Origin of the sequence: Leptotrichia wadei, assembly GCF_007990545.2 — a bacterium.
GTDB classification, from domain to species: domain Bacteria; phylum Fusobacteriota; class Fusobacteriia; order Fusobacteriales; family Leptotrichiaceae; genus Leptotrichia; species Leptotrichia wadei.
Map to the genome: position 1 here is coordinate 403,700 of NZ_AP019829.2, position 57,671 is coordinate 461,370.

The 57,671-nt window shown below is 29.3% G+C and carries 45 protein-coding genes and 1 pseudogene (2 of these 46 running past the window's edge); 42 read left to right on the top strand and 4 right to left on the bottom strand.

Annotation, left to right across the window (positions count from 1 at the left end):
- From wzy to ruvA, 12 genes are all read left to right on the top strand, one after another.
- A protein-coding gene (wzy, locus tag FVE73_RS01985) for an O-antigen polysaccharide polymerase Wzy (RefSeq protein ID WP_018499534.1) crosses the window boundary here: on the top strand, window positions 1-264 show its 3' portion. Its footprint begins 1,149 nt before the window's first position; the window shows 264 of its 1,413 coding nt (coding positions 1,150-1,413); its start codon lies beyond the left edge, outside the window; the stop codon is at window positions 262-264.
- Window positions 265-280: 16 nt separating this feature from the next.
- On the top strand, window positions 281-1,210 hold the full coding sequence (locus FVE73_RS01990; protein ID WP_026239116.1) for a hypothetical protein: 930 nt from the start codon (window positions 281-283) through the stop codon (window positions 1,208-1,210).
- 21 nt (window positions 1,211-1,231) lie between these two features.
- On the top strand, window positions 1,232-1,705 hold the full coding sequence (locus FVE73_RS01995) for a GNAT family N-acetyltransferase (protein WP_018499532.1): 474 nt from the start codon (window positions 1,232-1,234) through the stop codon (window positions 1,703-1,705).
- Window positions 1,706-1,714: 9 nt separating this feature from the next.
- Window positions 1,715-2,503 (top strand): glycosyltransferase, encoded by a 789-nt coding sequence (locus FVE73_RS02000; RefSeq protein ID WP_018499531.1) that lies wholly within the window; start codon window positions 1,715-1,717, stop codon window positions 2,501-2,503.
- A 101-nt stretch (window positions 2,504-2,604) separates the two neighbouring features.
- Window positions 2,605-3,378, top strand: a complete 774-nt coding sequence (locus FVE73_RS02005) for an endonuclease/exonuclease/phosphatase family protein (protein ID WP_018499530.1) — start codon at window positions 2,605-2,607, stop codon at window positions 3,376-3,378.
- A 40-nt stretch (window positions 3,379-3,418) separates the two neighbouring features.
- A complete protein-coding gene (locus tag FVE73_RS02010) occupies window positions 3,419-4,252 on the top strand; it encodes a glycosyltransferase family 2 protein (RefSeq protein ID WP_018499529.1) in 834 nt (277 codons plus the stop codon).
- Between the two features lie 16 nt (window positions 4,253-4,268).
- Window positions 4,269-5,462 carry a CDP-glycerol--glycerophosphate glycerophosphotransferase gene (locus tag FVE73_RS02015; RefSeq protein WP_018499528.1) on the top strand — a complete coding sequence of 398 codons (1,194 nt, stop codon included), beginning with the start codon at window positions 4,269-4,271 and terminating at the stop codon, window positions 5,460-5,462.
- 631 nt (window positions 5,463-6,093) lie between these two features.
- The gene (gene mutS, locus FVE73_RS02020) at window positions 6,094-8,769 is read left to right on the top strand and encodes a DNA mismatch repair protein MutS (protein WP_018499527.1); all 2,676 of its coding nucleotides are present in this window, start codon (window positions 6,094-6,096) and stop codon (window positions 8,767-8,769) included.
- A gap of 11 nt (window positions 8,770-8,780) precedes the next feature.
- Entirely contained in the window at window positions 8,781-11,222 is a 2,442-nt protein-coding gene (locus FVE73_RS02025; protein WP_018499526.1) for an LptA/OstA family protein, read from the top strand.
- A 285-nt stretch (window positions 11,223-11,507) separates the two neighbouring features.
- Entirely contained in the window at window positions 11,508-12,809 is a 1,302-nt protein-coding gene (locus FVE73_RS02030) for a D-alanyl-D-alanine carboxypeptidase family protein (protein ID WP_018499525.1), read from the top strand.
- 76 nt (window positions 12,810-12,885) lie between these two features.
- Window positions 12,886-13,671, top strand: coding sequence for a glutamate racemase (murI, locus tag FVE73_RS02035; protein ID WP_018499524.1), 786 nt, complete (start codon window positions 12,886-12,888; stop codon window positions 13,669-13,671).
- 81 nt (window positions 13,672-13,752) lie between these two features.
- Entirely contained in the window at window positions 13,753-14,394 is a 642-nt protein-coding gene (gene ruvA, locus FVE73_RS02040) for a Holliday junction branch migration protein RuvA (protein WP_018499523.1), read from the top strand.
- A 254-nt stretch (window positions 14,395-14,648) separates the two neighbouring features.
- Here the strand turns inward: ruvA and FVE73_RS02045 are convergent, their stop codons facing one another.
- Window positions 14,649-14,876 (bottom strand): hypothetical protein, encoded by a 228-nt coding sequence (locus FVE73_RS02045; protein ID WP_018499522.1) that lies wholly within the window; start codon window positions 14,874-14,876, stop codon window positions 14,649-14,651.
- A gap of 231 nt (window positions 14,877-15,107) precedes the next feature.
- On the opposite strand from FVE73_RS02045, the gene FVE73_RS11005 reads away from it, so the two are divergent.
- The 8 genes from FVE73_RS11005 (at window position 15,108) to FVE73_RS02085 (ending at window position 26,375) form a co-directional block, all read left to right on the top strand.
- Entirely contained in the window at window positions 15,108-15,557 is a 450-nt protein-coding gene (locus tag FVE73_RS11005) for a DnaJ domain-containing protein (RefSeq protein ID WP_018499521.1), read from the top strand.
- A gap of 200 nt (window positions 15,558-15,757) precedes the next feature.
- On the top strand, window positions 15,758-16,576 hold the full coding sequence (locus FVE73_RS02055; protein WP_018499520.1) for an FHA domain-containing protein: 819 nt from the start codon (window positions 15,758-15,760) through the stop codon (window positions 16,574-16,576).
- A 171-nt stretch (window positions 16,577-16,747) separates the two neighbouring features.
- The gene (locus FVE73_RS02060; protein WP_018499519.1) at window positions 16,748-17,407 is read left to right on the top strand and encodes an FHA domain-containing protein; all 660 of its coding nucleotides are present in this window, start codon (window positions 16,748-16,750) and stop codon (window positions 17,405-17,407) included.
- Window positions 17,408-17,575: 168 nt separating this feature from the next.
- Window positions 17,576-19,978, top strand: coding sequence for a PP2C family protein-serine/threonine phosphatase (locus tag FVE73_RS02065; RefSeq protein ID WP_018499518.1), 2,403 nt, complete (start codon window positions 17,576-17,578; stop codon window positions 19,976-19,978).
- A gap of 15 nt (window positions 19,979-19,993) precedes the next feature.
- Window positions 19,994-21,409, top strand: coding sequence for a hypothetical protein (locus FVE73_RS02070; protein ID WP_018499517.1), 1,416 nt, complete (start codon window positions 19,994-19,996; stop codon window positions 21,407-21,409).
- A complete protein-coding gene (locus tag FVE73_RS02075) occupies window positions 21,375-22,274 on the top strand; it encodes a serine/threonine-protein kinase (protein WP_018499516.1) in 900 nt (299 codons plus the stop codon). Before FVE73_RS02070 ends, FVE73_RS02075 begins: the two co-directional genes overlap by 35 nt.
- Window positions 22,275-22,437: 163 nt before the next feature.
- Window positions 22,438-25,101: an acetate and sugar kinases/Hsc70/actin family protein gene (locus FVE73_RS02080; RefSeq protein WP_018499515.1), complete on the top strand. Its 2,664-nt coding sequence runs from the start codon at window positions 22,438-22,440 to the stop codon at window positions 25,099-25,101.
- Window positions 25,102-25,115: 14 nt separating this feature from the next.
- Window positions 25,116-26,375, top strand: coding sequence for an efflux RND transporter periplasmic adaptor subunit (locus FVE73_RS02085; RefSeq protein WP_018499514.1), 1,260 nt, complete (start codon window positions 25,116-25,118; stop codon window positions 26,373-26,375).
- A 183-nt stretch (window positions 26,376-26,558) separates the two neighbouring features.
- On the opposite strand, the gene FVE73_RS02090 is transcribed toward FVE73_RS02085, so the two are convergent.
- Window positions 26,559-27,731: a CapA family protein gene (locus FVE73_RS02090; RefSeq protein WP_018499513.1), complete on the bottom strand. Its 1,173-nt coding sequence runs from the start codon at window positions 27,729-27,731 to the stop codon at window positions 26,559-26,561.
- Window positions 27,732-28,023: 292 nt separating this feature from the next.
- Here FVE73_RS02090 and FVE73_RS02095 point away from each other — a divergent pair, with 292 nt between their 5' ends.
- Together FVE73_RS02095 and FVE73_RS02100 are read left to right on the top strand one after the other, a co-directional pair.
- Window positions 28,024-28,482 (top strand): DIP1984 family protein, encoded by a 459-nt coding sequence (locus tag FVE73_RS02095; RefSeq protein WP_018499512.1) that lies wholly within the window; start codon window positions 28,024-28,026, stop codon window positions 28,480-28,482.
- A gap of 272 nt (window positions 28,483-28,754) precedes the next feature.
- Window positions 28,755-29,936 carry a dicarboxylate/amino acid:cation symporter gene (locus FVE73_RS02100; RefSeq protein ID WP_018499511.1) on the top strand — a complete coding sequence of 394 codons (1,182 nt, stop codon included), beginning with the start codon at window positions 28,755-28,757 and terminating at the stop codon, window positions 29,934-29,936.
- Between the two features lie 436 nt (window positions 29,937-30,372).
- On the opposite strand, the gene asnA is transcribed toward FVE73_RS02100, so the two are convergent.
- Window positions 30,373-31,389 carry an aspartate--ammonia ligase gene (gene asnA, locus FVE73_RS02105; protein ID WP_018499510.1) on the bottom strand — a complete coding sequence of 339 codons (1,017 nt, stop codon included), beginning with the start codon at window positions 31,387-31,389 and terminating at the stop codon, window positions 30,373-30,375.
- 406 nt (window positions 31,390-31,795) lie between these two features.
- On the opposite strand from asnA, the gene FVE73_RS02110 reads away from it, so the two are divergent.
- The 17 genes and pseudogenes from FVE73_RS02110 to FVE73_RS02185 all read left to right on the top strand — a co-directional run bounded on the left by FVE73_RS02110 (window position 31,796) and on the right by FVE73_RS02185 (window position 54,167).
- Window positions 31,796-32,764 carry a thiamine pyrophosphate-dependent dehydrogenase E1 component subunit alpha gene (locus FVE73_RS02110; RefSeq protein ID WP_018499509.1) on the top strand — a complete coding sequence of 323 codons (969 nt, stop codon included), beginning with the start codon at window positions 31,796-31,798 and terminating at the stop codon, window positions 32,762-32,764.
- Window positions 32,765-32,921: 157 nt separating this feature from the next.
- Window positions 32,922-33,914: an alpha-ketoacid dehydrogenase subunit beta gene (locus FVE73_RS02115; protein WP_026239115.1), complete on the top strand. Its 993-nt coding sequence runs from the start codon at window positions 32,922-32,924 to the stop codon at window positions 33,912-33,914.
- Between the two features lie 18 nt (window positions 33,915-33,932).
- Window positions 33,933-34,967, top strand: a complete 1,035-nt coding sequence (locus FVE73_RS02120) for a dihydrolipoamide acetyltransferase (RefSeq protein WP_018499507.1) — start codon at window positions 33,933-33,935, stop codon at window positions 34,965-34,967.
- Window positions 34,968-35,019: 52 nt separating this feature from the next.
- A complete protein-coding gene (lpdA, locus tag FVE73_RS02125) occupies window positions 35,020-36,792 on the top strand; it encodes a dihydrolipoyl dehydrogenase (RefSeq protein WP_018499506.1) in 1,773 nt (590 codons plus the stop codon).
- Between the two features lie 21 nt (window positions 36,793-36,813).
- The gene (locus tag FVE73_RS02130) at window positions 36,814-37,806 is read left to right on the top strand and encodes a lipoate--protein ligase (protein ID WP_018499505.1); all 993 of its coding nucleotides are present in this window, start codon (window positions 36,814-36,816) and stop codon (window positions 37,804-37,806) included.
- A 94-nt stretch (window positions 37,807-37,900) separates the two neighbouring features.
- A pseudogene (locus FVE73_RS11110) lies at window positions 37,901-37,957 on the top strand (antitoxin); the annotation flags it as partial.
- Complete coding sequence (locus FVE73_RS11010; RefSeq protein WP_018499504.1) at window positions 37,958-38,080, top strand: hypothetical protein; 123 nt, start codon at window positions 37,958-37,960, stop codon at window positions 38,078-38,080. It abuts the pseudogene before it with no gap.
- Window positions 38,081-38,226: 146 nt separating this feature from the next.
- Window positions 38,227-38,496, top strand: coding sequence for a 30S ribosomal protein S16 (gene rpsP, locus FVE73_RS02140; protein ID WP_018499503.1), 270 nt, complete (start codon window positions 38,227-38,229; stop codon window positions 38,494-38,496).
- A 513-nt stretch (window positions 38,497-39,009) separates the two neighbouring features.
- Window positions 39,010-45,780 (top strand): autotransporter-associated N-terminal domain-containing protein, encoded by a 6,771-nt coding sequence (locus tag FVE73_RS02145; protein WP_018499502.1) that lies wholly within the window; start codon window positions 39,010-39,012, stop codon window positions 45,778-45,780.
- A gap of 375 nt (window positions 45,781-46,155) precedes the next feature.
- Window positions 46,156-47,535, top strand: coding sequence for a bifunctional folylpolyglutamate synthase/dihydrofolate synthase (locus tag FVE73_RS02150; RefSeq protein WP_018499501.1), 1,380 nt, complete (start codon window positions 46,156-46,158; stop codon window positions 47,533-47,535).
- A 223-nt stretch (window positions 47,536-47,758) separates the two neighbouring features.
- Entirely contained in the window at window positions 47,759-49,189 is a 1,431-nt protein-coding gene (locus tag FVE73_RS02155; RefSeq protein WP_018499500.1) for a DKNYY domain-containing protein, read from the top strand.
- Window positions 49,190-49,540: 351 nt separating this feature from the next.
- Window positions 49,541-50,143 (top strand): DUF2278 family protein, encoded by a 603-nt coding sequence (locus FVE73_RS02160; RefSeq protein WP_018499498.1) that lies wholly within the window; start codon window positions 49,541-49,543, stop codon window positions 50,141-50,143.
- 20 nt (window positions 50,144-50,163) lie between these two features.
- The gene (locus tag FVE73_RS02165; RefSeq protein WP_018499497.1) at window positions 50,164-50,826 is read left to right on the top strand and encodes a DUF4240 domain-containing protein; all 663 of its coding nucleotides are present in this window, start codon (window positions 50,164-50,166) and stop codon (window positions 50,824-50,826) included.
- Between the two features lie 218 nt (window positions 50,827-51,044).
- Window positions 51,045-51,641, top strand: coding sequence for a histidine kinase (locus FVE73_RS02170; RefSeq protein WP_018499496.1), 597 nt, complete (start codon window positions 51,045-51,047; stop codon window positions 51,639-51,641).
- Between the two features lie 40 nt (window positions 51,642-51,681).
- Window positions 51,682-52,437, top strand: a complete 756-nt coding sequence (locus FVE73_RS02175; protein ID WP_018499495.1) for an energy-coupling factor transporter transmembrane component T — start codon at window positions 51,682-51,684, stop codon at window positions 52,435-52,437.
- Window positions 52,419-53,258, top strand: a complete 840-nt coding sequence (locus FVE73_RS02180) for an energy-coupling factor ABC transporter ATP-binding protein (RefSeq protein WP_018499494.1) — start codon at window positions 52,419-52,421, stop codon at window positions 53,256-53,258. Before FVE73_RS02175 ends, FVE73_RS02180 begins: the two co-directional genes overlap by 19 nt.
- 99 nt (window positions 53,259-53,357) lie before the next feature.
- Complete coding sequence (locus FVE73_RS02185) at window positions 53,358-54,167, top strand: energy-coupling factor ABC transporter ATP-binding protein (protein ID WP_018499493.1); 810 nt, start codon at window positions 53,358-53,360, stop codon at window positions 54,165-54,167.
- A gap of 327 nt (window positions 54,168-54,494) precedes the next feature.
- Here FVE73_RS02185 and FVE73_RS02190 read toward each other — a convergent pair whose 3' ends face one another.
- A complete protein-coding gene (locus FVE73_RS02190; protein ID WP_018499492.1) occupies window positions 54,495-55,205 on the bottom strand; it encodes a hypothetical protein in 711 nt (236 codons plus the stop codon).
- Window positions 55,206-55,464: 259 nt separating this feature from the next.
- Here FVE73_RS02190 and FVE73_RS02195 point away from each other — a divergent pair, with 259 nt between their 5' ends.
- The 3 genes from FVE73_RS02195 to FVE73_RS02205 form a co-directional block, all read left to right on the top strand.
- Window positions 55,465-56,442: a type I phosphomannose isomerase catalytic subunit gene (locus FVE73_RS02195; protein ID WP_018499491.1), complete on the top strand. Its 978-nt coding sequence runs from the start codon at window positions 55,465-55,467 to the stop codon at window positions 56,440-56,442.
- A 256-nt stretch (window positions 56,443-56,698) separates the two neighbouring features.
- The gene (locus tag FVE73_RS02200) at window positions 56,699-57,220 is read left to right on the top strand and encodes an FxLYD domain-containing protein (RefSeq protein ID WP_036060076.1); all 522 of its coding nucleotides are present in this window, start codon (window positions 56,699-56,701) and stop codon (window positions 57,218-57,220) included.
- Window positions 57,221-57,234: 14 nt separating this feature from the next.
- Window positions 57,235-57,671: the 5' portion of a 5'-methylthioadenosine/adenosylhomocysteine nucleosidase gene (locus tag FVE73_RS02205; RefSeq protein WP_018499489.1), read on the top strand. The gene runs 241 nt beyond the window's last position; the window shows 437 of its 678 coding nt (coding positions 1-437); it begins with the start codon at window positions 57,235-57,237; the stop codon falls past the right edge of the window.

Sequence of the window (57,671 nt, forward strand, 5' to 3'; positions counted from 1 at the left end):
TATGATTTAGGATATATCTGGTTAATTATAATTTCAATTTTACTTGGAATTGCAATTATAAAGTATGAAAAATATGTTGTAAAAAATAGATTTTTATTATTGACAAGTTATTACTTTATTCCAAATTTATTTTACATCCCAAGAGGTTCATTCTTTGGAGAAGGATTAATAAAAAATATGGCAATGCTAATTGCAGTTTACGTTCTAGTCTTTAGCTTTGACTATATGTACAGGAAGATTGAGGAAAAGAAGGAACTGATTTGATTTTTTAGGGAGTTGAGTGAAGTTGGGCGAAAAAGAACAAGTATTTAAAGTTCATTGGGTAGAGAAGTTGAAAATGGTGTTTAATCTGATTTATATTCCAGTATTGTTTTTTTATGGGTGGAGATTTTCTTTGGATTTTTCAATAAATGAAATATTTTTTAAATGCTTTTTGACTGTTCTGCTTTCAATCATAATATTTTTAATTTTATCTATTTTTGTTTTTAACAAAAAAATTGAAGTTCTTGAAAATATTTTGACGTATTATGAAAGAGGAAAAGAAGTTTTGTGTGTGAGAATAGAAAAAGACAATATTAGGATACTTTATGAAAAACATTGGAGTAGTGAATTAAAACATTTATCAGTAGATTATTATGATGTTCCAATTTATTTGTTTGGAAAGAAAAATTGCTTAAAACTTGAAAAAATTATTTGTAAATTTCAACTTGAAAAAAAGGAAATTGAAAATATAGTATTTGAAATTTCAAAAAAAGAATTATTTATAGAAAAATACAAAGATATTTTTAAAAATGCTATTATTATAATAATTTTTATCTTCATAGTAGTTAAATATTCTGATAATATTTTTTTGAATTACTTTTTGATAATTATTATTTTGGGAGTTATTATTTTAGAGATTATTTCTTTAATTAGAATGAAAATTTGTACACCGAAAATTATAAAAATATTTAATAATTTTATAAGTATTGATGATGAAAAATACAGTAAGTATGATATAAAAAAGTTGATGTTTACAAGTCCGAATACAAAAAGTGGAACAATAGATTTTGGATACAGAATATTAAAAATTTTTGGAAATGATGAAAAAAAGTTTTTTACACTAATTACTTCTAAAAATTCAGAGTTTAAAAATGAGGATTACGAAACTTTTTATGGAGAAATAGTGAAATTTTGTATTGTTAATGGAATTGAGTATGAGTTGGTGTAGAAAAATAGGAGTTTAACGTTGATGGAAGTAGAAAATATAAAAATAATAAACGGAATAAATGACAATAATAAAAATGATATAGTCAAATGGACTAATGAAAAGGGAAAGGATTTTCTTGAGCAATGGGCTGGAAAAAGCCTTGATTTTCCGCTTACAGAAAGCCAAATTGATGATTTGAAGGATATTTACTCGATTTTTTGTGAAAATGAATTTGTGGGGATTATTCAGAAAATACGAAAAGAAATGAATAATATCCATATTGGGCGATTTTTGATTAATCCTGAACTTACTGGAAAAGGGCTTGGAAAAAGGGCTTTGATAGAGTTTATAAATTTAATTTTTCAAGATGAGGGTGTGAATTCGATTACGTTAAATGTGTTTGATTATAATGTGGGAGCTAAGAAATTATATGAAAAAGTTGGGTTTATAGTTGTAAATGTTGTTGAAAATCCGATGAAAAAGTATATGATGATTATGAAAAAAGGTGAAAAATAGGAGAAAATAATGATAGAAAAAAAAATATATTATGTCTGGGTTGGAAATGCCAAAAAACCTGATATTTTTTATAAATGTCTGGAATCTTGGAAAAAGAATTTGCCTGATTTTGAAATAATAGAGATAAATGAAAAGAATTTTGATATGGAAACACATCTTGCGAAAAATAGATTTTTCCGTGAATGTTATGAAAGAAGGCTTTGGGCGTATGTTTCGGATTATATGAGAGTGCATTTTATGTATGAAAATTCTGGAATTTATGTTGATACGGATATGGAAATAATTAAAAATTTGACACCAATTTTAGAAGAAAAAGATTCTTTTTTTAAAAATCCAAAAAATGAGAAATTAAAAAAAATGGATTTTTTTATAGGTTATGAAGATGAAAAGCACATAAGCGTAGGAATTTTTGGAACATCAAAACACAATGAAGTGCTGAAGGATATTAAAGAGTTTTATGAAAAAGAGATTTGGGAAAAGCCAGTTTGGACGATTCCAAAAATATTTACGTATGTTTTTGAGAAAAAGTATAATTTGAGCGGGAAAAGGGAAAATTTGTTGAAAGATGGAGAAATAGTGATTTTTCCAAAAGAATATTTTTATCCTTACGGGTTTCATGAAAAATATACAGATGACTGTATAAAGCCTGAAACTTATGGAATACATTGGTGGAATGACAGCTGGAGCAGCTTGAAGGCTAGGTTATTTTTGGAAGCGAAGCATTTATCAGGGATAAAAAAATTGGTGAAAAAGACTAGAATAATTGCTAGATATTATTTGAAGGAAAAACATAAATAAAAGACAAAGGAAAAAATAAAGTTGGTAGATACTTAAAAAAGTGATATAATGGAATGAAATATTTATATAATAAACAAAGGATTAGGAGAAACAAGAGAAAAATGAGCAAATTAAAAAAAGTATTATTGTCGCTTATGATTTGTGGGGCGACTGTTAGCTGGGCAAAGGAATTTAAGATGATGACGTATAATATTTATGGGGCAAGGCTTACAAACGGACAGAAATTGGGAGAAAGCATAAAGCCGTATGCACCTGATTTTGTATCACTTCAGGAAGTTGATAAATTTACAAAGAGAAGCAATTTTAGGGATGTAACGTCTGATATTGCAAAAGTCTTGGGATATGATTATTATTTTTTCAAAAAATCGAGAGATTATGATGGCGGGGAATATGGAATTTCATTTATCTCAAAATATCCGCTTGAGAAAATATACACTTATGAATTGCCCTCAGAAGGTGAGGAAAGAAGACAGCTTGTAGTTGCAGAACTTTCTAAAAAGACTTTTGGTAAAAAGGTTTTAGTTATGAATACACATTTAGACTTTAAGCCAAGTATAAAACCTGAGGAAATGGAATCACTTGATTTACTTACAAAATTTTTTGATAAAGATGATATAAAATTTATAAGCGGAGATTTTAATTTTTTGCCATCAACAAAATATTATGGACAAATGACAAAGGACTGGAGAGATACATATATGGAAGCTAATTTTAGTGGAGCAAGATCACTTTCAGATCCAAGAATTGACTATATTTTTGGAAGTCAGTCAAAAAAATGGAAGGTGAAGTCAAGTTATTTTATCAATGATGCAACTCAAGACTGGACAAAATTGTCGGATCATCTTCCATATATAACAACTGTGGATATAAAATAAAAAAATTGGGATAGAAAAAAAATAAAAGGAGGTATGAAGTATGAAGGTTTCCCTTGTAATGCCAACAATTAATGTTACAACTGAACTTGAATTATTTTTGAAAAGTTTGAGAACACAGACTTATAAAGATTTTGAGTTAATTGTAGTGGATCAGAATGAAGGAAATGAAGCTTTTGAAATTGTGAAAGATTACGAAGAGGAATTTAAGATAAAATATGCAAAAAGCGATGAAAAGGGGCTGAGTTTAAACAGAAATAGAGGGCTTGTACTTATGGAAGGGGAAATTGTGGGATTTCCCGATGATGACTGTGAGTATCAGCCTGATACGTTGGAAAAAGTTGTTGCTTTTTTTGAAAGAAAAAAAAATTATCGGATTTATTCGTGTCGTACACTTGAACGTGGGAAAACTTATGGAACAGGTGTTATGGAAAAAAAAGACATGGAAATAACTAAAGATAATGTAGATAAAACAGTGAAATCTATAACTTTTTTTGTAAATTATAAAAAAGATGATATTATTTTATTTGATGAAAATTTGGGAGTTGGTGCGACTTTTGGAAGTGGAGAAGAAACTGACTATGTGCTTACATTACTTCATAAAGGCTACAAGGGAAGATATTTTGCAAACGACATAATTTTTCATCCAGCTAAAAAAGGAAACTACAGCGATTTGGATCGTGCATATAAATATGCTTTGGGATTTGGAGCATTAGTAAAAAAGGAAGTTAAGGGTAGAAAAAACAGATTTTATATTCTGAAATACTGGAAGCGGCAATTTAGAAGTTTTGTTGGAATGATTGTTACAAGAAACAGGGCATATCATAGAGTTGTGATGAAGGGTAGAAAAATTGGATATACAAAATATAAAATTTAAAAAATAGGAGAAAAATATGGATAAGATAAAATGTTTGATAAATATGATAATAGCTTATCTAATTTATCCATTTAACAAAGGGAACTTTAAAAATAGAAATATTTGGCTTGTGGGAGGAAATGCAGGAGAGCTTTTTGTGGATAATGGACGTGCAATGTATGAATATTTACGGTCAAAACAGCAGGAGGAAGTATACTGGGTGATAAACAGAAATGCCAAAATTGCTAAAAAAATTCCGGGAGAAAAGCTGATAAAAGGAAGTGTAAAAAGCTATCTGTATTTTATGAATGCAAAAGTTGCATTATTTTCCCACTCAATTTCTGCGGACATTGTTCCATACCTGTTTGTAGTGCCATTAATAAACAAATTTCACAAAAAAGTATTCAAAGTATTCCTAAATCACGGAACAGTAGGCTTTAAAGTCCGACAGGCAATGAATCCAAAAACGGCAAAAGTTGCAGAAGCCCTTGTAAAATCCTATGATTTAAACATCTGCGATTCAGAATTTGAAAGAAAAGTGAAAACAGAAACTTGGTGGGAAGTGCCAAAGGAAACAGCAGTTATAACAGGCTACCCAAGATATGATAAATTATACAATCTAAAAATTACGGAAAAACAAATATTCTTTATGCCGACGTGGCGAAACTGGCTAAAGTCAGAAAACTCAGAAAATCAAAAATTTGAAGATACAAAATATTTTCAGAATATCTCAAATTTAATTACAGATAAAAAATTAAATGATTATCTGGAAAAAAATAATATTAAATTGAATGTCTACATTCATCAATTAATGCAGGATCATTTAAAAAATTTTGGAAATATAAAACTTGGAAAAAATATAAGAATACTTCCGAAAGAAGTAAATATAACTGAGGAACTGCAAAAATCAAAATTATTAATAACAGACTATTCAAGCGTAGCCTACGACTTTTATTATCTAAACAAGCCAATTATCTTCTTTCAGTTTGATAAACGTGAATATGAAGAAAAAGTTGGATCTTATGTGGATTTAGATAAGGATTTGTTTGGAAAGCAGGCTAAAACTGTGGAAAAATGTGTAGAGGAAATTATTGAGATTTCTGAAAATAATTTTCATTATGATAAGGATATGAAGCAGAAATCTGATAAGTTGAGAGAAAAGTTTTTGAAGTATGTAGATAAGGGGAATTGTGAAAGGGTTTACGATGAAATTTTAAAAAGAATAAATTAAAACTTGATTTTTTACTAAGGATTTATAACATGTGTTGTTATTAATAAATATTTTCTTTGCATTATTAAGTTTTTTTTATTTATTTTTGCAGGATTGCTCATTGCCGCAAATCCTGCACCTATGGCTAGACTACGACTTTTATTTGCCCAACTCCAAAACTCCTCCTTTTAGTTGTCAAACAGTCGTAGTTGAACAAATAAAAGCTCCGTCAATTTTTAAAATTTATTTTGTTAAAGAAAAATATTTATTATAAATTTCCGAGATTTTAATTTTTCGGTAAAATACAACTTGTTTGAGCTTTTCTATTTTATTTGAATTGATAACAAGTTCATGAGATTAAAATAACTTTTATTAAAAGTGAGTTTTGTCTTTTGCTGTGAAATTAAAATTTGAGAGCGGGAGTGCAGAGGTATGGTGATTGATCCCCTTTACGTATACAAAAAGAAAAAATATAAAATATAGAAAAAATGTTTATTAACAAAAATTTATTTTCTATAATTTATTTTCTATAATTTAATAAGAAATAAGTAGGGGATAATTTTTATTAATTTTTTAAAAAATTGAAAAAGAAAATAAACTATGATAAAATTTAAGAACGAAAAAATAAAGATAGAACAGAGGTAAAATAACGATGGCAGATACACCGCTTATGAAGCAATATAAGGAGATAAAATCAAATTTTGAGGATTCTATATTGTTTTTTAGATTGGGTGATTTTTATGAAATGTTTTTTGAGGATGCGGTGAAAGCGTCACGGGAGCTGGGACTTACGCTTACTTCGAGAAATAAGGAAAAAAATGTAGATGTACCGCTTGCAGGAGTTCCGTTTCATTCGGCAGATTCATATATAACAAAACTTGTTTCAAAAGGGTATAAAGTTGCGATTTGTGAGCAGACAGAAGATCCGAAGATGGCAAAGGGAATTGTAAAACGGGAAGTTGTGAAGATTATAACGCCAGGGACAGTTGTGGATGTAGAGGCACTTGATGCCAAGAGCAATAATTACTTGATGAGTATTTTGAAAATTGAGAATAAACTTGGAATTGCGTATATTGATATAACTACTGGAGAGTTTAAGGTAACAGAAGTTGAAAAGGATGATGATTTTGTAAAATTATTTAATGAGATTAATAAGATTGAGCCTAAGGAAGTGCTTGTTACAGAGGATTTTTATGGAGAAATAAAGGAAAAGTTAGATGATTTTTTACAAAAGAATGATTCAGTTGTAACTTTTGTGAATAAGGTTCGGGATAGTGCAAAATATCTTATGGATTATTTTGAGATTGTGTCGCTTGAAAGTTATGGGATTAAAGATAAAAAGGCGATAATTGGAGCTGCAGCCATGGCACTTGATTATGCTGCTACTATGCAGGTTGAACATGAGCTGACTGTGGAAAAAATTGAGTTTGTGAATATTTCCAATTATGCTGAAATAAATGCGATTACGAGCAGAAATCTGGAACTTTTGAAAAATCAGAGGGAAAAAACTGTTTATGGCTCGCTTCTGTGGGTGCTGGACGAGTGTAAAACTTCGATGGGAACACGGCTTTTAAAAAGATTTATAAATAATCCGCTTTTAAATATTGAAAAAATACAGAAAAGACAGGAAGATGTACAGTATTTTATTGATAATATCTTGATTCGTGAGGATTTGAGGGAAAAACTTGAGAATATTTACGATTTAGAGCGGCTTTTGGGGAAAATAATCTTTGGAAGTGAAAATGGAAAAGATTTGACAGCATTGAAAAAAACGATAAAATCGGCTGTTGAAATAATGAAAATTTTGGAAAATACGGATTTTTTTAAGGATATTGATGCAAATATTTTGTTTGAGTGTTATAAAATAATTGACGACAGTATAAATGAAGATGCGCCATTTTCAGTACGTGAAGGCGGAATTATAAAATCTGGATACAATGCGGAACTGGATGAAATTAGAAATATTATGAATTCTGGGAAGGACTTTTTGCTGGATATTGAACAGCGTGAAAGGGAAGCAACTGGAATTCGAAATATGAAAATAAAATTTAACAAGGTTTTTGGTTATTTTATTGAAATTACAAAAGCAAATCTGGATATGGTGCCAGAACATTACATAAGAAAACAGACTCTTTCAAACTCAGAAAGGTATATTACGCCTGAGCTGAAAAAATACGAAGATACAATAATAAATTCCAAAGCAAAAATCGAAGATTTGGAATATCATTTGTTCAAGGAAATTAGCGGGAAACTCAAGGAACATCGAAAAATTTTGTCAGAACTTGCAGAAAGGCTGGCATACATTGATGTAATGGTATCTTTTGCTGTAAGTGCCATTGAAAATGATTATGCAAAACCTGAAATGAACGAGGAATATTCCTTTGAAATTGAGGGCGGAAGGCATCCAGTTGTGGAAAAGCTGATTGGAAGGACGGATTATGTTTCAAATGATACAGTCTTTACTGAAAAGGAAAGTTTTGTTGTGCTAACAGGACCTAATATGTCGGGAAAATCAACGTATATGAAGCAAATCGCATTAATTTCCATAATGGCTCAGATTGGTTCTTTTGTCCCTGCGAAAAAAGCAAATTTATCAATTATAGACAAATATTTGACACGGATTGGGGCTTCTGATGATATTTTGACTGGGCAAAGTACATTTATGGTGGAAATGAGTGAAGTTTCCAACATTCTGAACAATGCGACTGAAAAAAGTCTGATAATACTTGATGAAGTTGGACGTGGAACTTCCACAACCGATGGAGTCTCCATTGCAACTGCCATTTCAATGTATATTCATGATAAAATCGGTGCTAAGACAGTATTTGCAACACATTATCACGAACTTACTGATTTAGAAAATAAATTTGCACATATTGTAAATTATCGGATAGAAGTGGATGAAAAGCAGGGAAAAGTGATGTTTTTGCGAAATATTGTAAAAGGTGGAGCTGATAAGTCTTATGGAATTGAAGTAGCGAAATTGGCGGGGCTTCCGAAGGAAATACTTGTTGAAAGCAAGAAAGTTTTAAAACGGCTGGAACAGAAAAAGGAGCTTATTGAGAAAACGGTGGATGTTCATCAGCTCTCGCTTTTTGGAGGAAATTTAGAATTTGAAGATAATTTTGACGAAGCTGAAAAAGATTTTAAAAATGTTGAAAATAATCAGCTTTATGAGGAAAAATTAGCACAAATTGAAGAAGAAAAGGAAAAATTACGAAAAATTATGAATAAGATAGAAGATTACGATATAAATAATATTACACCAATGGATGCAATGAAATTTTTGTTTGAATTGAAGGAAAATATGAAAAAAGATAATAAATAGGAGAAAAAATAATGTGGAAGAGAATAGGTTATGGAGGACTTGTATTAATACTGATATATTTTATATATGCTGTATTTTTTAAAAAAATTCCGGCACCGCTTGATCAGATGCAAAAGGATATGAAGGCTAAAAAAGTTGTGTACAGATTAAAAGATGAGGCAATCGTTTATGCAGATGAGCAAATCGGATCTGAAGGAGATGAAGTCATTAAATTTAAAAATGTGATTATAGATCTTGTAAAAAAACAGATGGTAATTTCTGGAAAAGAAGGGATTGTAAATACTAAGACGCTTGATGTTTCATTGATGAAAAAAGTTGTTGGAACAACGAAGGATAGAAAGTGGGAAATTTATACAGAACGGGTAGATTATAAAAAACAGGGAGATCAGCTAATTTCGCCAGTAAAAACAAAACTGGTAAATACTTTTGATGACACTTTTTCTGAAGCGGATAAAGTTGAAACAACGACGAAGTTTGAAACGATTGTAGCTACAGGACATGCAAAATATAATAATAAAAAAGATAAAAAAACTATGACTGCAGATAAGATTACATATAATGATCCGACAAAGGTAAGTTTTGCAGAAGGTCATGTTGTCTATAAGGAAGAAAAAACTAAAAGAATGCTTACAGCAGATAAAATGCGATATGATGACATTAATAAAATAGGAAATGCAGAAGGTCATGTGCATTACACTTCTCCTGAAAGCAAGCTGGATGCTCAAAAGGCAGATTATTATATGAATGGTGATGATGAAAGAGTAGAAGGTTTTGGGAATGTTGTTTATATAGGGAAAGAAAGTGTAATTACAGCAGACAGTGCTGTGTATTTCATCAAGAAAAAACAAATTAATGGAAATGGACATGTTGTTTATAAGAGTAAAGAAAGTGTAATTACAGGAGACAGTGCTGTTTATCTTGTTGATAAGAAACAAGTTGATGGAAGAGGGCATGTAAGATATACAGGAAAAACTATGATAATTACAGGAGATCATGTCTTTTATGATAAAATTGCCAATATAATAACTGGTGATGGAAATGGTACGTATAATTATTTGCCGAGAAGAACGACAGGAACTTATAGAAGTGGAGTTTATGATTTGAAAACACACACTATGACAACAAGTGATTATTATACTGCTAATTACGATGATTATAAAATGGATGGAACAGGGCTTGTGTATGTTTTTCCTACAGGAAATGCTACTATGAATGGACCTTTTAATGTAAAAAAACAAAACTTTAATGTTCATGGTGCAAATGGAAAAATGAATACAATTTCAAAAGATATTTTTGCAAATAAAATGGAAATGACAAGTATTCAAGGGGATAAAATTTCATCTGATATTGGACAGGGAAGTTTTGAGAAAAAGGAATTTAGATTTGACGGGCATGTTAAAGGTAAGATTCGTGGAAATGTAAAAGATCTGGTAAATGATCCAAGACCACTTGTAGAATCAGAAGCAGTCCATTTTATTGGAAATACAGCAAAAGTTTATTTTGTTTCTCATAAAAATGGAAGCAATATGAGTATTACACGTAGTGAGATTAAAGAGAATGTTCACATGACCTATAAGGATATTACATTAGATTCTCAATATAATGAAATGGATTCAAGAAGAAACCTTATACTTGCAAGGGATAAGGTTATGGTTGACTTTAAAAATAACACTAAGATGACTGCAAATTATTTGTATATGGATATGAATAAGCAGGAAGGATATGCTAGAAATAACATAAAAATCGTAAGTACATTGCCACAGTTTAGAGCGATTAATACAAGTGCTGACAAGGCTATAATTTATCTAAAGGATAAAAAAATAAAATTAAATGGAAATGTAGTAACTTACCAAGGTAAAAATCAAATTTCATCTAAAAGTGCAATATATGACATGGATAAAAAAATTCTTGAAAATGAAGGAAATATTCAAATGCGGTATGAAGTTCAGAATAATGGTGATAATAACGGAAGTAACGAAATTCAAGGAAAATCAGATCCTAGAAATTCTGCAGCGGTTCAAGAAGTAATAGGCAAGTTGTCAGTTTCTGAAGGAGGACATCTTCCGAAATCAATGACTGCCTCAAACGGAGTTCCAGTTACAATAAGATGGCATTCTTCAAATTCAAGCTTATATTCAGTATCTGGAAGAGTTAATAAGCAGTTTTACGGTGGCGGAAGTAAAGGTGCAACATTGACTGCAACTGCAAAGGCTGGAGTAGATACTGCAGAAAGAACCTTTAGTGTAAGCGTTCCGACAGAATCGGCTCACGAAATGCTAGTAAGGGCAGCAAGTAATATTTATGTTCCAGAAGATGGAGAAAATCTGCCTTCATCAGTTAGAGTAAATGTAAATAAAGGGACAATAGATATACCAATATCTTGGAGTAAAAATGGAGATAGAAATGTAGCAACATTAAGATATGGCGGTGCTTCTTATCGTCAACAATTTTAAATAGTTTTTATTTTTTATAAGAAAATCAAATTTATATTTTAGTATATCATTGGTATATTTGATAATTTTAAAAGGGGCTGATGCCTCTTTTTCTTTTATTGTTAAAAATAATATATTATATAATATTTAATCTAGTTAGATTTAAAGAAATATTAATAATACTTTTTGAGAGGTATGTGTCTGTAATGATAAAATAAGTTGAAAATAAGTTTGATGTTGTAATGGAATTATGATATAATATTCTTTAGAAAAATTATTAGATATAGAAAGAGGAAAGAAAAGGAAATGAGAAAAAAAGTAAAAATTGGCATTAAAAGTAAAAAAATGGTGTTGTCTATGGCATTTTTGGCTATATCGGCATTTTCATTTGCTGATGGTGAAAACTACCATGATTATAAGGCACTGTTAATTGGAGATGTAAATGGAAATATTATAAAGGAAGATAATAGTTTAGCTGTTCGACCTTTGGCATCAGTTACGAAAATTATGACATCAATATTGACATTAGATAAAATAAAGACAGGGCAAATTTCCTATGATGATAAAGTAACAATTTCGTCAAAGGCTGCTTCAGTTCCTTACGGGGTGAAATTAACAGCTGGGAAACAGTATACGGTAAGGGATTTATTAAAGGCAACAATTATCAAATCATCAAATAATGCTGCTTATGCACTTGCTGAATATGTGGGAGGAGATGTACCGAGTTTTGTACATTCGATGAACGAAAAAGCAAAAAGTTATGGGTTAGATTCACTTAGATATTGTTCTCCAAATGGGTTGCCGCCTAGTTATACAGGTTCTTGCATGGATCAAGGAAATGCACGTGATTTGTATAAATTGGCTCAAATAACACTAAAAGATTATAGTGAATATTTAAATTTTTCAAAAAATAAAGTAGAATACATTGACAATGGAAATACAAAAGTGACTTCTACAAATACTCTTTTGGGAAATGTGCAAGGAGTAGATGGATTAAAGACAGGTTATCACGATGCCGCAGGTTCAAATATCGTATTGACTGCAAGTAGAGGTGATGATAGAATGATAGCTGTTATTTTAGGTTCAAATCATGCGAAGGATAGAAATGCAATTGGAGCAAGAGAAATAAATGATTACTATATAAATGGCTATGCAAAGAAAAATGGTGGAAATAGTTATGCTTATGCAGGTGATAATAGCAATAAGAATAGACGTAATTACAACAATAATCAAAATAGTAATAGAAATAGTAACAATAACGGCAATGAATTTAATAACAATAATGCTGAAAATAATAATGCTCAAAAGGGAAATAAAATAGAGCAATTCTTTAATTCAATTTTTGGTAAAAATAATAATAATAATTCAGCAAAGAAAATGAAAATTATAAGTAAAAATGATATAGTGGCAGTAGCAGAAATAGGTGAAAAAAAATATAACTTGTATCCTACAAAAGATGTGGAAATAACAGCGACTCAACGACCAAATTTGACTTATACGGTAAATTTAAATTCAGGAGTGAACAAAAATAGCAGGGGAAAAATTGTTGGAACTTATATTGCAACCGACGGAACGTTGACTTATAGTGGAGAATTGATTATGAAATAATAAAAAAGAGCTGTTTTTATAACGGCTCAATTTTATTTTATAAAAATAAAAAATAAATAACAGAAAGGAAAATAACATGTCTATCGGAGTATTTGATTCGGGAATCGGAGGGCTTACTGTATTAAAGGAAATTAGAAAAGTTTTGCCAGATGAAAAAATATATTATCTTGGAGATACGGCAAGAGTTCCGTATGGAGAAAAGACAAAAGAGCTGATTATAAGATATTCAAAGGAAATCGTTGAATTTTTGCTGGAAAAAAATGTGAGTGCTATTGTAGTAGCTTGTAATACAGCCACTGCACTTGCATTAAAGGAATTGAAGGAAACTTTTAAGATTCCGATTATTGGAGTAATTGAAGCTGGGGCGAGAACGGCAATAGAAGCAACAAAAAGTGGTAAAATCGGTGTAATCGGAACGAAGGCGACTATACAATCTGGAAAATATGAAGAGGAAATAAAACTTTTTAATAAAAAAGTGGAAGTGCTTCAAAAAGCTTGCCCACTTTTTGTTCCAGCGGTGGAAGAAGGAATTTTAAGTGGAAAGCTGGTAAATCAGATAATAAAAACATATCTTGATGATTTTAAGGGGAAAGTAGATACTTTGATATTGGGATGTACTCATTATCCTTTGTTAAAAGATGCCATAAGTAAAATTTATCCAGATATAAAAATAGTAGATCCAGCCAAGGAAACAGCTTTAGATTTAAAGGAAATTTTGGAGCAAAATGAATTTTTAAAAAATGATGCGAAAAAAGATGAAGAAGTAAAATATTATGTGACAGATGGGCAGGAAAAATTTAAGGAAATTGGAATTATGTTTTTGGAGGAAGATATTCCAAAAGTTGAATTGGTAAAATTATAAATTAATGTTAGAGTAAAATTTTATATTATTTCAAATAAAAAAACTTTATCATAAATAAAATATAATAAAGAAAGGGCATAGATGTTTGAATATATTTTAGGAAAGTTAGCAGTAAAGAAAATAGATTATGTTGCTTTGGAAATAAACGGATTGGCATATAAAATTCATATATCATTGAAAACATTTGAAAAAATAGGTAATATTGGGAATGATGAAAAATTATATATTTTTACAAATGTGAAGGAAGATGATATTTCCCTTTATGGATTTAAAACGCAAAATGAAAGGGAACTTTTTAAGGCTTTGATAAGTATAAGTGGAGTAGGTCCAAAACTTGCGATTGCAATATTATCGACTTTTAATATGAGGGAAATTATTGAAATTGTTACGGAAGATGAGTCTAAAATTTTTACAAGAGTTCCAGGGCTTGGAATAAAAAAGGCTCAAAAAATAATACTGGATCTGAAGGATAAAGTAAAAAAAATAGATATATCGGAAATGCTTGAAGAAACTAGCAATCTATCGAACGGAAAACTGATAACTTCAGAATCTTTTGATCCTAAAATTTCACTAATGAAGGAAGATCTAAAATTAGCCTTAGAATCTTTAGGATATACAAATACTGATATTTCCAAATGGATAAAAGATAGTGAATTGGCTCAATTAAAGGATATTAGCGAGGCTATAAAAATAGTTTTGCAAAAGATTCAAAATAAAAAATAGTTTTGTAAAAATGTTAGTCCTTTTATTTTTACAAATAAATATGATATATAAAAAATGTACCTTTAAACTTTTTACTTTAAAATTAAGTTTTTAGGTACATATTTTTTTGCTAAAAAAATCTTTCTAATCTTATCATTTATAGTGAACCCTATTTAAGATTAAACTGCTAAAAATTATATAAATTTAGGGTTTGAGTAAAATAGTCATAATTTTTGAGTTCAGTTTATAAAATCAGGAAATAGATTTAGTATTAATTATTTACCATGTTTTTTTACCATAGTCTTTTTATTATTTCTTTTTTCTTGAAAATTTACAGTTCGTTTCTTTTCTAGTATTTTATTAGTTTTTTTTCTTTCTGGTTGAACGATCATTGGTTTCGGCTTTGGATTTTTGGGCTTGGGCGGCATAGCGAGAGATACTATTGATATTCCTGTAATTCCCAAAATTGCAACCATTTTTTTAAAAGTATTTTTCATATTCATATTAATCATCCCCATTCAGATCTATCTTTATTTTTTTATTTTGTTCATATCTTTTCTTGAACAAATATATAATATCATTTAATTTTGACAAAAATATGTAAAATTTATGACTTTTTTGTGAAATTTTGAATTATTTATTTTAAAATTTAATTAAAAATATATTGACAAAAATATAAAAATATAGTATTATTTAATAAACATTAAATATTAATTAATAAAAAAGGAAGAAAAATGAATTATTATGAATTATTAGGTGTGTCTGAAAATGCTGATATTTCAGAAATAAAGAAAAAATATAGGAAATTGGCGATGAAATATCATCCAGACAGGAATTCGGGGGATGAAAATGCTACTAAAAAATTTCGGGAGGTAACAGAGGCTTATGAGGTTCTTGGGGATGAAAAGAAAAGGGAAGAGTATGACTGTAAAAGAAAAAATGTTCAGAGTCAAAGAAGAAATAAGAATAAAAAGGAAAATGTCAAGGATGAATTTTCTCAAAACGATTTTACTTTCGGAAGGGATTTTTTTAAAAGTGCTAAGGAAATGAAAGGAATGTTTGAAAATAGTTTTAGGATGGATAAAATGGGAGAGAAAAGGGCAAGGTCGGAAAAAGAGAATATTAAGAGTAGGTTTGATCAGTTTTTTGATGTAAAGAAAAAAAATAATGATAATTTTAGGTAACTTTATAAATTTTTATAAGAAATTTAGGGTTTCTGATAATAAATAGAATATTATTTTAAAAAAATAATCGAACCTGTTTAAAATCAAATTGTTGAAAATTATATAAATTTATGTTTTAAGTAAAATAGTCATAGTTTTTGAGTTCAGTTTTAAGGCAGTTTTACTATAAAAAAGATAAATTGAGGGAAGGAAAAAAGGAAATGTTATGGGGAATTAGAAGATTGTTGTCAAATTTTAGAAGTATTTTTAGACAGCCGTTTGGACGAGGCAGTATTTATCGGCTGGAAAGACTTAAAAGTGTTGTACGAATGAAGGAAAATGGAGAAAATAGAAGTGAAAAAAATGGTTTAGGAGTGGATAAGGGAATTAGAAAATATGAAAAACGGAAATTAAATGCGAGAAGCCAAAAAGCTTATAAATTTTTTAATGTGAAAAATATTTTAATAATTCTGATTTTGATATTTACATTTATTTTTGTACATTTTTCGGGATATTCTACAAAAAGTCTTTATTTTTCGATTTTTATTTATATTGGAGTTACACTTTATTTGCTTATTTTGGAAAGATTTTTTGAAAAGGTGGAAGTTCAAGAGGAAATTAAAAATATAAAAAATGATAGAGAAAGGGAACATAATGTTTTTTTAGAAAGAGTAAAGGAAATAGAGGATTTAGAGAAAAATCAGATTGAGCATATATTTTTGAAGGATTCAGAAGATTATGACATGAAAATATGGAAAGTTGGAAGGGCAACTTCACTTTTAATTGGAAAACAATCGCCTAGAAATCGGGTGGATATTGATGTAAGTGAGGGGATTTATTCTAATTTAGTTAGTAGGGCTCATGGTATTTTAAATCGTGTTAATGGAATTTGGTACTATGAGGATTTAGGCTCACAAAATGGGAGTGGAATTGAAAAAAGTCTGGATAAGCGGAAAATGAAACTAAAAAAAAATATACCTGTAAAAGTAGAATCAGGTGATATTATTTATTTGGCAACTACAAAAATATTATTAAAATAAAAAAGGGAAATTACAAGAGTAAAATTTGTAAAAATTAATAAATAATATTTGTGAGAGCAAAGAATTAAAATTTTTGTTAGATAAAAAAAGTAAAATTTATGTTTTTTAGTGAAGCTTAGTATTACAGAATTTTATAAATAGATAAAATAAAAAATGGAGGAATATTTTAAAATGAAATTAGATAGATGTAAAAATGGGCATATATACGATGTTTCAAGATACAGTTCGTGTCCCTACTGTAAATCGGAAGGATTGGAAACGGAAGTTCAAGATGATAAAATTAATTTAGTTGAGCAAATGGAAGATGAAGATAGAACTACTGCCTACTGGTCAAAGGATAGCACTGTAGATCCTGTTGTTGGGTGGCTTACGTGTATTGAAGGACATGACAAGGGGAAGGATTACAGAATTGTGAGTGAGCGGAACTTCATTGGGCGTGGAGAAAATATGGATATTCAAATTTTAGGAGATACTATGATTTCTAGAAAAAACCATTGTTCAATAAGTTATAATCCAAAACAGCGAAAGTTTATGCTAACTCCTGGAGATTCCAATGGATTGATTTATTTAAATGGAGAGGCTGTTTATAATACAGTGGAATTGAGAGCTTATTCGGTTGTGGAAATGGGAGAAAGTAAATTTGTGTTTGTAAATCTTTGTGGGGATTATTTTGATTGGGAGAAAGAAAAGGCTAGAGATGAGAATGTGAAAAGAAAATATGAAAAAAATTTAGATAATAAAAAAATAGATGAAAATATAAATTTTGTGAATAGAAATAGTAGAAATGGAGATTTAGAAGTAAAAATTGAAGATTATGAGGAAAATTTATAATTTAATGAAATTAAAGAATTATAAATAAAGATAAGATAGTGAGGATAAAGGTTGGATAGTTGTTATAGCAAGGGGTTAAGAATTCTTGTTAAGATAAGAAAAAATTAAAAATTTTTTTATAGTTGTAGAAATAATAAATTTAATGAAATTAAAGGGAGAAATGGGAAGATGAGGAAGGATGAGGCAAAATTTATTACGGAATTTTTAAGCGAGGCTGGAACGAAGACTGAAAATAGTGATTATTTTGGATATGTTTTGCTGGATAATTATGCAATTTGGGCTGTGGCAGATGGATTTGATGAGGAAGAAGGAGCAAAAGTTGCGGCAAGGATTGCTGTAGAATCTGTAATTGAATATTTTATGCTATGTCCACGATTTAATTATGATGTTATTAAGGAAATGATGGATTATGCCAATTTGAAAGTTAAAGAAAAACAGGAGGAAGCCCAAAAATATTCTCTTATGCACACTTCTCTTTTAATCGTTATAAGCAATTATAATTCAATTTTATATGGAAATGTTGGGAATACAAGATTTTACCATATTAGAGGTGGATATATTGTTTCCCAAAGTAAAGATGATACGATAGCACAGCTTTTGGTGGATGAAGAAGCGTTAAATGTATCGGATATAAGATTCCATAGACAAAGGAATGATTTACTGCAGGCAATTGGAGATTTTGGGAAAATTAATCCCAATATTATAAGAAGCCCTGTGGAGCTTATGGAAAAAGATATTTTTTGCTTGACAACTGTGGGATTTTGGGAAAATATTGATGAACACGATATGGAAAATGATTTGTCCAGATTTGAGGATAAAAAGCAATGGCTAAATTCATTGGAAAAAAGGATACTTGCTTCGCTTAGGGACAATATTGAAAATTATACGATTGCACAGGTGGAAGTTCAGGCGGTGGCGAGTCCAGAGCCGATGGAAAAGGATAGAAGTAAAATTATAAAAAAAATATTATTGATAATAATGATTGTTGTTGTGATTATTTTATTTATTGTAATTTGGAATGTAAAAAGAAGAAATGGAATTTTACAGGCGGCAACGCAATATGAAAAGCTAGCAGATGAGGAAATTTTGAAAAAGAACTTTAATAATTCAATTGATGATTTGAAATTGGAAATTGGAGAATATGAGAAATTAAAACCGAAAAGCAGGGGGATTATTGGGTTTTTTACAAATGCCGAGAAAAAAAGGAATGATGCAGATAAAAAAATTGATGAGATAAATAAAAAAATTGGAGAAATCGAAAAAATTAAAGAGGCATTTACAGATATTGATGAAGGAAATGAACTATTTAATAATGGAAATTATGATGAGGCGAATGTGAAATATCAGCAGGCTAAATATAATCTGAACGATAATACTTATAAACGTGATGAATTGAATACAGAAGAGATTTTGACAACGTTGGATTCACGTATAAATTCGGCTGTGAAGTTGAAGGAGGCGAAGGCTTTGGAAATGGCTGGAGATAATGCGGTTAATGAAGGAAGTTTTAATTTGGCGAAAGTTAGTTATAAAAATGCGATGGATATATATCTAGCAAATGGTAAAGCGGATTATGTTTCACAAATCGAGAAAAAGATAGAGGAAATATCGGATAAGGAAAAAACTGCATATAATGGGGCAATGCTTGCAGAAAATAAGGGAGATTCATTGGCACAGAGCAATATTAATTCTTCTAGGGAGGCATATTATCAGGCACGACAAATGTACCAGGTGCTTGGGGATACTGTAAAAGTGGGAGAGGTTGACAATAAAATACAGGAGCTTAATTCTCAGCAAAATGCTGATTTACAAACTGCTAATAATCTTGTGCAAGAAGGACTTTCTCAAATAACAGCTAACAATCCAGCTCAAGCAATAAGCATTTTAACACAGGCTAAAAATATTTATCAAAAAATGAAGGATACAAATAATGTGAATATTGTTGGAAAGTATATAAATCAGGCACAGGAATTTATCAAATTTGAAAGCCAAAATGTTGAAAAATTGAAGGCACAGAAATTGGAATATTCAGAAAAATTAAAATCACAAGAAACAGAATATTCAGAAAAGCTAAAACAGCAGGAAATTCAGCTGCAACAGCAACTGCAAGCAAAAGAAATGGAAATAAAGGTACAACAGGAGCAAATGGAGCAGGAAAGGCAAAAACGGGAAGAAATATCAAGAAAAATAGAAAATGCCTTAAATCTGGAAATGCAAGCGGATCAACTGGCGATAGATGAAAAATTTGAGGAAAGTATAGCAAAGTATGAAGAAACTAAGAAGATTTTGGAAGAGGTAAATACAGATGGAAATTTTGGCAATCAAGTGGCTAAAATTGAAGGTTTAAATAAGAAAATTGAGAAAATTGAAGGGTATTTGCTGAAGAAAAATGGAGAAGAAGATCTTAAAAATAAAAGATGGAAGGATGCTGTTGAAAAACTTACACAGGCAAAGGAAAAATTGGAAAAAAGCGGCACAAAACAAAATGAAATAGCCGAAATTGAGAAAAAGCTGAAAAAGGCTGAGAAAAAAGCAAATAAAAAATGGTGGCAATTTTGGAAAATTTTTTAAGATAGGAGGGAAAAAATGATAAAAAATATAAAATTAAATACTTTCTTTTTTAAGGAATATGCACAAATTGCCGAAAAAAATACATATTCGGCATATATTCCAAATGGGAACAGAGGGATTTGGTGTATTGCTGATTTTGAGGAAAAAATATATGTTCAAGAAGATATAGAGATAAATCAAAAAATAGAGAATAATGACATTAGAAGTAAAAAAATTAAAAAGAATATTAAAAGAAAAAATTTGGCAAAAATTGGAGTTTATAAAATTATTGAAAAGTATTTGGAAAATAGTAGTTTTTCAATTGAAAATATGAAAAAAATGATTCAATCTTCCAAAGATAAAGTAATTTTTGAAAAAAGTAAATTACTTAAAATTGAAAAAGATAATGAAAAAAATTTTGATTTAAAAAATTTTTATTCGCAAATTGTTGTTATTATTGAAAAAAATAATATGATTGTTGGAAATATGGGGAAAACTGAATTTGTTTTGTATAGGGAAAATAGAATTGTGGAAAAGATAAGTGGAGAGCAATTCAAAAAAATAAGACTGAAAAAACATGATTATTTGCTGGCTGGGAGTCCTGAATTTTGGAAAGTTGTTAATGAGAGTGAAATTGAGGAAGTGTATGTTGACAAGAAAAGTAAAGAAAATATTGAGCAAAGTTTAAGCGAACAGATAAAACTTGCTGAGAAAAAATTGGGTAAAGTGATACCATTTTTGTCGATTTTTGTTGAAGATATTGAAGTGGAAAAGAATTATGAATTATTAGAAAGTGAAGTTAGTAAGAAAAATCAAAAGCGGGAAATGACTGTAAAATATATATTTTTATCGGCAATGTTTGCATTTATGCTTGTTTCTGTGGGAAAAAATATTCAAAAAGGTAATTTTGAAAACAGGAAAAACGAAAATGTCAAAAATGTAATGGCTAAGAAGATTAGTGAAAAATCAAATTTATTGGAAAATAATTTATATGTAAAAGCAGAAATAGAAAATAATAAAATTGAACAGGGAAATTTGGCAAATGTTAAAGTTGAAGTTAAGAAAACTGCTGAAAATGAAAATGCAGTTGAAAATCAAAATGTGGAAACAGGGAATAAAGAAATAGAAAAGAATCATGCAAAAAATTTGGAAATTACTCAAAATATTACAAAAAGCAAGGAGAAAGGTGATAAAAAATTAAATAATTCAAGAATAAAAAAGAAAGTTTCTAAAAATAAAAAATATAATAGAAAAAATCTGAATGCAGATAATAGAAATTTTAAGAAAAATTATAAGGTAAAAAGTAATGGAATTTCACAACTTGAAAAGGAAATTGAGCAAAATTGGGAAGTTCTTGGGCGTGATAGAAATGGGAATAATTTTGTGAAAAATAGAGAATTTAAAAGGGAAAATAAGAATGGATTTTTTGTTAAAGGGAACAATATTGAATAGAAAGTATAAAATTTTAAATTATGTAGCTAAAAGTGATTTTTCCAATATTTATATGTGTGAAGATAGACAAGGGGAAAAAGTAATTATTAAGGAATGTTATCCTTCAGAAATTGTTATGAGAAATAGTAAAGAGGTTTTTACTGAAAAGTACAAGAAAGATTTTGAAAATTTGAAAGAATGTTTTTGGAAAGAAAAATGTATTTTGGAGAAATTTTTGAAAAAATCTAAAAGAAGAAAACGGAAATTTGTGGATGATGTTATTAAATTTGTGGATTTTTTTAGTGAAAATGGAACAAATTATATTGTTACTGAATATTTTTGTGGAGTTACCTTGAAAAAATATATTTTGGAAAATCGGATAAAAAATGGAAAATTGAGGATAAATCATATTTTGGAAATATTTTTTAAAATTGCCGAAGTAGTTTGTAAAATTCATAAAAAGGGAATTATTCATTGTGATTTGAAGCCTTCAAATATTTTGATTGATATTAGGGGAAATATCAGAATTATTGATTTTGGAGCGAGCTTAAAAAAGAAGGAAAAGGTTGAGTTTGTTAAGGTTTCAGATGGGTATTCGCCGATTGAGATTTGTTCAGAAAAAGTTGAGATTGATGAAAGAACCGATGTTTATTCACTTGGGGCACTTTTATATTTTATGCTTTGTGGAGTGAAAGTGGATGGGGCGATTAAGAGGTTCTATAAGGCTGAACTGGAGTTTGGCAGGGAAGTTATTTTGGGATTTGAGAAGATTGAGATATTTAAGGAAGTGGAAGAAGTTATAAAAAAGGGGCTGGAGTTTGACAGGCAGAAAAGGTTTGGAAGTGTTAGGGAAATGATTGAAAAATTGAGAAAAATTTTTGCTTAAAATAAAAGCTTTTTAATAGATTTGATTTTATAACAAGCTAGAGAAATTTCAATAAAATCTATGTTTATAGCTTTTTATTTGGATTTTAAATTAATAAATCAAAACTAAAACTTGAATTTAAAGAAAATATTCATTATTAATGACAAAAGGGGACAAGGTAAAAATGAGATTATTTTATGAAGAGGAATTGCGAAGAAAATCTTACTATGAGATGTATCAGATTGCAATTGAGGAACATTTGGTAAATGTACATGTGGAAACGCCCACGAGAGAGGAGCTTATCTCACTTTTGATGAAATATAGGGGAGTCAAGGAAAATTACTGTATTGACAAGTATAATAAAAACGGGCTTGTGAATGTTCAGGAACTTTTTGATAATAAACTTGGCGAGAGAATTCATCACGAGAATAAGATACGAGTGCCACACAAGATTATTTTATACAAGGAGCTTGATTTGATGAGGGAAGACAATTATAAAATTGAAATTCCTGAAAATGTGAGCAGTGCAAATGTTTTTCTTATAAATGCAAATAATTACCTGTGTGGGATTTTCCAGCTGGAAAAGGATTTGAATAGCAGGAATAAGTATTTTCTAATTAGTAAAAAGGAATTTTTTAGAGTTGAAACTTTAAGAAATAATAAGTTCTCTTTTTTATTTTTCAAGGAAAATGACTTAAAATTTATTCATAAGTTTTATAATTTAAAAGAAGATGAAACGACACCACTTTACCCATACCAGATGGATTATTACAAAGTTGAAATTGAAAATTTTGTTGTGAAAAATCTGGAAACTACGAATACGCCACTTTGTATTGATTTTGGGACAGTAAATACGGCTCTTGGGGCATATCTGGATAAAAATTATGTGAAGGATTTGCCTACTAATGATATTTTGAATGGAAATGTCGTGATAGATGCTATAAATTATGTAAAATTTGACGATGGAGAGAGACGTTACCGTGAGATTTTTCCAACATTAGTTTATGTTGATGATTGCAGCGATGCTAATAATATTAAGTATTCATTTGGGTATGATGTGATAAGAAAGTTGGAGAGAAATGACTATATTGTCAATGGCTCGATTTTTTACAGCTTGAAAAGGTGGGTTCATGAGCATAATAAACTTGAGAAAATTAATGATGAGTTTGGAAATATTCTGTATGTGAAAAGAAAGGATATAATAAAGGCGTACTTAAAATATGTTGTAAATCGTGCTGAATACATGTTTAAATGCAAATTTAAAAAAATTCATGCTTCAAGTCCTGTAAAATTAAAGGAGCAGTTTTTGACGATGTTTCAGGAAATTTTCATGGTGGAAAATAAATTTAATAAAAATCAGAATTCTGAAATTTCTGAAAAAAATATAATTTCAAGTGAAAAAAATTATGAATATGAGATTATTCGTGAAAATGCGATGGATGAAGCGATTGCAGTGTTGTATAATACAATTGAGATACAGATAAGGAAAGAGAGATATAAGGAGAATGAAGAATATAGTGCATTAATTATTGATTGTGGTGGCGGAACGACGGATTTGGCGGCTTGCAAGTATGTGATTAGCAAGGACAAAATTTCATATTATCTAGATATAAGGACAAGCTTTGAAAACGGGGATGAGAATTTTGGTGGAAATGACTTGACTTACAGGATTATGCAGTTTTTGAAAATTGTGCTTGGGGCAAAATATTCTGAAAATAGGGTCGTTTCTATTAATGATTTGATAAAATATGATAACGATATAATTTACAAGGTAATTGATGACAGCGGTGTTGAGAAGATTTTTGAAAATATGAATTTGGAATATGAAAAGTATGAAAATGTAATTCCCACAAAATATTCGCAGTTTGAGAATAAAATGAGTGAAGAGTATCAGAAAATACGGAATAACTTTTATATGTTATGGGAAGCAGCTGAAAATCTTAAAAAGGAATTTTTTACATCCGATGGAAGACTGCGGACACGTTTTGATGTACCTAGAAATTATGAAAAACGGAATGATATTCATATAACGCAGTTAAAAAGCTGGAAAATTCATACTTATGAAAATGGAATATTTACCACAATAACAGATTATCCAAGACATATTTTTACGATAAAAGAAATTGAAAAAATCGTAAAAGCTGATATTTACGGAATGCTCAGAAAATTTTTGAATACGTATTACAAGGAAGGGCTGCTTTTTGAGTATTCATTAATAAAATTAAGTGGGCAGTCAACGAAAATCAGTACATTTCAGGAAGTACTAAAGGAATTTGTGCCGGGAAAGATGATTGAATACAAGGAACTGAGCCATCGTGATGATTACGAGCTGAAACTGAACTGTCTGGATGGAGCTATAAAATATCTGGATTATAAGCGTTTTGGGCATATAGATGTGGAAATTGTGAATGAAGTTCCGCTTGTGCCGTATTCTGTGTGGGTGGAAAAATACGATGGGGAAAAAGTGGAAATGATACAGACTTCACGAAAGGCTGATATTCTAATTGGACAGATTGATAAAAAGATTTCTGCTGAAGAACTAAAAATTTATGTTTATACTGCAGAAGGCGAATTGAAAAAAGAGATGATCTATAAAAATGAGGATAATTATGAAGAAATGGATGCACAGGAAATTTTGCCTGAATTTACAAATATAATTTCTCAAAATGATACCGATACAATTCAAAACAACACAGTAAGATTTTTTATTTATACTGATTTAAACAACTGGGGATTTTTTGTCGTTCCAATTCAAAGGAAATCGGATCAGCTTTATCTTGGACGAAAGGAATATTCTCCTTATGAAGATAATTTAAGTGAAAATTCCTATTTTGACGGAAACCACTAAAAAGGAAGAGAATATTGAGAAAAAAAGATGAAATAATTTGGATAATGCCCGCAATTTTTATTTTTATCATTCTTTTTATGATAAAATTCTGTACTCCCAAAATTAATCAGAAATATGTTATTGAAAAAATAACACTTGAAAATCTTGAATTTTTTGTGGATATGAAAGGAACTGTTGTTGCAAATAATGTTACTAAAATTGGACTAGATGTGAATTTATCCGTTGATGATGTTTACTACAAGGCTGGAGATTTTGTAAAAAAGGGCGATGTAATAGTGAAATTTAGCGATTATCAGAAAAATGGATTGAATGAAAAACGTACGTTATTAGTGATTAAAAATCGGGAATTACGAAATTTGGAAAAACAAAGGGAATTGGGATCTGATGTTAGTCAGAAAATTCAGGAATTACGTGGAGAAATATCAGGATTGGAAATTGAAATTAAAGATGAAATGAGAAATACAAGATTGGTTCAGAGAAGTGTAAGAAGTCCATTTGATGCTTACATTGTGAAAATTAATGCAGTGAAAGGTGGAATTACAAACAAAAATGAGCCTATTTTGATTCTTTCCAAAAGGGAAGATTTAAAAATAGTTAGTGAAAACGTGAAAAGTGAGAAAGTTAAAAATCTAAATATTGGAAATGTTGCCAAAATTAGTATTTTTAGGAGAGAAAATAAAAAAATTGGAGAAGAAAAAATACTTGAAGAATTAATTGAAATGAAAAATGATAAAAATAAGGAAATTTTGCAAGATAAGGATAAAATAAAAGAGAATTCAGATTTATTTTCTGAAAAAAAGGTTATTGAAGCAGAATTATTTAAGATTAATAAAATTGGGGATATGAATGTGTTTGAGTTTTTACCAACTTTATTTAAGGATCTGTTTTTAAACGAGCAAGTGGATATTCGTGTGATTTATAAGAAAAAAGAGAATATTCTGGCTGTTCCAAAAAAGGCTGTTATTTTTAAAAATCAGAAAAGCTATATTTATTTAATTGATAAAAATAATTTGGTTAAAGAAAAGAAAGTGTTTATTGGGATGGATAATGGAGAGAAGATTGAAATTTTTGGAATAGATATTGGAGAAGGAATGGAAATTATTGGGAATCCTGATGATAAAATTGGGAATAATGTGATTGTGGAACGAAGGAATATTAAGGATGAGGAAATTGAAAATAGGAAAAAATTGGAAAGGTTAGAGTGGGAAAATGAAAAGCTGGGGAATAGAATGGATGAGAATGAGAGAGAGATTATCAGACTAAAGAGAAAATAATGTATTATGCTGTTTCTCGTTTAAATAGCGAATGTTTAATAATTTTTGAATGGTATACTATTTTTAAATGAGATTTAATATAAATTGTCATTGAATTTATGTGGTTTTAAATAAAATCAGGATAAAAACATCCTGATTTCTAGCTATATTTTTTAAATTTGTGAAAAATAAAAGAAAAAGTTTTTAATTTAGATTATTAGTCTTAGTAATTTTTCCTTCTTCGCTGATAGAAAGCCCATTTCCATTTGGAAAGTCAGATTTATTCAAGTAAATTATCTTTTTTATTGCTAATTTTTCTGAATCTATAAAAGGACCTAAACTTTTGTAAGTTTGTCTTACTGGAATAATTTCTCCAGAAATAAAGTCTCCTTTATTATTTATTTTAATTTTAAAAATAGGTGCAATTCCCATTGAACCAGAAATATTTATTTTTCCAAAAGTTGCAAAGTTTCCTGCACTATAAGAGATAAATTTATTTTTATAAAGCTCAACTGCTCTTGTGACATGAGGGCCTTGCCCAAAGATTATATCGGCTCCATTGTCTATGGCAAAATGGGCAAACTCATAAACATTTCCTCTATCCTCGCCATGAAAAATTTCATGTTTTTTAGTAATGTGTTCAGCATTAGCACCTTCAGCTCCACCGTGAAACATAACAATTACAATATCAACTTTTGATTTTAATTCAGAAATAAGTTTTTTTGCATAATTATAGTCATTTAGTTTTACAGTAGCTGAATTTGGAGAAAATGAAATAAATCCAAATTTTTTTCCATTTTTTTCAAAAATTGCGCTTTCAGCAATATCTTTAATTCCAGAATATTTTATTCCTAAATTATCAAGATTTTTAATAGTTTTCTTAACTCCGATTTCTCCAAAATCATTACTGTGATTATTGGCAATGCTCAAATAGTCGAATCCAGCCTGTTTTAAATATGTTCCATATCTTGAAGGCATACGAAAGACATAGCAAACATTTGGATTATTACAGTTTTTGGGAGTTCCGCTTGTATCAAATAGTGTTCCTTCCAGATTTCCTGCGGTTATGTCAGCATTTTTTAGTATATTTTGTGTATTTTGAAGAATATTGACATCATTTTTAGGAAGCAGATATTCAAAAGGGTAATTTGAGCCAAGCATTATATCTCCTACACCAATAATTGTAAATTCTGATTTTTCATCTTTTTTATTCTTTTCATCATTTCTATTCTTAGAAATATCTATTTTTTTGTTTCTCAATATTTTTTCTAAATTCATAAATTTATTTCTAAAATCTTTAAAATTAGGACTTGTAATAATTAATGCAAGTGAAAAAGCTAAAATAGCAAATAAAATTAATAGTATATTTTTTTTCATTTATTAAATCCTTTCATAAAAAGTAGTTTTTTTATAAATATTAGAATTTTATATTACTAAACAAAATAACCGTAATTTTTAAGTTTGATCTTAAAGTAATTTTGTTAAATTCTAAACTAATATATTTTAAATAAGTTTATTATTTTTTTGATACAATTATTTTACATATATTTATCGTAAAAAGCAATATGATTTATAAAAATAATCTTGTAAAGGAAAAATATTCTTTACATTTTCTGTTTTTTCTATTATACTTTAGATATGTAAAAATAAAAAATAGGAGGATAAATAAATGAAAATTGCTGAAGCTCTTATTTTGCGTGCTGATATCCAAAAAAGAATTGCACAATTAAAGGTAAGACTTAATAATAATGCTAAAGTTCAGGAAAATGAAGAACCTACTGAAGATCCTGAATTTTTATTAGCTGAATTGGAAAATTTGATTTCTCAATTAAATGATTTAATAGTAAAAATAAATAGAACAAATACACTTTCAAAAGTTGATGGAATTTCATTAGTGGAGTTAATCGCAAAAAAAGATACTCTTTCACAAAAAGCAGGAATTTTGCGTGAATTTATTGAAATTGCAAGTCAAAAGGTGAATTTGTATTCTACGACAGAAATAAAGGTTTTTAGTACGGTTAATGTGTCTGAATTGCAAAAAAAGCTGGATAAATTGTCTAAAGAAATTCGTGAAACTGATACAAAATTGCAACAGGCAAACTGGACTATTGACTTAGTTGAAGAATAAAAAATAGTGTATTTAATATTGTAATTTATGAAAATAAAAAGATTTTTGGTGTAGATATTTTTAAGGTGAACATAAACCTTTGGATATTAGGGGAAAAATATCCTACAAGAATGAGTAATGCGGGGAAGTTACAAAAGTTATGATTAATCCCAGTATTGTTACATCTGTACGAATTATTGTAATTGTTACTACCATATGTTAATTAATAATATTGAGGCTGGGTTGTGGGATTGGTTTTGCTATGTAAAAATTTATAAGGAGAGAAAAATTTTATGAAAAAAATAGGGCTTGTGCCACGTTTGATTATTTCGATTGTGCTTGGTATTTTACTTGGATTAGTTTTACCAAGTCCGATTATAAGAATTTTTGTCACGTTTTCGTCGTTATTTAGTAAATATTTGTCGTTTATTATTCCATTTATGATTATTGGATTTGTTGTAACTGGAATTTCAGATTTACGTCATGGAGCGGGAAAATTACTTGGAATTACGACTTTACTGGCTTATCTTTCTACAATTGTTGCAGGTACACTTTCGTATCTTATGGCAATTAGTATTTTTCCAAAAATTCTTAACTTTGCTTCGTTTACAACGGTGGAACATCCTGAAAAGAATCTTTTGACAGCTTATTTTGACATTCCAGTTGCACCAATGTTTGATGTAACTTCAGCAATTATTTTTGCATTCATAATGGGACTTTCGATTAGCTGGCTTAGAAATAATGGAGAAGGGCAAACTACATATAACCTTTTTCGAGAATTTTCAAAGATAATTACAAAATTGTTAAGCACATCAATTATTCCATTGCTTCCTGTCTATATTTTTGGAACATTTATGAATATGACTTACAGCGGACAAATTTTTGCAACGCTTTCAATATTTTTAAAGGTATTTATTTGTGTAATAATTTTGCATATTTTATATACTGCAGGTTTATTCATATTTGCTGGCGGGCTTTCAGGAAAAAATCCATTTGTCTGTATGAAAAATCAGATTCCTGGATATTTTACAGCTCTTGGGACACAATCTTCAGCTGCTACAATCCCAATAAATATCGAATGTGCCAAAAGAAATGGAACATCGCCTGAAATCCGTGAATTTGTAGTTCCTTTATGTGCCACAATTCATTTGGCTGGAAGTATTATTACAATTACAAGCTGTGTTGTTACTGTACTTATGATGCACAGTATGTCCTACGGAATTTCAACAATTTTTCCGTTTATAATGGTACTTGGAGTAGCGATGGTAGCTGCGCCTGGAGCACCTGGAGGAGCAATAATGTCTGCACTTCCATTTTTAGGAATGGTTGGAATTGCCTCAAGCAGCCCAATGGCTTCACTCTTAATCGCACTTTACATAACACAGGATAGCTTTGGAACAGCGGCTAATGTTTCTGGAGATAACGCGATTGCCATTATAGTTGATTGGATTTATCATAAATTTATAAAAAAATAAAATTAGTATGATTGAAAAAGTAGAAAATTTATGCTATAATTAACCTATAAAGGTAATGGATATACTCCATTTTAAGGTAAAAAATAGCGAAAAAAATATCTTCTTCTTAGTTGAAGGGGGTATTTTTTTTATGTTATAATATTTCTGGGTTCGCTACCCAACCTTGAAATGGAGGGAGGTGAATAGTAATGATGAATAGTGATGTTGTTACTTTCATTGTTATGGTTATGATTTTGTATATAATCTTTAACAAATAGATAACAAATTGCCATTTTTTACCTTCAAAATCTGCAGAAAATCATAACCTGCAGGTTTTTCCATAAAAATTATGAATATAATAAATTTTAATGAGGAATAGCAGGAAATAATAAAAAAAGTGAATTACTAATTAATTTTAGTTCTTCACTTTTTTTATATTATTTTTTTGTTTTTTATATTAGTACCATAAAAGGTTAATTCCATTTTCCTTACATGTCTTTACAATTTCAGGTGTCCATACTGAAGCTTGAACTTCACCAATGTGGGCTTTTTGCAATAAAAACATACAGATTCTTGATTGTCCGATTCCTCCACCGATTGTTAATGGTAATTCATCATTTAGAAGCATTTTATGGAAATCAAGATTTTTTCTTTCTTCTAGGTTTAATTCTTTTAGTTGACGTTCTAATGCGTCTTTATCAACACGAATTCCCATTGAAGATAATTCTAATGATCTGTCTAAAACTGGATTCCACATAATTAGATCTCCATTTAGTTCCCAGTCATCATAATCTGGGGCACGTCCATCGTGTCTTTTTCCAGAATTTAACACTTTTCCAATTTGCATAATGAAGATTGCCTTGTGTTCTTTTGCAAATTTGTCTTCTCTTTCGTTTGGAGTTAATTCAGGATATAAATTTTCTAATTCTTGTGAAGTAATAAAAGTAACTTCTTTTGGCAAGAATTTTTCAAATTTTTCAAATTTTTCAGTCAATTCTTTTTCTGTATTTAAAAAGACTTGATATATTTTTTTTACAGTTGCTTTTAAAAAGTCAATATTTCTATCTTCTTTTGAAATAACTTTTTCCCAGTCCCATTGGTCAACGTAAATTGAATGCATATTATCTAAATCTTCATCTCTTCTGATGGCATTCATATCTGTATAAATACCTTTCCCATTTTCAACACCATATTGCTTCAATGCAATTCTTTTCCATTTTGCAAGTGAATGCACAATTTCCAATGTTACATCTGGCATTTCTTTCATTTCAAAAGCCACAGGACGTTCAACGCCATTTAAATTATCATTAATCCCAACAGACTTTCTAACAAACATAGGTGCCGAAATTCTTGTTAAGTCTAATGCTTTTGCAAGTTCTCTCTCAAAACAGTCTTTTGCAGCTTTTATTGCAATTTCTGTTTCCATGATTCCATATTTTGGATCATAATTTTTTGGAATTATAGTTTTTGACATATACTCTCCTTCTTTCTCAATTTTTTATTCTACCTATAGATGTTATCAAAATTATTATTTATTGTCAAATTTTTTTAAATTAAGTCTATTTAAGTTATTTTTTAAAGAAATAATCCTTTTTTTATCAGTTTTAAAATAGATCTTTTATAGAAAAGTTAAAAATTATTGGTTATAATAAGTTTATTAAAAATTTTTTATCAATAAATAAAATATTACTTTTAAAGAAAGTTTAATATTAATATTGAAATTAATTAGTTATAAATATATATTGTAATGATTATAAAATTATGATAAAATTAAATAAAGAATTTTGAATAGCAAAATATTAATAGCTTTATACTGAATATGTATATATTTAGAATTATAGAAAAACTTAAAAGTTAAAATATCAAGAATGGAGGAAAAAATGGAAAATATATCTAAAGATAAATTATTAAGTATGTATGAATCAATGTTAGATATTAGAAACTTTGATTTGAAGGTGAATCAGCTTGTGAAAAGAGGGATGGTTCCAGGAATGACGCATTTGTCAGTTGGAGAAGAAGCGGCGAATGTTGGAGCGATTGCAGCGTTGAATCCTGATGATTTTATCACATCTAATCATAGAGGACATGGACAGGTTATTGCTAAAGGAATTGATCTGAATGGAATGATGGCTGAAATTATGGGGAAAGCTACAGGAACTTGTAAAGGTAAAGGTGGTTCAATGCATATTGCCGATTTAGAAAGTGGAAATTTAGGAGCTAACGGAATTGTTGGTGGAGGACACGGAATGGCAGTAGGAGCAGCTTATACTCAAAAAGTTAAGAATACTGGAAAAATCGTAATGTGTTGTTTTGGAGATGGAGCTACAAATGAAGGAAGTTTTCATGAAGCAATGAATTTGGCATCAGTTTGGAATGTACCAATTATTTTTTATTCAATTAATAATGGATATGGAATAAGTACAGATATTAAAAAAGTTACAAATGTAGAACATATTTATCAAAGAGCAGCAGCTTATGGAATTCCTGGATATTTTATTGAAGATGGAAACGATGTTTTGGCAGTTTATGAAAAATTTAGAAAAGCAGTGGATGATGTAAGAGCAGGAAAAGGTCCTGTTTTAATTGAAAGTGTGACATATAGATGGTTTGGGCACTCGAGTTCAGATCCTGGAAAATATAGAACAAAAGAAGAAGTGGATTCTTGGAAGGCAAAAGATCCAAACATTAAATTTAGAAATAGATTGATTGAAGAAGGGATTGCTACTGAGGAAGAATTAACTAAATTGGAAGAAAATTCGAAACAAAAAATTGAAGAAGCAGTTGATTTTGCGAAAAACAGTCCAGAACCAGCTCTTGAATCAGCATTTGAGGATATTTTTGCAGATTAATTAAAGTGTTTATTACTAAAAGAGTTTTTGGGAATTTAGTAAAAAGATATTGATTTAAAAAATATAAATTTTGAAAAAATTCTAAGAGGGTTAAATTAGGAAAATAGTGTTAGAAATTTTAAAAAGAAGAGATAAAAACTGGGAGGAAAAAATAAATATGGAGACAAAATTAATGTCTGTAAAAGAGGCAATAATTACAGCAATGTCAGAAGAAATGAGAAGAGATGAAAATGTATTTCTTATGGGAGAAGATGTTGGAATATTCGGAGGAGATTTTGGTACTTCGGTAGGAATGTTGGAAGAATTTGGAGAAGAGAGAATTAAGGATATGCCTATTTCAGAATCAGCAATTTCAGGAGCAGCTATTGGAGCGGCAATGACAGGTTTAAGACCGATTGTAGATGTAACGTTTATGGATTTTATCGTGTATATGATGGATAATATTGTGAATCAGGCGGCTAAAACTAGATATATGTTTGGTGGAAAAGGAAGAGTGCCAGTGACATTTAGATGTGCGGCAGGAAGTGGAGTAGGTTCAGCAGCACAACATTCGCAATCATTGGAGGCTTGGTTTACGCATATTCCTGGAGTGAAAGTAGTTGCACCTGGAACACCTGCAGATGTGAAAGGGTTGTTGAAAGCAGCTATTAGGGATAATAATCCAGTAATTTTCTTGGAATATAAGGCGCAATATAATATGAAAGGTGAAGTTCCAACAGATCCTGAATTTGTTATTCCCTTAGGAAAGGGAGAAATAAAAAGAGAAGGTACGGATATTACAATAGTAAGTTACGGAAGAATGCTTGAAAGAGTATTGAAGGCAGCAGAAATAGTGGCTGAAGAAGGAATTAGCGTGGAAGTGGTGGATCCTAGAACATTGATACCATTAGATAAAGAGATAATTTTGGATTCAGTTAAGAAAACAGGAAGAGTTATTTTAGTGAATGATGCTCATAAAACAAGTGGATTTATTGGGGAAATTTCAGCAATTATTTCAGAAAGTGATGCATTTGATTATTTGGATCATCCAATTGTGAGATTGGCTGGAGAAGATGTGCCTATGCCATATAATCATACTTTAGAAACAGCGATGGTTCCGAGTGTTGAAAAAATTGTTGAGGCAATTAGAAAAGTAAAAAATAAACAATAGTAGAAGGTGAAAAATAAGATGGAAAATAGCAAATTGAGAGCTACACCTGCTGCGAGAGATTTAGCTAAAATGATGGGAATAGATTTGTTAAATGTTAGAGGCAGTGGAGCTAAAGGTAGAATTCATAAAGAAGATGTGGAAGAATTTAATTTTGAGAAAAAAGTGAGAATTACTCCGTTGGCTAGTAAAATAGCACAAGAATACAATATTGATTTGAGTACTGTAGAAGGTAGTGGACATAACGGGAAGATAATGAAAGAAGATATTTTGAATATCATTGCTAAACCGAAAGAAACTGAAGAATTGGCAAGACATGAAAAAGCGATATTGGCTGAAAAAGAACAAGTGGAAGAAGCTGATATTGAAGTTGTTCCAATGTCGCCAATGAGAAAAGTAATAGCGAAAAGAATGTCAGACAGTTACTTTACGGCACCTACATTTACATTAAATTATGAAGTTGATATGACAGAATTGATTTCATTGAGAAAAAAAGTTATGGATACAATTATGGAAAATACAGGTAAAAAGATAACTGTAACAGATTTAATTTCATTTGCTGTAGTTAAAACATTAATGAAACATAAATATGTAAATTCTGAATTGTCTGCAGATGGAACACAAATTACATTACATAATTATGTAAATTTATCAATTGCTGTTGGAATGGACGATGGGCTTTTGGTGCCTGTAATTAAAGGTGCGGATAAAATGTCATTGAGCGAATTGGTAGTTGCGTCTAAAGATATTATTAAAAAGGCGTTGGCAATGAAATTGAGTCCTTCTGAACAAAGTGGAAGTACGTTTACAATTAGTAACTTGGGAATGTTTGGAACGCAAAGTTTTAATCCTATTATAAATCAACCAAATTCGGCAATTTTAGGAGTTGCTGCGACAGTTGAAAAACCAGTAGTTGTAGATGGAGAGATTGTAATTAGACCAATAATGACAATGTGTTTAACAATTGACCATAGAGTTGTGGATGGACTTGCTGGAGCTAAATTTATGCAAGATTTGAAGAAATTATTGGAAAATCCATTAGCAATGTTAATTTAGAAAATTTGAAATACGATAAATACCATTAAATAAAATAAAGGAAGTGAAATAAATGGCAGTAGAAGTAATTATGCCTAAAGCTGGAATAGACATGACAGAAGGGCAAATCGTGAAATGGAACAAAAAAGAAGGGGAAAAAGTAGAAGAGGGAGAAATCTTACTTGAAATAATGACTGATAAAACAAGTATGGAATTGGAGGCAGAGGCTTCAGGATACTTAATTAAAGTGTTAAAACAAGATGGAGAAACTGTGCCAGTTACGGAAGTTATTGGGTATATTGGAGCTGAAGGAGAAGAAGCACCAACAGGAGCAGCACCTCAAGCGGCACCAGAACCAAAAGCAGCAGAACCAGTGGCAGCAGCTCAACCAGCAGCTTCAATTTCAAATGAACCAAAAGCACCAAAAGGTGATGATGAATTTGATGTAGTTGTAATCGGTGGAGGACCTGCAGGATATGTAGCGGCGATTAAGGCGGCACAATTAGGTGGAAAAGTAGCGATTGTGGAAAAAGTTCATTTTGGAGGAACTTGCTTGAATAAAGGATGTATCCCTACGAAAACATTCTTGAAAAATGCTGAAATTATCGAAGGAATTGAAATGGCTGGAAAAAGAGGGATTATCTTGGAAAACGATAAATTCACAATTGATATGCCAAAAGTTGTTAAATTGAAAAATGATATCGTAAAAACATTGACAAACGGAGTTCAAGGATTATTGAAGAGTAATGATGTTAAGATTTATAACGGTATCGGGAAAATAAATGTTGATAAAGATGTTGTTGTTACAAATGATAAAGGTGAAACAGTATTGAGAACTGATAAAATCATTTTAGCAGGTGGTTCAAAAGTAGGAAGAATCAATATTCCAGGAATTGACAGTCCAAAAGTATTGACAAGTGATGATATTTTAGATATTCAGCAAATTCCTAAATCATTAGCTGTAATTGGTGGAGGAGTAGTTGGAATTGAGTTGGGACAAGTATTTAATTCATTTGGTTCGGAAGTAACTGTTGTGGAAATGATGGATAGAATTATTCCTGGTGTGGATAGAGAATCTTCTGAAACATTGAGAAAAGAATTAGAGAAAAAAGGAATGAAAATCTTGACTTCGACTGCAATTAAAGAGATCGTTGATAATGGAGATACATTGACAATTAAAGTTGATGGTAAAGATGATATTGTGGCTGAAAAAGCGTTATTGTCAATTGGAAGAGTGCCTGATTTAGAAGGAATTGGGGAAATTGACTTGGAATTGGAAAATGGCAAAGTTAAAGTAGATAAATATATGGAAACTAGCGTGAAAGGCATTTATGCACCTGGAGATATTAATGGAACTAGAATGCTGGCACATGCAGCGTTCAGAATGGGAGAAATTGCGGCAGAGAATGCAATTCAAGGAAACCACAGGGCAACAAGACTGGAAACAAATTCTTCAGCTTCAATTTATACTATACCATCAGCAATTTATACTGTACCAGAAGTAGCGATGGTTGGATTGACAGAAGAACAAGCTAAGGAAAAATATGATGTAAGTGTAGGTAAATTTGCATTTTCAGGAAATGGAAGAGCGTTAGCATCAGGAGAATCAGCTGGATTTGTAAAAGTTATTGCAGATAAAAAATATGGAGAAATTTTAGGAGTTCATATCGTAGGGCCTTCAGCTGCTGAAATCATTAACGAAGCTTCAACATTAATGAAAATGGAAATTACAGTTGATGAAGTAATCAAAACGATACACGGACACCCTACTTATTCAGAAGCATTGTTTGAAGCATGTGCAGATGTTTTAGGGGAAGCTGTTCATTTACCTAAAAAAAGAAAATAGAATGAAAGAGGGCTATTTGTTATGATTTATTATATCAGTAAAACTCATGATACCGCATTTAATATTGCTTTGGAAGAATATTGCTTCAAAAATTTAAGAGATGAAGACGAAATATTTTTGTTGTGGATAAATGAGCCTTCGATAATTGTTGGGAAGTATCAGAATACGATTGAGGAAATTAATACGGAATATACGAGAGAAAAAGGGATTCATGTAATTCGTAGAATTTCTGGTGGAGGAGCAGTTTATCACGATTTAAATAATTTGAACTATACAATTATTTCTAATAGAGATAAAGGACAGGAAGGTTTCAATTTTAAAGAATTTTCAAAGCCTATAATTGAAACATTGGCAGAATTAGGAGTGGAAGCCGAATTTACAGGAAGAAATGATCTGGAAATAGATGGTCAAAAATTTTGCGGAAATGCACAGGCTTACATAAAAGACAGAGTAATGCATCACGGCTGCCTTTTATTCAATGTTGATTTTAGTGCTTTGGGAAATGCTCTGAAAGTTTCTAAAGATAAAATAGAATCAAAAGGTGTAAAATCTGTTAGAAGTAGAGTTACGAATATATTGCCTCATTTGAAAACTCCGATTACAGTTGAAGAATTTGGCGATAAAATTATGGAATATATGAAAAAGCAGTATCCAGATATGAAGGAATATGTTTTTAGCAAGGAAGAGCTGGACTATATTGCTAAAAGGGCTGAAGTCAAGAGAAGCTGGGAATGGAATTATGGAGAGTCGCCAGAATTTAATATAACTCGAGGTAAAAGATTTAAAAATGGGAAAATTCAAATCTTTGCCACAGTTGAAAATTCTAGAATTAAAAATATTAAATTTTATGGGGATTTCTTTGGGAAAAATGAAGATTTGAGTGAAATTGAAAATCTTTTGAAAAATGTGAAATATACGGTAGAGGATGTTAAGAAAAAATTGGAATCAATTGACATTGGAGAATATTTTTCTAAATTTACTGTGGATGAGATTGTGGAAGTTATTGTGGAATAGAGATTGGTTGTAAAAAATATTTTTTTAGAAGTATAAACAAAATTAAGTTATTGAATAATCTATTGACAAAAAAATAATAAATGTTATTCTTAAAATAGAAAAGGAAAATCTAGAATTTTTTAAAAAATATTCAAAAGAGAATAAAATTGAGATGTCATCTTTTGTTCGTAACTTAATTTTGGATAAAATATATGATGAAATAACTAAAGAAGATGAAAAAAGAATATTAAAAAGACAGGAAAAATCAAAATTGGAAAAAAACAAATTCAGCTGAAGATATTTTTAAAAGATTAAGATTATTGTAAAATCAAAAAATTGTAAGGAAAAAAAACTTGACAACTCATCAAAATTTTTGTATAATCATAGTACACTTGAAATAATAGATTTTAGAGTTAATAAATAATATGGAGGTAACATTTAATGTTAAAATTAAGATTGACTAGATTAGGAAGAAAGAAAGTCCCTTTTTATAGAATAGTAGCTATGGAGGCTTTATCTAGAAGAGATGGAAAAGCTGTTGCTTATCTTGGAACTTTTAATCCACTTGTTGAAGATGATAAACAAGTAGTATTAAAGGAAGATGAAATCTTGAAATACTTATCAAATGGAGCACAACCAACTGAAACTGTTAAAAGTATTTTAACAAAAGCTGGAGTTTGGGCTAAATTTCAAGAAACTAAGAAAAAATAGTTTGAAAAATTTTTAAATTATGATTTCTTATTTAGAATAATATATTTTACAGGGGGTGAAACCCCTTGTTATTAGTTGTTAAGCAAGTAAACAAAAGAAAGTTTGTTTCAATTTTTAAATAGAATTTAATATTAATTTTTTATAATACTTGCCTTATTTTTAGGGCAATTTTTTTTTGGAAAAAACAATGTTCAAAGACATTATAAATTTGATACTAACCCCATTTAAATAATGAATATATTATAAATCTTTTTATCAGTTTAAACCTGATATTTATTTTCAAATAATTAAAATAAACCTCTACTTTTTTTAATGGGAAACGATATAAATTTTGTCGTAATCATTAATAAAATCTATTGTTTTTTTGAAATTTAATTTGAAATATTTAAAAAATATTTATTTTTTTATCATATTACTAAATATATAATGGTATTTTATATTTAAATAATAAATTTTAAATGAAATATTATTTAAATGAAAATTAGTAGAAAAAAATATAAAAGGAGTAGAATTATGATAAATAATTTGAGAGTTTTAAAGAAAGAATTGAAGTCTTTTGCAAAAAGAGTGAAGAACTTCAAATATACAGAATCAGCCCTTATAACTTTTTTACTAACTGGATTAATCGAACTGACAGGAGTTTCGTTTAATCTTTTTTCGGCTGAAAATGAAATCCAAGCACAGACAAAGGCGATTAATACGTCAATAACAAGCATAAAAAGTGATTTTAGGTTTGCAAGGCATGAAAATAACAAATTGCTTAAAAAGACAAACTTAGAATTAGTTAAGTTAATGGAGCAAGGAGATCATGTTGTAAAAAGCCCATGGAGCAGCTGGCAATACGGAATAAACGGTTTCTACAACAGCTGGCAAGGTTCATACAAAGGCCGTGGAGACAAAACCGCCGACTACAAATACGAACGTGACAAAACAATGAGCAAAACCAAATACGAAGCATATCCTCACACTCTTTACGGAAATACAACAGAACTAGGATTAAAGCAAGAGCCAAATGCCTCAATCCCAGTATCAGCAACACTTAATCCGTTGATACCAAAAGTAAAGCATGCTAATGTATCAATGGCAGTGGATATAAGTGAGTTGCCTTCATTTAATCCAAGAACGGTTACACCTCCAACAGCTCCGACTATTTCACCTATGAAAGGAATTAATACACCGAGTTTTTCAATGAAATCAAGTTCACTTTCAAACTGGGGAGAATCACACTTTGATAATGCTAATACTGCTAGTAATGGTGTAATAGAATCAGTTGCTATATTGGGTGGAGATTTTAATGTTGAAAGATTAGATCCAGGTTCAGCAAGTAGATGGAAATATAATTATACTGGCTATAGAGTAAAAAATGCATTTAATACAGGTAATATGACATCAGATTACATTATAAGTGGGATTACCAATATTCTTACTCCTAATTCAGAAATTACTGTACCAAGTAGAACTGTTGCCGCTTCTAATTCTAAATCTGGATTTTTAAGAATGACTAATGATAGTCCAGTTAGTCAAGGTTCAACACTATTAAATCAAGCTACATTTACATATACGAATAGCTCTGGAGGAAATTATGTCAGAGAACTAGCTCATTTAGATATGCATGGAAGTAATTCTTTTTCAACAGAAAGAGGGAAATTATTAGCAATTACAGGATTAAAAGCCTCGGTAGTCCCTAATTTTGATGATGTGAGTACAATTGCTCAGAATACAACTGGTTCAACAAAATCACAAACATTTATTAATGCTGGAAAAATAATAATAAAAGGAGATCAGGCCTCTTTTACAAATAGTTATGATCATGATTGGGATGATCAAAATAGAGTTGCTAGTGTAATAAATACAGAAGATGGAGAAGTATCAGTTAGTCCTTTAGATCCAAATAATAAAGGTTCTGCAGTTTTTATAGTTTCACCTGAAATAGATAAAGCTGGAAATCCTCAAATTTTTTATAATGCTGGGAAAATAAATTTATACAGTAAAAAATCGGCAATTTTCTTTTTGAATCCAAATGGAGATGTCAGATGGAATCATGATGGAAGTTTTCATGAACGTAATTATGAAAATAATAGATTGGGATTACCAGATAATGATCAAGATGATCCAAGAGAAATAACTATAGTAAACAGAGCAAGAGGAAATAATAAAATAATTTCATATGGTGATGGAAATGTTGGAATATATCTAAAAACAAGTAAATATATTAAAGTTACAAATCTTGATTTTAGAACACAAAATTTAACAGATTATGTGACTAAAAATGGGACTTGGGCACCTATGATTATGTATGGAGATAATAATATAGGATTATATGCTCCTAAAGATACAGAATCTCAATTATTTGTTGGTGACCCAGGACCAATAATAGGTAATTTTGCTGTTAGCATAGGAGATTCTAATGGAAATTATTTTTTGAATAATAATGATGATGCTTACATTGATAGTTCGTATGGAATTTTTTCATCTGTTAATATTGATTTGTCAAATGATGTAAAAGATATAAAAAGTGGACATCAAATAACTATAAATAAAAATTCTAAAAATGGTATCGGAGTTTTAACAAGTAATAATGCTGAAATTAAACTTGGAGCAGGGAAAATTGAATTAAATGGTGGATTTGATAATACTGGAATAGTTATTGGTGGAAGTAAAGCATCTTCAGGTGATGTTAAAGATACAGATGGTTCTGTAATAGGAGATGTTATATCGATTAACGGAATTTCAAATGCTGATAGAGGAAACAGAGCTATTTATGCTTGGGATGGAAATAATAGAGGAAACAGTGTTGAAGTAAATGCTATAAAATCTGAAAACACAATTAATTCAATAGCAATCGTAGCAGAAAAAAATGCAAAAATTACTGTTAATGGTACAGCTTCTTCAAATCCTTCAATAATTGGAACAACTGATGGAACAGGTTTTGAATATGGAGTTAAGATTAATGATTCAAAATATGTATATGACCCAAATCGTGTAGTTTCAGCAACTGATGCAACTTCTACCGATAATGTTGGAGCTGCTTATGCTAATAATGAAGCTGTGATAACAATTAATAGAACTTCTGTTCCATCAGTAGCAAATGGTCCAAATATTTCTATAGAAGGTGGAATTGATACCTATGCTAAGAAAATTATAGGATTTGGGTTATTTGCTGATAATAAAGCTAAAATAAATGCTCAAAATAACTGGATAAAAGTTACTAATGGAGCAACTAATGTGGCATCATTAAGTAATGCAGAGATTGACTTGAAAGGTGCGACTGTTGAATATAAAGGTGAAGGATATGCACTTTATACCAATACTACAAGTAAAAACTCTGGTGCTATTAATATGAGTGATGCTAAATTAGTATTGGATGGAAAAGCTGTTGGATATGTGCATTATCAAGATCAACCTAATATGATAACAGTTAATCCTAATACAAGTATTGATATACTTGATGATGATGTAATAGTTGCAGATTTAAGAAAAACATCAGGTCAGGTTACTGTAAATGTTGAAAATAAAGCCACTCCTGATAGATTAAGAGACCAATTGATTGGTGGAGTTGGAAGTGTTGGAAGTACAAATGGAAAAACTAGATATAAATATGCAGTTGTGGATAATGCTCAAATTAACATAAAATCAGCTGTTGATAAGGCTGATAATTCAGGTACTGATACAGATAGTGAAGTATTTGCTAAAAGATTCCTGTATCAAAACTCTAAGATTGATGTAACTACAGCAGGTTCTGTTAAGGCTGAACTGGATGATACGCAAATGAAGGCGATAGATGTTAATCTTAAAACTCCTGTTGGTCTTGCAGTAACGGCAAGTGCACAGACAAAGGATAATGATACAACAGGAATTAGCAATAGTGGTACGGTATCGACTGATAAAACGGTTGGATCTGATAGAGGTGGAATTGGTCTGTATGTAGATTATGGATATATTAATAATAATGCTGCAGGAACTGTAAATGTTGAAAAAGGGACAGTAAATAATCCAAATGACAAGGCTATTGGGATATTTGGAACAAATAGCACGAAGATAGTTAATGATGGAAAGGTAAATGCTGGAGGTAAAAAATCAATTGGTATTTTAGGACTTTCTTATAGAATTGACTCGAAAACAGGACTTGCGATAAATCCGGCGGATGAAACATATTATAGTAATGTGATTACAAATAACGGAACTAAATTTGGAACTGTAAATGTTGAAAATGGTGCAACTGGTAAAATTACCATGGATAATGATGGGGCAGTTGGGATATTTGTAAAAAATAATAGTATTGATAAAAATAGCTTTGGAAATTATGTTGTAACAAATCCTTCTGATATAAGAACTAAAAATGATACACGTGGTGTAAATAAAGGTGAAATTACAATTAATGGAAGTAACAGTTCAGTAGGAATAGGAGCCAATAACGGTATAATTACAAATGCTAGCAGCGGTAAGATTAATGTTAATGGTACTAAGTCGGCAGGAATGTATGGAACGAATGATTCTGATTTGATAAATAACGGAGAAATTAATGTTGCGGCGACTTCTGCTGGAAATGAATCTATTGGAATGTATATTGATGATCAGGTTTCAACTATTGCAAATACTGGAAAGATTAATGTTGGAAAATCTTCTTATGGAATTTACGGAAAAGATGTCAATATGACTGCTGGTGAGATTAATGTGGCTGATGACGGGGTTGGAGTTTATTCGACAGGTCCAAGTGTAAACCTTTCAGGTGGAAAGATTGATGTGGCAAATAATAACTCTGTTGGGGTCTATATTGCAGATGACAGCAAGAATCCGCAAGCGACAACAGTTACATCATCTGTTGACATGAAGGTTGGAGATACAGATTCATTTGGATATTTAATAACAGCTTCAAAGGCTAAAACAGACTTAACAATAAATTCAACAGCAAATTCTATTCACGTTGGAGAAAAATCAGTATATGTTTATTCTGGAGCGCCACAAAGCCTAGGCGGAAAGGTTATAAATAAATCTGATATTGTAATGGATAAGAATAATGGATATGGAATTTATTCTTCACAGGATGCAGAAAATTATGGAAGCATTGATTTGAGAGCAGGTATTGGAAATATTGGGATTTATTCTACACAGGGAAACGGTAAGAATTTTGGAGTAATTGCAGTAGGTTCAAGTAATGTAACCAGTAAGCAATATGGAATTGGAATGGCAACTGGATATTACAATGAAATTACAAAGGTTTCAACAAATGAAGGAACAATAGAAAATTATGGAACAATCAATGTTTCAGATGATAATAGTGTTGGAATATATGCAGTTGGATCTGGTTCAAAGGCAATTAATAAAGGAACTATTAACTTGAGCGGAAATAATACGACTGGAATGTATATTGACAGATATGCAACTGGGGAAAATTACGGAACTATTCAAACAACACCGACTACAAATGGAACGGGAATAAAGGGAGTTGTTGTAGCAAATGGAGGAGTAATTAAAAACTATGGAACAATAAATATTGTTGGAAGTAAAAATATTGGAGTGTACGCATTCAGAGGAGATGTAACAGATTCAAGTTATGTGCCTTATGAAGCACATGGAACAGGAAATGTTTCAACAAGACCATATTTAGAAGGAACAGCAACTGACCAAAAAGTAACGGGAAAAGCAATAGTAAAAGTTCCACCTGCATCACTGCCTAGCTCAGTTTCAATTTCAATAGATGGTGTAGATGTTGCACCAGTAAAAGTTGATACAAATATAGCTTCACCGGAAGCTCCAGAAGTATTGATAACTGACTTGTCTGGAGTAACAAAATTAAATCTGGAAACAGAAAAGATGGATCATAATCACACACATTCAAATGGGGAAATATCAACTATTGGAATGTATGTGGATACATCAGGAATAAATTATACAAATCCTATTCAAGGATTAAATAATTTATCTGGATTGACAGATGTTGACTTAATAATGGGTACAGAAGTTACTAAATATTTAAATGCAAAAGCGATTCAAATTGGAGATAATATTTTGAAACCATATAATAATGCATTGGCAAGCGTTGTATCAACAGGAGTTACATTAAATGTAAATTCGGCAAGCTTGACTTGGATAGCACAACCAGTAGAATCTGGAAATATAGCGGCACCGATAAAAACAGTATATATGGTAAAAATACCGTATACGGATTTTGCAAGTAAAAATGATGTTGATACAGAACACTTCCTTGATGGGCTTGAACAAAGATACGGAGTTGAAGGTATTCATTCGAGGGAAAAACAAATTTTCAATAAGTTAAATGACTTGGGAAAAGGAGAACCACACATATTTGCACAGGCTGTAAATGAAATGAAAGGTTATGAATACTCAAATACTCAGCAAAGAATAAACGCAACTGGAAATGCATTAGACAAGGAATTCAAATATTTATGGAAGGACTGGAGAAATCCATCTAAGCAAAACAACAAGATAAAAGTATTTGGAATGAAGGATGAGTACAAGACTAACACAGCTGGAGTAATAGATTATGATAGCAACGCTTGGGGAGTTGCTTATGTTCACGAAGATGAAAAAGTTCAAATAGGTAAATCAATCGGATGGTATGCAGGAGCAGTTACAAATAGATTTAAATTTAAAGATCTAGGAAAATCAAGAGAAGATGAGACAATGGTTAAACTTGGAATTTTTAAAACAATGTCACCAAGAAAAGACTATAATGGAGCACTGCAATGGACAATCGCAGGAGATATTTTTGGTGGAATTAACAACATGTACCGTAAATACTGGGTTGTAGATGATACATTTGAAGCAAAATCTACATATAATTCTTATGGAGCGGCTTTAAAAAATGAGTTGGGATATGACATAAGAATGAGTGAAAGAACACATTTACGTCCTTACGGAGCATTAAAGATGGAATACGGAAGATTTAACGAGATAAAGGAAAACTCTGGACAAATGCGGCTAGAAGTTAAAGGAAACGACTACTTCTCAGTAAAACCTGAAGCAGGACTAGAATTTAAATATATTCAGCCATTGGCAGTAAGAACTCAGTTATCAATAGGATTGACAGCAGCTTATGAAAATGAGATTAGTAAATTGAATAAGTTGAATCAAGCAAGAGTAAGATATACAACAGCTGACTGGTATAATTTGAGAAATGAAAAGGAAAATAGAAGAGAAAATGGTAAATTCGATCTTAACATTGGTGTAGATAACACAAGATTTGGTATGACAGTAAATGCCGGATATGACACTAAAGGAAATAATGTTAGAGGAGGAATCGGATTTAGGGCTATTTACTGATTCTAAATTCTTAATCACTATATATTAAGATATTTTAAAATAAGAAGGGCTTGATCCGATATCTTATCAAAAGAAATCAAATTAATTTATAATTATGAATTTAAAATAAACAAAAAAAGAGATAGATTTCTAAAAATATTTTTAGAGGTTTATCTCTTTTTGTATAATAAATGAACTTGAATTTCTGATTTATTTAAAAGTTTATGAATACAGTAGTAAAAGTTAAAAATTCTAGTATTACCCTGGCTGTAATTGTAACAATGAGAGTATAATCTTTTTTAGTTAGATTTACTTTACAAAGAATTAGATATACAGTATAATAAAAAATATTTGATTTGTTAAATATATCTATATTAAATAAAAAGGAAATATGAAATGAAAAAAGATAAAATAAAAATAAATGAAATTTTAGAAAAAATTTTTAATATGAGAACAATTAATAAGAGAATAACAAAGAAATCTTTAAATCAGAATAACGAAAAGCTGAAAAAAATTTATGAATTATTGGGAAAACCTTGTGAAAATAAGAAAATTATTCATATTGCAGGGACAAATGGAAAAGGATCGACAGCGACATTTTTGGAAAATATTTTTTTTGCAGCTGGATATTCGGTTGCTAAATTTACTTCACCGCATATTTTACGATTTAATGAAAGAATTTTGGTAAATAAAGAGATGATTTTAGATGAAGATGTTGTAAAATATTGTGAAGCTGTTATGAATGTTCTGAAAGAAAATGGATTGCAGATAAATTTTTTTGAAATAGCAACTTTTGTAGCCTTACTTTATTTTAAAGAAAAAAATCCTGATTTTATATTTTTAGAAACAGGGCTAGGCGGAAGATACGATGCCACAAACATTGTAAAGTCAACAATAGCAGCTATAACAAATGTAAGTTTTGATCATGTCGCCCTTTTGGGAAATTCGCTTTATGAAATTGCAGATAGAAAAGCTGGGATTATAAAAAATAGGCAGCTTTGTATTTATGCTCAAAATTTGACTGAACTGGAAGAGGCTGTGAAAAGAGAAACAGATAATTCGGTAAATGTTTTGGAAAAATATAAAGGTTTTCAAGCTGAATTGGATAATCAAAATTATAAGACAATTGTGAAAATTGTTGAAAATAAAAATTCCAAAGAATCTGGAAATATTAAAAAGTCTGAAAACATTGAAAAAATTAATAATAATAAAAATAACTTGAAAAAAACATTTATTCTGCCACTTTTTGGAAAATTTCAAGCAAATAATTTTTTAATTGCCTATGAGATTGCAAAAATTTATGGAATTAATGATAAAATTATTCAAAAGGGGCTTGATGAAATTTCATTGGCTGGACGGTTTGAGATTTTTTCAAAAAATCCTGCAACAATTTTAGATGTTGCTCATAATGATGATTCTGTAAAAGTTTTGACGGAAAATTTGAACGAACTTTTTAAAGATGATGAAGTGATTTTTGTTCTTTCAGTACTCGGAACAAAGGATATTGCAAATATTTTTAAAAGAATCTTGGAAAAAAATTATAAAATTTTCATAACTTCCCTAAAAGAAGTTATTTATGGGCTATCTGCCGAAGAAATAAAGAAAAATCTGGAAGATTCAAATATTTCTACAAAAAATATTATTTTTGAAGATGATATTTTACAGGCTTATAATCAGGCAAAGAAAATGATTTTAAAAAATGATAATTCGTATAAGGTGATTGTAGTTTGCGGATCTTTTTATGAGATTGCGAAGTTTAAGAAATTGTTTTTGTAATATTTTTTTCGTAAAATAGTAAAAAAATAAATTATTAGGCAGATTTTTTAACAAATTTGTGGAATAGAAAATTTTAAATAATATTGTTTAATAGGGGGTTAATGCCCTTTATGAAAAAATTGAAATAATATATCTAAAATAATCTTATATTAATTGAATTAAAAGGGAATAAAGATATAATAAACAAATAGTTGATGTCTATAAAAAAAGGAGAAATATGGTTATGAAAAATAAAATTTTTAAAGTACTTATAATCGCAATTTTATCAGCAAATGTAGTTTATGCAGAAAGTTCAAGAAAGATAAGAATTAGTGATGTTCCAATGAGTAAAATAGAAGAAGATTATAAGAAATTAGGTGATCGTGAAGATCTATTTATTAAAGATAAAAATGGGGTTTATAAATATTCTTATGGTGATACGGTACAAAAGCTTAATGGGATAGATCCTAAAACTGTTGAAGTTTTTAATAAATTTTATTTGAAGGATAAAAATGGAGTTTATTATTTGGATAAAAATAAAATAAAAATTTTAAATTTAGAAGGAATGGATTTAAAAACTCTTGAAGTAGTTGACAATTCTTATTTAAAAGATAAAAATAGTGTTTATTTAGTTCAAGAAAATAAGTTAAAAAGATTGGAAAAAATAGATCCAAATACTTTTAAAAATGTTGGCGGCAATTATGTAAAAGATAAAAATGGAGTTTATAAATATTATTTTACTTATATCACTATTAACGATAAAGAGTTAAAAAAAGAGCCAAATTTTGATGCTAAAACATTTGAGATAGTTGATCCAGATGGACGCTATGTAAAGGATAAAAATAATGTTTATTGTGATGGAGAAATAATAAATGGTGCAGATCCGGCGACATTTGAAATGTTAAAAAAAGGGAATATAAATTATACGAAGGATAAAAATAATATCTATTATTGGAAAACTAAAATAGAAGGTGTAGACAGAGATACATTTAAAATAATGGAAAATCCTAACTTTTCAAAAGATAAAAATAATATTTATTTTTTAGGTGAAAAAACAGAGTCTGAATCTTATCCACCTGAATATGAAAAAAAAGGAAATGATGTTTATTATAAAAATAAAAAATTAAAAGATATAGATGCCAATACATTTGAAACAATGATTTCGTTTTTTGGTTTTAAGGATAAAAATGGATATTATGTTTTAGACAGGGATGGAAGTGTAGTAAAAATAAATGATAAGGAAGTGAAAATTAAAAATCTTGCTAAAAGTTCTTTTAATAGCAATTTTTTTTACGATGGTAAAAACTTATACTTCATAAAAAATCATAAATTTGAAAAAATAAAAAAAGCACCTAAAACTGATGGAATAAGTGAAATAAGTGATAGATATGTAGAAATTGGAAAAGTTTACTATTTAGATTATGATAAAGGTGAATTGATAAAATTAGAAAAAAATGATGGACGTGGAGTTTTTTTTGCTCTTGGTGAAGATTATGGAAAAGATTTTAATTTGAATGCGGAAGGTGTAGAAACTACTAGAAGATATATCTATTTTAAAGGTAGAATCTTGAAAAATGCTGATTACGACAGCTTTGGAATAAAATATAATGATCAAAAAAATGTATTTGAAATAAGAGATAAAAATAGAGTTTATGAAACATTGAAAAATGAATAATTCGTATAAGGTGATTGTAGTTTATAGATCTTTTTATGAAATTGCGAAATTTAAGAAATTTTTTTGTGATATTTTTGCATAAAATAAGCTATTAGGTAGATTTTTTAGTAAATTTATGGAATAGTTTATTTTAAATAATATTGTTTGATAAGGGGTTAATGCCCCTTATTTTTAAATAAATTAAAAAAATTTAATAAAAATATTATCTCTCTTTTATTTTTGAAAAAATATGTTATACTTATAATAGGGAAAATGTATTTTGATAATAAAAGTTTAATACTAAATCTTGCTTGGTAATCATAAATTTTAGTAGCTAGAAAGAACAGATTATAAGTTAAAAAAGAGGGAAATATGGAAAAATATGTTATGTTCAGAGGAAAAGTTGTAGATAAGTGGTATGATTTTGACAAAAGAGCTCATTATCATATTGTGGCTGTGGATAAAAATGGGAAAAAGTATGATTTGGCAGTTAATATCGGGAGTATTTATGAGAAAAAAAATGAAATTATTTCTTCAAATTTGAAGGTTTATTACAGGAAAAATTATTTTTGTGAAGGAAGTGTAATTTCTAAAATGTTATTACAAAAATCTGGAATTACAGAATGTGATAGAGATTTATGTTTAGATTATGTTAGAATGAAATTATTTCCGCATAATAAAATGATACAGATGAAAGGATTTGATGAAGAGCACATATATTTAACAGGAATTATTGAAAAATATGTGGAAAAGGCTAAGAATAATGAGAATTATGAAGTATTTGCATTTGGGAGACTTTATGCTAATGGAAAAGGATTGCATGATATTCATTTAAATCAGGGGAGTATAAATAAATTTAGAAAAAATGATGCTAGGTATTCTGATGGAGGATTATTTTTTAGAAATAGACAAAGTAATAGGATTATAGCCATATTTATTGCATTTGTTACTCAAAGTTTAGATGAAAGCTTGTAAAAAGAGGAGTATGATAAAAAATGTCTATACAAATAAAAAAAACTAACGAAACGAAACTTAAAATGAAAAGGGAAAACTTCTGGAAATATATTTTAATTTCGCATGAAAAGGCTAAAAATAATAATGAATTTATAGATTATTTGATAGATATTCTATCTAAAAAAACAGATGAAGAGATTTTTGATTTTGAAATAATTACTTTTGAATTAATGCGGGAAAGCTATAATGAAAAATTATGGTGTGCTTCGTATCTTGTGAATGGTGACACTGCGAGCTGGAGCTTTGATTTTTTCAGACTTTGGCTTATTTCACAAGGGGAACAGATATTTTATTCAATTATGAGAAATCAGGATAATTTATCAGAATATATAAATGTATCATTTGAAACAAAGTTAATGACAAATTATTTTGAAAATGAAAATTTTGCTTTCATTTCAGCTTATGCCTTTACTAGAAAAAATGATTCGTATAATATTTTAAAAAAGGAAAATTGTAAAATCAATGATAAAACCATTTTCAGAGATGATTTTATTGACAGTTATAATAGAAAATTAAATGAATATAAAAGAAGAATAGGCTACATAAATAAAGAATATCCAAAAATAACCTTTCATTGGTGTACACAATTTCCTGACAGTATGAAAGAAGTTTGTCCAACTTTATTTAAAAAAATGTATTTTTAATTAATATTTAGCAAGGAATTTTTTATCCTTTATTTTCAAAAAATATAAGTTTAAGAAGAAAATTTTTATTTAAATTTTTTAAAATTCAATTTTAATTATTTTGGAAATAAATTTTTAAAAATATTGTTAAAAAAATAACAAAAATTTTTCTTAAAGGTTGAAATATTGACAAATATGTTTTAAAATATATGTAAATAAATTTTTAAGGAGGCAGAAAAATGAAAAGTTTAAAAAATGATTTTTCTTTAATGTCAAGTTTGTTAATACCAGTAGCAGTAGCTATTAATTTTACAGGATTTGGGCTTGTTAAATTACTGCAAGTGCCAATATTTCTTGATTCAATTGGAACCGTGTTTATCAGCCTTATAGCAGGGCCTTGGGTTGGAGTCGTAACAGCTGTTATTACAAGTTTAATTACGGGAAGTTTTTCTCCTGAATATTTTGCATTTATCCCAGTAGCGGTAATTATGGCGCTTGCTATGGGATTTTTAGCAAGATTTAGAATGAAAAATATTGTAATAAAAACATTAGTTTGTGCATTTTGTCTTGTATTTATTGCAATAGTTGTATCTGCACCAATAATAGTAATGGTTTATGGTGGAAATACTGGAAATTCTACATTTGGAGTAACTGCGTTTTTCTTGGCAACAGGTCAAAATATTTGGACAGCTGTTTTTAGTACGAATTTTATTACAGAAACAACTGACAAAATTATAACAGCAATAGTTGCAATGGCAATAATTAAGGCAATGTCGCCTAGATATTTGATAAAATTCAAGTATGGAGAAAATTATATAAATAATCAAAAAGGATAGAATATAAAAATAATAAAAAAATAAGGAAAACAAATAAGCTATGAAAAGAGATTTTTTTAAAAAACTTTACCCGTTGACAAAGCTATATTTGGCTTTAGCATTGATAATATCAGCATTCATTATTCCAAGTCACATCTATGATTATTCAATGATAATAATTTGTGGAATTATAGTTTCTTTTGAAAATAAATTAAAAATTTACAGTAAAAGAATATTTTTAAGTTTATTTTGGCTTTTTACAGCGATATTTATTATTCAAAGCCTTTTTATACCAGCAGGTGAAGTTTGGTTAAAGTTTGGATTTATTTCGGTTTACAAGGAAGGAGTAATGAAGGCTATAGGTTTAACATCTAAACTAACGGCGATTGTAAGTGCTTTAACGATGCTGACTTTAATAACTCCAGTAAAGGACTTTACTCTTGCGCTTGAAAAAAAGGGATTAAATCCAAAAGCTGCATTTATTTTAATGCTTACTTTGCAAACAATACCCGAAATGAAAAAGCAGGCAGATGTTATCATGGATTCACAAAAGGCAAGGGGAATTGAAACTGAAGGAAATGTATTTGTCAGGGCAAAAGCGTTAATTCCCATATTTATTCCACTTGTACTTTCTTCCATTGCAAATACAGAAGAGCGGGCAATTACATTAGAAGCACGTGGATTTTCTGTTGGAGAAAAAAGAACAATATTATACGATATTGAAGAAACAAAAAATGATAAAGTAATGAAAATTATACTAGCTATTTTTATAGTTTTGAATATTGTTTGGAGGGTTTTATGGACTATCTTAAACTAGAAAATGTAAATTATAAATATCCCCTTGAAGAAAAAAATACTTTGCAAAATATAAATATCGAAATAAAAAAAGGCGAATTTTGGGCTGTAATTGGAAAAAACGGAAGTGGAAAAACAACACTTTGCAATATTTTAAGAAGATTTGTGCCTGATTTTTATAAAGGCGAACTAACAGGAAAAATAACTTTGGAAGGGAAGGAATTAAAAGATTATAGCCAAAAGGAAATTGTCCAAAAGATCGGATTCGTTTTTCAAAATCCATTTACTCAAATTAGCGGTGTTAAAAATACAGTCTTTGAAGAAATAGCTTACGGATTGGAAAATCTAGGAATAGAACGTGAAATAATAATTTCAGAAGTGGAAAAAATATTAAAGCTTCTTGAAATCGAAAGACTTCGTGATAAAAATCCATACAATTTATCTGGCGGTCAAAAGCAAAGAGTTGCCCTTGCCTCAATCATCGCAATGAACCCCGATATTTTAGTTATTGATGAGCCAACTTCACAGCTTGACCCAAAAGGAACGGAAGATATTTTCAAAATTATAAATTTAATGGCAAATGAAGGAAAGACAATAATTCTGGTTGAGCATAAACTTGAACTTATTGCAGAATATGCTGAAAATATTCTTGTTCTTGATGAAGGAGAAATAATTTTGAGCGGAAAAGCTAGTGAAGTTTTAAATAATAAAATTTTGCTGGAAAAAGAAATTGGGATGACACAGTATTCGATGCTTGCTTATGAACTTGAAAAGGCGAGAAAAACTAAATTTGAAGAAATTCCAATAACTAAAGAAAAAATAATAGAGTTGTTAAAAAAGTAAAAAAATTGATAAGTATTTTGAAAATTTACGAAAAAATATTCTAAAGCAAGGGGTTTCGACCCCTTGTTAAATTTGACAAACTTGAAGAAGGAGCAAATTATGAGTTTTATCACTGTAAAAAATTTAAGTTTTAAATATCCAAATGGAACTGAAAATGTACTTAATAATGTTTCACTTGAAGTTAAAAAAAGCGAAAAAGTTGCAATTATTGGGCAAAATGGAGCTGGGAAAACGACATTGGTAAAAATGTTGAACGGACTTTTAAAGCCAGTAAGCGGAGATGTGATTGCAGATGACTGGAACACAAAAGATTACACAGTTGCCAAAATGAGCCGAAAAGTCGGATATGTCTTTCAAAATCCAATGGATCAGATATTTCATAACAATGTTTACGATGAAATAGCCTTTGGAGCAAAAAAATTAAAATATTCTCCTGATGAAATAAAAAAGATGGTAGAAAATGCCATAAAATTAACAGAACTTGAAAAATACCAAAGGGAAAATCCATATAACTTGCCATATTCGTTGAGAAAATTTGTTACAATAGCCGCAGTAATTGCAATGGGCTCAGATGTCATTGTAATGGATGAACCGACAGCAGGACAGGATTTTAAAGGAATGAAAGTTTTGCATAACTTAATTGATAAACTTCAGAAACAGGGGAAAACAATTATTACGATAACTCACGATATGGAATTTGTAGTAAAAAATTTTGACAGGGTAATTGTAATGACGAATGGAGAGGTTATTGCTGATGGAGATAAACGTGATATTTTCTGGCAATTTGACACTTTGGAGAAAAGTATGGTAAAACAGCCGTATATTAGTGATTTAGCTAGGGAAATGGAATTGGATGGGAAGGTTTTATCTGTGGAGGAATTTGTGGAAAACTATAAAGATATGTGTTAGTTATTTTGAGATGAAATAAAAAATGATATGAACTATAGTAAAACTGATTTAAAACAAAACTCAAAAGTTAGGGATATTTTACTTAAATCCTAAATTTATATGATTTTTAATAGTTCAATTTTGAATATGTTTGAGTATAAAATAATCAAAATTTTAATTTTAAAAAATAGATAAAGTAAAGAAATAATCTCAAATTTCTTATATTAACCTATGAGAAATTTGAGTTGTTCCTAAAATTTTTATTTTTCCATCAATATCTGAAATTTCAAAAAGCAGTCTATCATCAATTTTTTCATTAAATTTATTTTTTTCTTTTATTTAAAATATTTAATTTTGAGGAATAAGTCCTAAAGATTTTTCCATTTCAATTGTTCTATTTGTATCATTTCTATGAATAACACCTAACTTATAATAAAGATTTTCTTTTATTTTTATAACTCCCCATTCATAATCTTCTTTTTCAATTATAAAATGCTGTCCTTTTTCATTAGATAAAATTACTTTTATTTTTGAATTTTTCAAGTTATATGTTCTTTTATAATCCCACAAAATTTCAAAATAATTTGTAGAGTCTAAAATCCATTTTTTCACATCTTCTGTATTTTTAAGTTTTTTCCCATTTACATAAAATTCTTTGCTATTTGAAATAATTTTCCTAATTTCTTTTAAATCCCTAACATAACTTGGCAACTGAAATATATTTATGCTAGTCAGAGTTATTACAATTAAACAAGTGGATACACAGCCTATCTTTAAATAAAAAATTTTCTTTTTTAACTTTTCTTTTCGTAAAATCTTCTCAAAGTCTCCAGCTTCTTTATTTTCTTTCTTATAATCATTTACAAAATCCTTTTTTGTTTTCAAATAAAACTTTAGAATTCCAAAAATAATTATTAACCAAATAGATATAATATTTTTACTAATTTTTAAAAATCCTATTGTAATTGGAAGAATTACATACAATAAACTATCCATTAAAATAAACAACCGTCTTTTTCTATTTTCTTTTTTTAGTTTCTGTTCATCATAGATATACATATTCTTTAACCTCTTAATATTAGAAATATTCTTTCAAACATTTTACAATATTAATCAAAATTTTTCAAACTAATTAATAAATTTTTTTGTGGGAAAAAATGGACATATGTAAATAAAAAACCTTTTTCCTCCTGCAGATATTATTTGCAGTTTTTTCGTAAAATCTTTAATTACATCATTGTAAAATTTATTTTAAAATGTTATCATAAAATAAAGAAACTATTGAAAGTTAATTCTATAAATAAAGGAGTGATTTTTTATGTTATATCCAATGAAATTTAAAAAATTTTTTGTGGAAAAAGTGTGGGGTGGACGTGAATTTGAAACAAAATTAGGAATGAAACTGCCTGAAGGAAAAAAAATTGGTGAATCTTGGGAAGTGTCGGCACATCCGCATGGAATGGGTATTGTGGAAAATGGCACTTTGGCTGGAAAAAGACTGGACGATATTTACAAGGAATATAAAGGTGAACTTGTAGGAAAAAAAGTTTATGAAAAATATCCAAATAAATTTCCGCTTCTTATAAAATATCTTGATGTAAACGACAGACTTTCAATTCAAGTACATCCAAGCGATGAAGTTGCCTTAAAAAAACACAACGAGTTTGGAAAAAGCGAATCTTGGTATATAATGGAGGCAAGTGATGACGCTACTTTGATTTTGGGAATGAAGCCTGGAATTACAAAAGAAAAATTTTTGGAAAAAGTGAAAAAAAATGATTTTGATGGATTATTTGAAGAAAAAACTGTAAAAAAAGGTGATTTTATTGATATTACACCAGGAACAGTTCATGCTTCATTAAAGGGAAGTGTGATTTTTGCAGAAATTCAGCAAAATTCAGATGTTACTTATAGAATTTATGATTTTGACAGAATTGATAAAAATGGGAAGAAAAGGGAATTGCACTTGCAGGATTCAGCTGATGTGATTGATTTTGGAAAAGAAGTGGAAATTAAGCATACTGATTTTAATCATTCTGAAAATGGAAAAGATATTTTGAGAAAGAATATTATAGAAAAAGAATATTATTCAATTGATAAAATAAGATTTTATAGCTCTTTTAAAGATATAAATAATGAAAGTATGACAATTTATTCATTCCTTGAAGGAGAAGGAAAAATTGTGTGGGGAGAAAATGAAGAACTTCTAGTTAAAAAAGGTGAAACAATTTTAATTCCTGTTGGAATTAAGACAAAAACTATTGGGAATTTTGAAATTTTGAGAACAATAATTTAAATAAATATGGGCAAGGATTCTAGTTTGTTTTTAGGAAAGAATTAGATGATTTGCCTTGTTTTTTTAGTCGGAATATGTTATTCTAATGTTATACTAATGTCATTTTGTAATTGTATGTTATATAATATAGCAGGATTATTTTAAAATTAAACTTAAAAGTTATAGTTATTCTACTTGTATTCTGGTTTTAATTGATTTTTATTAGTTTGATTTTAAAAGAAGTCAAATATTGAATTTTATAAAAAGGAAAGAAAAAGTGAAAAAAAGAATTTTATTGTTTGGAATAATGTTGGGAACTTCATCTTGTGGAATTATTGGTGGAGTTGGAAGTGTAGTAGGAGGAACTATAAAGGCTGCTGGTGGAGTTACTGGAGCAGTTATTGGAACAACTGGGAAATTAATTGGAGGTATTATTGGCGGAAGTGATGGAGAAATTAAAGCTAAAAATACAAAATATAAATTTTCAAATGCAGAAGTTGAAATATCTGGTGGAAAGACCATTGTTACAGGAATTTTAACACATAATGGAGTCACTAAAAAAAATTTGACCATTGAAATTCCATGTTTTGATAAAAATGGAGCAAAAATTGGAGATGCCGTTGATAATATTAGTTCGCTTGTAAAAAATGAAAAGTGGGAATTTCAAGCGATTCTTAATACAAATGAAACAAAAACTTGTAAATTGAAAGACACGTATATTTATGAAGGAAATATGAATATGGTTATTGAAGGCAATGATGAAGATAATGACAATATTCATAATGTTGAAGAAAAATAAAATTGGAGGGAATAATGATAGGAATTATTGGGGCAGTAATTGAAGAAGCTGAAGCAATAAAAAAAGAAATTAAGGAAATCAAAGAAAATGTAATAAATGGGATATCTTTTTTTACAGGAAAATTTAATTATAAAGATGTTGTATTTGTGCAATCTGGAATTGGGAAAGTAAATGCTGCAATTACAGCTACTTTATTAATTGAAAAATTTAAAGTAAGCGAAGTGATTTTTTCTGGAGTAGCTGGAGCATTGGATGAAAGATTGAAAGTTGGAGATGTCGTTATAGGATGTGATATTGTTCAGCACGATGTTGATGCTACAGCCTTTGGATATAAAATGGGGCAAATTCCGCAAATGAAGGAATGGGCTTTTGAATCGGATAAGAAATTAGTTGAAAAAGCTCAAAATATAAGTGATTTTGATCATCACATATTTTTGGGGAGAATTTTAAC

Coding starts and splice junctions, on each gene's coding strand:
- FVE73_RS01995 (WP_018499532.1), top strand. CDS start 1,232: ATGGAAGTAGAAAATATAAAAATAATAAACGGAATAAATGACAATAAT.
- FVE73_RS02000 (WP_018499531.1), top strand. CDS start 1,715: ATGATAGAAAAAAAAATATATTATGTCTGGGTTGGAAATGCCAAAAAA.
- FVE73_RS02005 (WP_018499530.1), top strand. CDS start 2,605: ATGAGCAAATTAAAAAAAGTATTATTGTCGCTTATGATTTGTGGGGCG.
- FVE73_RS02010 (WP_018499529.1), top strand. CDS start 3,419: ATGAAGGTTTCCCTTGTAATGCCAACAATTAATGTTACAACTGAACTT.
- FVE73_RS02015 (WP_018499528.1), top strand. CDS start 4,269: ATGGATAAGATAAAATGTTTGATAAATATGATAATAGCTTATCTAATT.
- mutS (WP_018499527.1), top strand. CDS start 6,094: ATGGCAGATACACCGCTTATGAAGCAATATAAGGAGATAAAATCAAAT.
- FVE73_RS02025 (WP_018499526.1), top strand. CDS start 8,781: ATGTGGAAGAGAATAGGTTATGGAGGACTTGTATTAATACTGATATAT.
- FVE73_RS02030 (WP_018499525.1), top strand. CDS start 11,508: ATGAGAAAAAAAGTAAAAATTGGCATTAAAAGTAAAAAAATGGTGTTG.
- murI (WP_018499524.1), top strand. CDS start 12,886: ATGTCTATCGGAGTATTTGATTCGGGAATCGGAGGGCTTACTGTATTA.
- ruvA (WP_018499523.1), top strand. CDS start 13,753: ATGTTTGAATATATTTTAGGAAAGTTAGCAGTAAAGAAAATAGATTAT.
- FVE73_RS02045 (WP_018499522.1), bottom strand. CDS start 14,876: ATGAATATGAAAAATACTTTTAAAAAAATGGTTGCAATTTTGGGAATT.
- FVE73_RS11005 (WP_018499521.1), top strand. CDS start 15,108: ATGAATTATTATGAATTATTAGGTGTGTCTGAAAATGCTGATATTTCA.
- FVE73_RS02055 (WP_018499520.1), top strand. CDS start 15,758: ATGTTATGGGGAATTAGAAGATTGTTGTCAAATTTTAGAAGTATTTTT.
- FVE73_RS02060 (WP_018499519.1), top strand. CDS start 16,748: ATGAAATTAGATAGATGTAAAAATGGGCATATATACGATGTTTCAAGA.
- FVE73_RS02065 (WP_018499518.1), top strand. CDS start 17,576: ATGAGGAAGGATGAGGCAAAATTTATTACGGAATTTTTAAGCGAGGCT.
- FVE73_RS02070 (WP_018499517.1), top strand. CDS start 19,994: ATGATAAAAAATATAAAATTAAATACTTTCTTTTTTAAGGAATATGCA.
- FVE73_RS02075 (WP_018499516.1), top strand. CDS start 21,375: ATGGATTTTTTGTTAAAGGGAACAATATTGAATAGAAAGTATAAAATT.
- FVE73_RS02080 (WP_018499515.1), top strand. CDS start 22,438: ATGAGATTATTTTATGAAGAGGAATTGCGAAGAAAATCTTACTATGAG.
- FVE73_RS02090 (WP_018499513.1), bottom strand. CDS start 27,731: ATGAAAAAAAATATACTATTAATTTTATTTGCTATTTTAGCTTTTTCA.
- FVE73_RS02095 (WP_018499512.1), top strand. CDS start 28,024: ATGAAAATTGCTGAAGCTCTTATTTTGCGTGCTGATATCCAAAAAAGA.
- FVE73_RS02100 (WP_018499511.1), top strand. CDS start 28,755: ATGAAAAAAATAGGGCTTGTGCCACGTTTGATTATTTCGATTGTGCTT.
- asnA (WP_018499510.1), bottom strand. CDS start 31,389: ATGTCAAAAACTATAATTCCAAAAAATTATGATCCAAAATATGGAATC.
- FVE73_RS02110 (WP_018499509.1), top strand. CDS start 31,796: ATGGAAAATATATCTAAAGATAAATTATTAAGTATGTATGAATCAATG.
- FVE73_RS02115 (WP_026239115.1), top strand. CDS start 32,922: ATGGAGACAAAATTAATGTCTGTAAAAGAGGCAATAATTACAGCAATG.
- FVE73_RS02120 (WP_018499507.1), top strand. CDS start 33,933: ATGGAAAATAGCAAATTGAGAGCTACACCTGCTGCGAGAGATTTAGCT.
- lpdA (WP_018499506.1), top strand. CDS start 35,020: ATGGCAGTAGAAGTAATTATGCCTAAAGCTGGAATAGACATGACAGAA.
- FVE73_RS02130 (WP_018499505.1), top strand. CDS start 36,814: ATGATTTATTATATCAGTAAAACTCATGATACCGCATTTAATATTGCT.
- FVE73_RS11010 (WP_018499504.1), top strand. CDS start 37,958: ATGTCATCTTTTGTTCGTAACTTAATTTTGGATAAAATATATGATGAA.
- rpsP (WP_018499503.1), top strand. CDS start 38,227: ATGTTAAAATTAAGATTGACTAGATTAGGAAGAAAGAAAGTCCCTTTT.
- FVE73_RS02145 (WP_018499502.1), top strand. CDS start 39,010: ATGATAAATAATTTGAGAGTTTTAAAGAAAGAATTGAAGTCTTTTGCA.
- FVE73_RS02150 (WP_018499501.1), top strand. CDS start 46,156: ATGAAAAAAGATAAAATAAAAATAAATGAAATTTTAGAAAAAATTTTT.
- FVE73_RS02155 (WP_018499500.1), top strand. CDS start 47,759: ATGAAAAATAAAATTTTTAAAGTACTTATAATCGCAATTTTATCAGCA.
- FVE73_RS02160 (WP_018499498.1), top strand. CDS start 49,541: ATGGAAAAATATGTTATGTTCAGAGGAAAAGTTGTAGATAAGTGGTAT.
- FVE73_RS02165 (WP_018499497.1), top strand. CDS start 50,164: ATGTCTATACAAATAAAAAAAACTAACGAAACGAAACTTAAAATGAAA.
- FVE73_RS02170 (WP_018499496.1), top strand. CDS start 51,045: ATGAAAAGTTTAAAAAATGATTTTTCTTTAATGTCAAGTTTGTTAATA.
- FVE73_RS02175 (WP_018499495.1), top strand. CDS start 51,682: ATGAAAAGAGATTTTTTTAAAAAACTTTACCCGTTGACAAAGCTATAT.
- FVE73_RS02180 (WP_018499494.1), top strand. CDS start 52,419: ATGGACTATCTTAAACTAGAAAATGTAAATTATAAATATCCCCTTGAA.
- FVE73_RS02185 (WP_018499493.1), top strand. CDS start 53,358: ATGAGTTTTATCACTGTAAAAAATTTAAGTTTTAAATATCCAAATGGA.
- FVE73_RS02190 (WP_018499492.1), bottom strand. CDS start 55,205: ATGTATATCTATGATGAACAGAAACTAAAAAAAGAAAATAGAAAAAGA.
- FVE73_RS02195 (WP_018499491.1), top strand. CDS start 55,465: ATGTTATATCCAATGAAATTTAAAAAATTTTTTGTGGAAAAAGTGTGG.